A 57,671-nucleotide genomic window follows, 5' to 3' on the forward strand; every position below is an offset into this window, starting at 1 on the left:
CCAGTTGCTTAGGTAGGCATAGCCTACTACATCGCCATTTTCTTCGTAAACGATATAAGGAAAGTTTTTTGCAGTGATATACTTAATTCTATCGGCAATGTCTTCTTCTGTCACCAATTCTTCTTCAAAAGTAATTATAGTATCTTTTATGTAAGGATTATAAATCTCGGCTATCCTCTTAGCATCTGATAATTGCACATTGCGTATCATATACGAATACTTTAAAATTGGTGAGAAAATTATTTGCTAAAAGTAATAAAAAGAGCTGTTTTTTATTCTAATTCTTTGATAAATATTTTTTGTAGTATCTCTAGTTCCTTTGCATATATCGTCTTCTTGCGTTGAGCGAAATATAAGGTATTTTCAACCGGAGTTTTACCTTCCCAGACTAACTGAACACTGTTATTTGCAAACTGTTCTTTAGCCAGAAAATCAGGTACAACTGCAAACCCTTCTCTGTTGGATATAGAGCGCAGAATAGAACTCTTATTGGGTACAATAAAATTAGGCTTAAAATCGGGTCTTTTCTTAAAGTTCTGAATCCAGAAGTTTCTTAGATGTTCCATATCCCCCGTTGTTCCAAACCAGATTTGATTGTTAAGCCACTTTTCGGCAGCTTTCAGATCACCTTTTTCTAGAATCTTATTAAATTCCGAAATGTCACTTTTAGCTCCTGCAACTATTATAATCTTTTCTTTCGAAAAAGAAGTGTATTGCACATTCAACGAATCGTCTTTCTGTGGAGAGATTACAAAGTCTAACAAGCCTTTATCCAGATCGCCCAACATCTGAGCATATCCACCGAATTTAGATATCAAGTCGAATGGTAATTCGCTTATATACGCTTCCAGTACATGCTGAAATGTCTCGAAACACATACCGATACTTATACTGGTTTTGTCCGAATTAGCATTCCTATAAAAATGTCTTTCGGCAGCTTCTAATTTATCTACCCCCTCTACAATAGAGTTATATAGTATATTTCCGTGTTCGGTTGCTACCATTTTGCGCGTTCCTCTATCAAAGAGTTTGTATCCGATGTGAGCTTCCAACGATGTGAGGTGTAAACTTACTCCCGGTTGAGATATATACAGCTTGTTGGCTGCTGCTGTAAGCGACCCTGTCTCATATATTGCTTTGAATGTTCTGAACCATTCAAGATTTACCATAATTTTATATATTATAATTATGATACAAATGTATGAATTGTATTATTTTGGTAATCAATAAAAGGTGTGTATTTTTGTACCACAATAATAAAAAGAATAAAAATTAGGTTATGAAAAAAATATTTGTGATAAATGCAGGTCAAAAATTTGGCGAATCGGAAGGTCAACTGAATAAAACATTATCGGACTGGACTATTAGTTATTTTAAGAATAGTGGAGAGTATGAAATCAAATTTACCGATATAAATGACGTATATGATTTAGGAGAAGAAGTTGAGAAGTTTGTTTGGGCAGACGTTATTATTTATCATACTCCAATCTGGTGGTTTCAAGTACCTTTCGGTTTGAAAGAGTATATTGATCGTGTATTTACTGAAGGCCATAAAAAAATATATGTGAGTGATGGCAGACGTTCGGCAAACCCTACCCGTAATTATGGAACAGGAGGGGCGTTGCATGGCAGAAAGTATATGCTTACTACTTCTTGGAATGCTCCAGTGGAAGCATTTACTCTTGAAGGCGAATTTTTCAGACAACACAGCGTTGACGATGGTGTAATGTTTGGGTTCCATCAAATGAATCAGTTTATAGGATTGTCTCGATTAGAAAGTTTCCACTTTTACGATGTGATGAAGAATCCACAAATAGAGCATTCGAAAGAAATATATTTGAAGCATTTAGACAAAATAGCTCCATCTTTATAAACAAGATTTGCCCTATAACGTTCTATTCAATAAAAGGAAAACAATGAATGATTTGAATAACAAAGTTGCAATAGTAACAGGGGCTTCGAGAGGTATTGGTGCATTGATTGCTAAAAGTTTAGCGGAGCGGGGCGCAAAGGTTGTAGTAAACTATTCAAGCAGTAAAGAGGCTGCTGACGAAGTGATTTCGGATATTAAGAGCAAAGGTGGCGAAGCAATCATAGTGAAAGCAGATGTAAGCCAAACGGCAGATGTGAAGTTTCTGTTTGATGAAACAATAGCTGCTTTCGGTAAAGTTGATATTCTGATTAATAATGCCGGAATAATGATCAATAAACTGATTGAGGATACTACAGATGAAGACTTTGATAAGCTATTTGATATAAACGTAAAAGGAGTTTTCAATACACTGCGTGAGGCTGCAAAACGTTTGGCAGATAATGGAAGTATTGTCAATTTTTCGACTTCAGCCAATCGTATGATGATGCCTACTTATGGCATTTATGTAGCATCTAAATCGGCTGTGGAACAACTGACCCGAATATTTGCAAAGGAAATAGGTCATCGTCATATAAATGTAAACTCAGTATCGCCTGGACCTACTAATACCGAATTGTTTTCGGTTGGGAAAAGCATAGAAACTATTCAGAGACTGGCGTCGCTTACTGCTTATAATCGCATAGGTGAGCCTGCGGATATAATTCCGATTATTCTATTCTTGGTTAGTGATGAAGCTAAATGGATTAATGCACAGAATATAGGAGTGAATGGTGCAATGGCATAAACATCAAAGTTTATATATTAAAAATAAAGAAGGTTTGGACTTAGTTCTAAACCTTTTTTTGTTGTTATACGGAGTAAATAAATAAAATGAGTAAATGTTTCGGGTAGAGTATAATAAATAAGTAAGTTTTGAAATTTAAAATAGATTATGATCGAATAATTTTTAAGCTTTTAATATCGGATAATAAAGTAAGGTGTTGTTCGAAATTAGAAAAAGAGGTAGGGGCAAAAACATGAATATAGCAATCTCAATAGTTGTTATCCGCTCTACTTTTACATAAGAAAACTAAGATGATAATATAAAAGCTAAGTAATAATTAAAAAAACTATTTATTATGAGATCTAAATCCTTTTTTCTGCTACCCTTATTTGCTTTGATTTTGAGCATCGGTTTTTTTGCTTGTAGCAAAGATGATGATGCTCCGGCACCACCTAAACCTAAACCCGATCCTACAGATACAATAGGTCCTTTGGTTGGGACATGGAAATATACTATTTCTACACATGACGTGGATGCTGTTACGCCCGAAATTAAAGATTCGGTAGAAAAAGCAATAGAAGAATTGGGAGGACCGGTAGGCAGTAGTTATCAGTTTTTTGCAGATAGTACTTATAATTACAAACCTGTTGCTGAAAGCGATTCTATAGTAAAAGGAACTTATGTGCTGAAAGACAGTATCATTATATTCGATGGAAAAGTAGATTCTCCGATTACATATACCTTGGTTGCCGATACAATAATCAATGCTTTCCAAGATGTCAAAGCCATGATTGCCGAGCAACTGCAGCTTGAAGAGGCTGATATAACTGTTGCAACTAAAACCGATGTGTATAATTTATTACCGAAAGAAAATAATGAATAGATCCTGATTGTTCTAGAATTAGAGTTTTTAATAGAGTTTTGTTTGTCCGTAAAAAAAGTGCTCCATTATTTATAGTGGAGCACTTTTTTATTTTATCTAATACCTAAATCTCAGATTTACTTATAACCATCTTTTGAATTTGCCGATATACCACTGTTTTACAATTTGCGTTAAGATGCAATAAGAAAGAAGTATACCTACCAACCAAGGGAAGTAGGACCATGGAAGCGGAACCAATCCGATGGATGAACCAAATGCAGTAAATGGTATAATGATACCAATAGCCATTACTGAGAATGTGGTTATAATAACTGGTAATGAAGCCCGACTTTGAATGAACGGGATTTTACGTGTTCGTATCATATGTACAATGAGCGTTTGTGACAGCAAGCCTTCGATAAACCATCCTGATTGAAACAGGGATTGATCTTCGGGCATAGTACATTTAAAAATATACCACATCACTAAAAATGTTGCAATATCGAATATAGAACTGATTGGACCTATACGTATCATAAAGCGTTTCAGATCCGAAGCATCCCACTTGCGGGGCTTTTGTAGGTATTCTTTATCAACATTATCAAAAGGAATAGTTGTCTGAGAAATATCGTACAACAGATTCTGAATTAATATGTGAATGGGCAGCATGGGCAGAAATGGAAGAAAAGCACTGGCAATTAAAACACTAAACATGTTCCCGAAATTAGAACTGGCTGTCATTTTGATATACTTGGTGATGTTCCCGAAAATTTTTCGTCCCTCAATCACGCCTTTTTCCAATACCATTAAATCTTTTTCGAGCAGAATAATATCTGCCGACTCCTTGGCTATATCTACTGCTGTGTCTACCGATATACCTATATCTGCTTGACGAAGGGCAGCAGCGTCGTTAATACCATCGCCCAGAAAGCCCACTGTGTTTCCTTGGCTTTGCAGAATAACTACAATTCTCGACTTTTGTAAAGGGCTAAGTTTTGCAAAAATAGTTGTTTTTTCCACTAGCTTCCCGAGATCTTCGTCACTCATCTTTTCTATTTGATGCCCCAGAAGAATATGTTTTGTGTCGATACCCACTTGTTGACAAATAGCGGTAGTTACTATATGATTGTCGCCCGAAAGAACTTTTATTTTGACTCCATATTCATCTAAAGCTTTAATAGCCGTTGTAGCCGATGCTTTGGGTGGATCGAGAAAGGCTAGGTAACCAATCAACACCATACCAAACTCGTCTTCAACAGAAAAAGAATGGTCTTTGGTAATCCAGCTTTTTTGTGCAACAGCCAATACTCGCATTCCTTGTTGATTGAGTTCTACACTCGTTTCCAATAAGCTTTTTCTAACTTTGTTGGTAATAAGTGTAGGAACTCCCTCTATTTCTACAAATTGACATATCGAAAGCACTTCTTCTATGGCTCCTTTTGTAATAATCTGTCTTTTGTTATTTTTATCTTTAATAACTACCGACATTCGTCTGCGATTGAAATCGAACGGAATCTCATCATCTTTGGTGTATTCTTTTTCCAGATTCTCAAAGCCAAGCTCATGAGAGTGAGAAAGAATCGCTTGATCCATGAGATTCTTCAATCCGGTTTGAAAGAAACTATTGAAGTAAGCATGACGCAGAACTCTTACATCCTCGTTTCCTTGTACATCCAAATAGCGTTCGAGAATAATTTTGTCCTTAGTCAGAGTTCCGGTTTTGTCGGTACACAATACGTTCATCGCTCCGAAGCTTTGTATCGAATTGAGATTTTTTACAATAGTCTTATGCTTAGACATCTTTACCGCTCCCTTTGCTAGATTGGATGTTACAATCATAGGAAGCATTTCGGGAGTTAACCCCACTGCTACGGATATGGCAAACAGAAAAGCCTCGAACCAATCTCCTTTAGTGAGACCATTAATGAAAAACACAAAAGGAACCATTACAAGCATAAAACGGATAAGAAGAAGACTCACATTGTTGATTCCCTTATCGAAGCTGGTTTGAACATCTTTGCTTACAATATTTTTAGCGATTGTTCCTAAGTATGTATTCTCTGCTGTGGTGATAACTATGGCTCGAGCCGATCCGCTTATAACATTCGAACCCATATAGCAGATATTATTCAGTTCGATAACACTACCCGTTTTATGTGATTCGGAAACTAGAACTGCCATTTTTTCTACGGCATCCGATTCGCCGGTGAGAGACGATTGGCTGACAAACAAGTCTTTCGCTTCGGTAATCCTAATATCTGCAGGAATCATATCTCCGGCAGAAAGAAAAATTACATCGCCCGGCACTAATTCGCCAATGTTTATATCTTCTATAATCAGATTGGTGTCTTTTCTAAAAACAGAAACCGTATTGTTTACCATTTTTTTGAGAGCTTCGGTTGCTCTTTTCGATTTCCATTCCTGCGTAAATCTGAGAAGCCCACTTAGTGTAACCATAGTTGTGATAATGATTACAGTAATCCATTCTCTTTCGTTTGGGTTAGCTAGTAGTACATCTATAATGAATGAAATGAGTGCTAAGAATATCAATATCCCGATAAAAGGATTGATAAAGGCTTTGATTAGTAATCCAAACCATCTATTGTTCTGCTTTGCTTTTATTTCATTCTTTCCGTATTTTCTCACCCTTTCGGCAACTTCCGCAGGATACAATCCCTCTCTCCTTGTGTCGAGAAAAGAATATACAGATCGGGTATCTTGCTTGGCTGCAAGGAATAGCCTTTCGCCATTGAACTGCATATCAGTGGCTTCTTTTGTTTTGGTTCTGAATAGTTTCATAATAATGCATTCTAGTATCTCATTTCGACTTGAGCCACAAAAGTAGGTATGCCTTTTTCATTAAACCTCACAAAAGTTATTAGAAAAGTATTAGAATTGGAGGGGTAATTCTAATACTTTTCTAATGCTTATTATAATAATATAGAGGGTTGAATATCATAATTTTGCCAACCGTAAAAGTAAAACAATGAGGTATGAAAAAGAGAAATTTATTATTGAACTTATTGATGTTGATCGTTCTGACAACCTCATGTAATAAACCCTCTAATGAACAAGTTACTGCGGCTTATACGCAGAAAGGAGATACGGTGTTTATTAGTGATAGTAGCATTCTTAGAAGCAAGGTTAAAATAGCGGAAGTAGAAGAAATACCTTTTGCAAAAGAGGTTATCACGGCAGGAACTATCCAGCCTATACCTACTCAGTTTGCATATATAGCTCCTCCGTTTTCGGGTAGAGTTACTAAATCATATATAAAATTAGGGCAGAAGGTAGCAGTTAATACTCCTTTATTTGAGATTATCTCACCCGATTTTACAACAGCTCAAAAAGAGTTCTTCAAATCATTATCGGAGCGCGACTTGGCTCGCAAGGATATGAAAAGGAAAGAAGACCTTATAAAGAACGGAGTCAGCTCTCAAAAAGAACAAGAGGAAGCGGCTAATGCTCTTCATATAGCCGAAAAGGAATACGAGAATGCTTATGCTGCAATCAAACTATTTCAGGCTAACCCCGAAGATATGGTTTTAGGACAACCCTTGATTATCCGTTCACCAATAGCGGGCAATGTAATTGAGAATAATTTGGTTACAGGTCAGTTCCTTAATAACGATACCGAACATGTGGCTATTGTTGCCGACTTGTCTAAAGTATGGGTTACCGCCCAGGTTAAGGAAAAAGATATTCGATTTATTCACGTCGATGACGAAATGGATATACATATGTCAGCTTTACCCGAAAACTCGATTATGGGAAAAGTATTCCATATTGATGAAGCCATTGACGAGGAGACCCGTTCTATAAAAGTGTTGTCGGTTTGTGACAATCAGCAAGGACTTCTTAAACTGGGAATGTATGCTACCGTTCATTTTCTGGATAAGCCTGCCACCGTTATATCTATCCCCGAAAAGGCGTTGTTGCAAAGCGAGAATACCAGTTATGTATTTGTGCAATCGGCTCCCAGCACCTTTATAAAGACACCTGTACAAGTAGAGGTAACCAGAGATGGCAAAGCTATAATAGTGGACGGACTTAAAAAGGGTGACATAATTATCAGCGAGGGTGGATATTATCTAAAATAAAAGTATTGGGTGTAGAGGCAGAATTATAAATCTGTTTGAAGAACACAAATTTTTGATTCTGCACCAGAATACTGAGTAGGTCTGAGACCTTAATTATTATAACTATCATTTTATGACATATAACAAAGCACCAAATAGCTCTTCGAGCTTTATGCTCCTAACGATACAAAAACGGTGGGTAATAGTTACGCTGTTTATCTTTCTATCCATATTCGGATATTATTCTTGGAAGCAATTATCAATTGAGGCATATCCCGATATTGCCGATGTTACATCGCAAGTGGTGACCCAAGTACCCGGATTGGCTGCCGAAGAGGTTGAGCAACAGATAACAATACCTATCGAAAGGGCATTGAACGGACTTCCGGGAATGCATGTAATGCGAAGTAAAAGTACATTCGGTTTATCGATGATTACCATCGTTTTCGAAGATGGAATAGAAGATTATTGGAGCCGTCAGCGTGTACAAGAGCGATTGGGCGAAGTAGATCTTCCCTATGATGCAGTGGCAGAGCTCGATCCATTGACTTCACCTATTGGAGAAGTATATAGATACATTATTGAAAGTGATCATCATCCACTTCGAGAACTTACCGATTTGCAGAATTGGGTAATAATTCCCCGTATAAAAGAAGTGGCAGGAGTTGCCGATGTAAGTAATTTTGGAGGCATCACTACCCAGTTTCAGATAGAAGTGGATCCACAAAAAATGGAACAGTATCATTTGTCTCTCAATGAGGTAATTGATGCTATTGAGAATAATAACTCGAATGTTGGAGGAAGTGTTCTTAATAGAGGAGACTTAGGTTATGTAGTTAGAGGAATCGGGCAGATCTCATCCTTAGAGGATCTCGGGAAAATTGTGGTTAGTACCGAGAAGGGTGTGCCCGTCTTTCTCAATGACATTGGTAAATTGAAATATGGTAATCTCGAACGAAAAGGAGTTTTAGGATATACCGATCGTACCCGTGAATATTCGGAAAGTATAGAAGGTATTGTACTGTTACTCAAACACGAGAATCCATCGATAGTATTGGAGGGTATACAAGCAGCCGTAGATGAATTGAATAATGAAACTCTACCCGAAGGTGTACGAATACATACATTTTTGGATCGTACCGAATTGGTAGACACAACCCTGCATACCGTTTCACGTACGTTGATAGAGGGTATGGCTCTGGTTATTATTGTGCTTATTATATTCTTGGGTAATTGGCGTGGAGCATTTCTGGTAGCGATAACTATTCCCATCGCTTTGTTGATTGCGTTTATTTTGATGCACATAACCAATATCCCTGCTAATTTGCTTTCGTTGGGAGCAATAGATTTTGGAATCATAGTAGATGGGGCTATTGTAATGATGGAAACAATCCTCAAAAAGCGAGAGGATCATCCTGAGAAAGAACTCAAAGAAACTAGTATAGCCAAGCGTGTGACAGCTGTTGCTAAACCTATTTTGTTTGCAACTATTATTATCATTACCGCTTATTTGCCCTTGTTTGCTTTCGAGAGAGTAGAGCGTAAGCTGTTTACGCCGATGGCCTTTACCGTAAGTTACGCTTTATTGGGAGCCTTGCTTGTAGCTCTGTTTCTCATTCCAGGATTAGGATATGCATTGTATCGTAAACCTCAGAAAGTATATCATAATAAGTGGCTCGAAAAGTTGACCGAAAAGTATTCAAATACGGTCAATCGTATAATGAAGCGTCCACGCAAGGTGATCTTGCCTGTTGTGTTTGTATTTGTTGCAGCTATTGCTTTGACAACGTATGTAGGTAAAGATTTTTTACCAACGTTGGATGAAGGATCACTATGGTTACAAGTGAATCTACCTCCCGGAATCTCCATCGAAAAGTCGAAAGAAATGTCAGATACATTGCGTCAACGGACAATGAAATACCCTGAAGTTACTTACATAGCTGTTCAAGCAGGGAGAAACGACGATGGAACAGATCCTTTCACACCTTCTCACTTCGAAGTATCAGTAGGTATAAAGCCTTATAGCGAATGGCCTAGCGGAAAGACGAAAAACGATTTGATAGAAGAATTATCAAAGGAGTACGAATCTCTACCCGGATTTAAAGTAGGCTTTAGTCAGCCCATGATCGATGGTGTTATGGATAAAATATCGGGTGCTCATAGCGAACTTGTAGTAAAAGTATATGGTGATGACTTCAAAGAAACCCGACGCATAGCCGAAAGCATATTGGAGGTGCTTGATAATGTAAAGGGTGCTACCGATCTAGATATCGATCAGGAACCTCCTTTACCTCAATTGCAAATACATATGGATAGAGATGCTATTGCCCGTTATGGGTTGAATGTATCGGACGTAGGTAATCTGATAGAGGTAGCAATTGGAGGTAAGGCAATCTCTCAGGTTTATCAAGAGAGTAGGGTGTATGATATTACTTGCAAATACAAAGAAGATGCACGTGATACTCCCGAAAAGATTGCAGGTTTGATGCTTACTTCGTCAACTGGAGCAAAAATACCATTATCGCAGGTAGCAGATATAAAACTGAGTGTAGGCGAAAGTACAATTACCCGCGAAATGAATAAACGTCATTTGACTGTGAAACTTAATATTCGGGGGCGCGATTTATCATCTTTCCTCAAAGAAGCAGAGTCGAGCATAGAGAAAAATGTAACATACGATCACGCTAAATACCATATAAAATGGGGTGGGCAGTTCGAAAACCAAAAGAGAGCATATTCTCGTCTGGGAGTTATTGTACCCTTGGCGTTGGGTATCATGTTTGTGTTGCTGTATTGTGCCTTTGGCAAATTCCGTCAGGCAGGCTTAGTATTGGCTATCGTACCCTTAGCTCTCTTTGGAGGAATGTTAGCTCTAAATATTAGGGGTATGACGCTTAATGTATCGTCAGCCGTTGGGTTTATAGCCTTGTTTGGTGTGGCCATACAGAATGGAGTAATTATGGTGTCGCATATCAATGGCTTACGAAAGGATGGTTTTGATTTATTATCGGCTGTGATTGATGGAGCCAGACACCGCTTCCGTCCGATATTGATGACGGCAACAGTTGCCATCTTGGGATTACTACCCGCTTCATTGGCTACAGGTATAGGCTCGGATGTGCAACGCCCCTTGGCTACGGTTATCGTTTATGGATTGATGTTCTCTACTATCGTTACCTTATTTGCCTTGCCTGCATTTTATTATATGGTGGAATCTCGATCAGAGAAGAAAGAACAAAACAAACAAATTGAAGAATGACAATGAAAAAGATAATATCAATTACAGCATTTCTTCTGGCGATTGTTGGGGTTTTTGCTCAAACAAATACGATTTCGAATTTGCAGAATATCAGTTTCTCAGAATATTTGAAACAAGTAGGAGAAAATAATTTAAGTTACATTGCCGAAAAATATAATATAGATATAGCAGAGGCAGAAGCTTTAAGCCAGAGAGTATTTCCTGATCCCGAATTGTCGGTAGAGGCAGTTAATAACGGAAAACGGAAAGATCAGTTAGGGCATGCGTTTGCATTTGAACTAGGATACACACTCGAACTTGGAAATAAGCGTGGAGCAAGAATCCACTTAGCTAAAAGTGAGGCCGAGTTAGAGCGACTTATGGTAGATAACTTCTTTCAGGAACTGCGTGCAGAAGCTGCCGATGCTTTTCTTGATGCTATGATGCAAAAAGAATTGTTGAGCGTGAAGAAGAGTTCGTACGAATACATGAAACAATTTAGTATATCAGATAGTATTCGTTTCTCTCTGGGGGAGATTAACGAAAACGAAGCCCGACAATCGAAGCTCGAATCTGTTACCCTCCTTAATGAGGTGTATAATCAGGAAGCTATTTATAAATCGGCTTTAGTAACACTTCGCCAATTTATGGGAAAGTCGATTGATATGCTGGATATTCCTGCGGGCGATTGGAATGTTTTTGGACGAGATTATATGCTTACCGATTTGGTGTCTCAAGCATTACTCAATCGTGTTGATTTGGTCGCCAGTATCAAGAATTCGGAAGTAGCTACTAATCAGCTCCGACTAGCGAGAGCAGAACGCAAAATAGATTTGGGTTTGTCGGTAGGATATGAGATAAATGCAGAGGCGAGAAATGAAATTGCGCCTACACCGGCATTTAATGCTGTAAAAGCAGGAGTCTCTATTCCGTTGAAATTCTCGAATACGAATAAAGGAGCATTAAAATCGGCGGAGTATTCGATCCGTAAAACAAAGGTTGAGTATAAGAATGTAGAACTTCAGATACAAAAAGAAGTAGCTCAGGCTTTTTTCGGTTACGAAGCTACTCAGAAACAAGTACAGCAATACCAAAATGGTTTATTGAGTGATTCTCAAAAGCTTTTGGATGGTATTGTGTATAAATACAAACGGGGCGAAACCAGTATTCTGGATGTATTGATTGCCCAACGGACTTATAATGAAATACAAGAGCAGTATCTCGAAATCATTAAAGGATATGCATCATCATTGGTCGAATTACAAAAAACGTGCGGAATATGGGATATTGAATTCTAATACAGATTAATACAATCAAGAAAAGAGAGTTTTCGTGCCTGTTAAGTCAGGTATTGAAACTCTCTTTTTGATTCTCACCTTTAAGCGTTGGTTGTAACGTTTAGCTTTACTTCTATATTATTGCGGGTTGCATTTGAGTAAGGACATACTTGATGTGCTTCGTGAACCAATTCCTCAGCATCTTTTTGATCTATTCCGGGGATATTAACATCCATTTCCACAGCCAATTGAAAACCGCCATCGTCTTTCTTGCCAATACTTACTTTTGCAGTTATAGTGGGAACTACTTTTCTCTTTTTCAACAATGCCACATGATTCAATGCACTTCCGAAACAAGCAGAATAACCTGCTGCAAACAATTGTTCGGGATTTGTAAATGCGCCACCAGGACCACCCATTTCTTTAGGAGGTTTCACTTCAAAGTTTAGAACTCCATCTGAAGATTTCACATTTCCATTTCTTCCACCTACAGACGTAGCAACAGCTGTATATAATGCTTCCATACTAATAATGTGTTATTGATTTTTAATAAGTTATGTACCATATAGAACAGTCACCGAATGAGATTGTTCAAGCTTCCCTCTTTTCCCAGTAGCTCTCTAAAAAAAAGAAGAGCCTCTGTTTTAAAGAAGCTCCTCCTACGTTGTTCTATATTATTTTTGTAGTAGTTAGTATAGTAGATGGATTTATAGAGACTTGATTTCTTTAACTACGTTCTTGGAAGGTAAGTAAACTTGGAAACCAATTCCTAACGAAAGACCATTGGTGTATGTAGTTGAACCGAATCCTACAATACCATTGTATTTTAATAATGCTTCAACAGCAACTGATTGAGTAATGAAATAAGAAATACCAGGACCAAATCCGAATCCTAAACCATTAGTATGCGAATTGTTAACAGTATTATTTGCACCTTCGAAACCTGCACTACCCTCAACAAAGAATTTAGCCTGTCCTAATGAAGGCAACTCTTTAAGGTTAACAAAATAACGAGCCAAAGGTCCAACACCATAAGTGTAACTATTACCGTCTTGTCCGTTAATGTGATTAAAACCAAACTGTCCGTAAGCACCCACAGCCAATCCATCCTCAATAAACCAAGCAGCTCTAGGAGTTATCTGAAAGCTTGTTTGGTTACTGAAATTGATGTTCAAATTTGCCAGGTCACCACCTATCAAAACATTACCTTTGCCTATTTGGGCGTTTGCTATGCCTGTACCTAACACAAGTATAACGAGTAGAATTAACTTTTTCATAATTAAACAATCTTTAAAATTAATATTATAAACCTTAATAATTATATATAACATTACTCATTCTTATTTGTTGTCGGATTGAGCGTAATATGTTATTATTAACTTAATTATAGGTGTTTAGAGTGAGAAAAGAGAGAAAATTGTAACGAAAAGTTATAAAAAAGAAGGCTGCTACTTTCGTATTATATTAGTAACGTGTGTTAATCTGGGATTGATCAGCTTGCTTCTGCTGATTGGCTGTGACAAAGAAATACTCTTGAAAAATGCTAAAACTAAATCGATCTGCATAGCATAAAATTTAAAGAACTATCTTTGCTATACACCATTATATTACTTATTAGAAATAATTTATGAAGAAAATACTGGTAGTAGAGGACGAACAACGCATAGCCGAATTACTTCAAAAAGGTCTGGAGGAGTTTGGATATGTTGTGTCTTTGGCATTTGATGGAGAAATGGGCAGACGTTTAGTTAATTCTAATACCTATGATCTGATTATAACAGATGTTGTTCTTCCCAATATCAATGGCTTTGAATTATGTAAAGTAATAAGAGAGAAAGATCCTCATATACCCATTCTTATGCTTACAGCGTTAGGAACAACCGATGATAAGTTAGACGGATTTGATGCAGGAGTGGACGATTATATGGTAAAGCCATTTGATTTAAGAGAGTTAAATGCCCGCATTAATGTTCTACTAAAACGAAAAGTACAAACTGAAAACGTCGATCCTGTAACTGAGCTGCAATATAAAGACCTTTTATTAGATGTAAACACAAAAAGCCTTTTCAGGGGTAATCGGGAAATCAAGCTGACACCCAAAGAATTCACCTTGTTAAGATATATGATGGAAAACCCCGAAAGAATATTGTCGCGTGTAGAAATTGCCGAAAAGGTATGGGATACTCACTTCGATACGGGTACTAATTTTATAGATGTGTATATCAACTATCTGAGGAAGAAGATTGATAAAGATTTTGAGGTTAAACTTATTCATACTCGTCAAGGGATGGGTTTTATTCTGACCGAATGAAAATAAGATCTAAAATAGCATTACGATATGCGGCGGTAACAGCTATACTTATGCTGGTATTTGCTGTGGTAATTTATATTCTTTCTGCCAAAAGTAGAGAGAAAGAGTTTTATGACGGCTTGGTGAGCGAGGGTATTTCTAAGGCAAACTTGTTTTTTACTGCCCGAGTAGATCCTCAGACAATGCAATCTATTTACAAGAGTAATATCAAATATATAAATGAAGTTGAGGTTGCCATATATGACAAAAACTTCAATCTGCTGTATCACGATGCAAAGGATATTGATATAGTAAAAGAGACACCCGAATTATTGGGGCAAGTGCTTAAAGAGGAAAAGAATATTAAGTTTTATGTAAACGATTATCAAGCTGTTGTTTTTCTTTTTGTGAATGATAATGCTGAGTATATAGTAACTGCTGCCGCTTACGATGGTTATGGGTATGCAAAACAATTGAATCTGGCTTTGAGTCTTTTGGTTATTTGTATCGTTTCTATTGGTATGTCTTTTATAATAGGTTATATATTGGCTAAAAGGGCATTAAAACCTGTGGCTGAAATTTCGGATAGAATGAAAGATATTACAGCCAATAATTTAGATCTTAGATTGTTGGGCTATAACGAGAGCGATGAGTTTGGAGAGTTGGCAGGTTCGTTTAATAAAGCATTAGATATAATTGAAACTTCATTCGACTCACAGAAGATGTTTGTAAGTAATGTTTCTCACGAATTGAGAACACCTCTATCTGTAATAATAGGCGAGATAGATTGGGTATTATTAAAAGACCGCACTCTCGAAGAATATAAACAAACGCTTATAAATTCTCATAAAGATACAAGCAGACTTATAAAGTTGTTGAATGGCTTGCTTAATCTGGCAAAAGCAAGTTACGATGAGAATAAGATATCGAAGAGTAATATCCGTATAGATGAGGTATTGCTGGATGCAAGAGATATAGTACTAAAGGGGAATAGCGATTATTACGTGAATCTGCTTTTTGATGAAGGTATTCAAGACGATTCTGAAATTACTATTGTTGGCAACGAATATTTGTTGAAGATGGCATTTGCTAATCTGATGGATAATAATTGCAAATTTTCCGAAAATAAAACCTCTAGAGTGTATATTAGGGTTGAGGAGAAGAAAATTATTATTTGTTTTTCTGATACGGGTATCGGCATTCCCGAAACTGAACTTCCTCATGTATTTGCCCCTTTTTATAGGGGAGAGAATAAGAAAATAGCACAAGGTAATGGTATCGGGCTCGCATTGGTAAGTAAAGTAATAAGCCTGCACAAAGGAAGTATTACAATACAATCGAAACCAAACGAAGGCACTACTTTCGAAGTAATATTTACTTCCCTCTAAGCATAATAAGATAACGGAAAATGCAAAAAGCCCTCGAAATCACTTCGAAGGCTCTTTATCCTTAACAGAAACTTTACAAAACTACACAAATCAGAGTTGGCTAGACTCTGCACTATTAATTTCAGTGTTTTTCATAGATAAAAGGATAACTAGATTAAAAGAATCAATGTCAATAATGAAACTCTGTACAATAATTACATAAGCAAAGTTATAGTAGAACATCCTAAAAAAAATGCAACAGATAAAGCATTATACAGTTGCTTTTTGTCTTATATCGTGTTTCTAAATTGTAGTGTTTTGATTTGTATGTTGAGGCGTAAAATTCGTAATATTTGTTTCGAATTTTGAAAGTGTGGAGGATTCATTTCTATATATCAGTTTATTATAAGAAAAAAGCCCAAATTGTTATGATTTGGGCTTTTTCTAAAATTGATATGTGTAAATAATAAGTCGGTTTTATTTTTTCAAAAACATCCCATTTTAAGAGCTAGTTCTCTTTGAGTGTTGAAATACTCAGTACGTTGTATCTCGCAGCTTACCGAGATTAGTGTAGAATATCTCTTTAGAGATTCTATCCATTCTTTTTGGATGTTGCATATCGTAGGATTTTGTGAACCTATGATATTTATAGAGAATACTCTCATAAAACTGTTTTCGCAATGATCAGATTCAAAATGTAAATACGACGATTCCAAATCGATATTTGATACATATAAATTTACCTTTGTTCCGGTTTTCTGCATACCTGTAGCTGCAATGGTTTCAAGATCGGATATCAGTTCAAATAATTCGTTTTGTATGAGCTGAACATCCATATTCGATAATAAATTGAGCTTGTAAAAGTAGTTCACATCGCCTATAAAGGACTTGAATACGTTTTGATCCATTATAAACGTAGTATATGCAATGTACCGTTGTTCGGCAACAAATCTTTTCTCAATATCCGAAATTTTTTGAGGAACGACCATTTCTTCGTACGAACCGATAGTGGGAATTACTTCCAGTTGGTAGAGCCATCTGTATAAGCGGAATTTTGCAATATGTGGGAAAGATAAATAAAACATATAGGGTAGGCTGTTGAGAGCCAGTCGTGCAGTCGAATTTTTGCATTTATGCAATTTCTGAAACAGAAGAATACAGCTTTCGAGTTTGTCACAATAATGATCTAACGGATCGTTAAGCTGTTGCATTTTCAGATCTAAATCGAAAAACGCCCGTTTTGTATTTTTGATATTTACAATATTATCGAGTGAAATACATAGCTTAGATGATATTTTCGAAACTTCATCGAAAGTGAATGGAACATCGCCTCTAAGCCTTCGGTAAACAGCCTCTTTTCCCATAGACAGTATATCCATTAGGAGGTTTGCGATATTCATATCATCTGACACACTGTTTTTGATAGCTAAAACGAGTTCATCGTTTAGTTGATTTTTCATAAAGACATTCTATTGCGAAGAGTATGGTTTACTCAGTTGATTATTATAAGGTTTCATAAAAGTACTTATTTCTTTGTAGTGAGTTTCTTGCGCAATATACTCGTTCTACTAAAAAGAATTAAATGATGTTGTAGAGGGTATACGGATCGTAAAAAAATATTTTTTTTGTTAATAAAATGGGCGTTTTCAGAGGATAGAGTGCCAATTTGGATGATTATTTCAATATTAGAAATAGAAATTGGGTATGGTATCGCATTTGTTCGAAAAAAGAAACAGCCTCTTTATATCATTAAAGAGGCTGTTTTAAAAGTAAAGGTATTTTTTACACAGGAAGTTCGCTGCACTTTTTGTCAATTATAGAATATTTCTCCCGACAAGGATGTAATTTATTCAATTTTATAATCCTTTGGTTTGTACTTCCCCTAAAGGATAGGGTAGGAGAGTAGTTCTCTTTCTCAAATCTGCCATCTACCAGTACGTCAATGTAGGTGAGACAAGCATGTAATTCTTTTTTAGCGAGAATGTCTTCGTAAGTATAACCGGTATAGCACCAGATGTTTAGCTTCGTTTGTTCCTTTAATGTTTTTAAGAGGGTAACAAGCGATTGAGGATAGAAAAACGGATCGCCTCCCGAAATAGTTATGCCATCAAGTAACGGGTTAGACTTTATATCTTCTATTATTTCGAGTAACCATCCCTTCGAAAGAGGTGTTCCTGCACTTGGATTCCAGCTACTTTCGTTGTGGCAGCCTTTGCAACGATGTTTGCAGCCCGAAAGATAGATGGAATAACGAAGCCCTTCGCCATCGGATATCGTTTCTTCGTATATCTTCAATATATGTAATGGGTCTTTAAACATGTTTTATTCTGTCTTTTTCTTCAGCTTGTTTTGCTGAGTTCCACGAATCTAAATCTCCCGTAAGATATCCCGTTATGCGACGCATACGTGTAATGTTTTCGCTTTTACATAAGGGACATTCTGCATAAATCATTCCCTTATAGCCACATTTTCGACAAGTATCTATGGGGTGATTGATCGAGCCATATCCAATATTCTCTTTATGCATCAGGTGTACAATTTTGAGTATTACCGATATGTTTTTCTTTGCTTCTCCATCCAGTTCCACATAAGTTATATGTCCACCTTTGGTAATTGCATGAAAGGGGGCCTCCAATTTAATCTTATCGGCTACTTTTATATGCTCCTTTACATCTATATGGAATGAATTAACGTAGTAGTCACGATCTGTAACGCCATCAATTACACCGTATTTCTTTCTGTCTATCTTGGTGAATCTGCCCGATAAACCTTCGGCGGGAGTTGCCAATACAGAATAATTCAGCTTGTATTTTGCTTTATATTCTTCGGCTACCTTATTCATTTCTTGGATAACATCATAAAGAGTATCATAAGCCTTTTTATTGATGGCATGCCCTTCGCCATATATGGCAACCATTGCATTGTGCCCTCCGATAAAGCCAATGCCTAAAGTGCCGCTTTGGATGGTATTACCTACCTCTTCGTTCGAATCTAAAGCGTCGCCACCTTTCCATATATTATTAGCCATCATAAAAGGAAACTGTCTTGCCAGAGCTGTCCGTTGATACTGATAGCGATCATACAGCTGTTCGGCGATCATTTCAGACATCAATCTAACAGAGGATAAAAGTATTTTCTTAGCCTCTTCCTGAACACCTTGTTTGTCTTTTTCGGGAAACAAGTTCTCAGCTTTCTGATGTGCTTCAATAGCCAAACGGGGTAGATTGAGCGAAGTAAAAGATAGATTTCCACGCCCTAAAGACGATTTTTCACCATGTAAGTTTTCAAATACACGGGTGCGGCATCCCATTGTTGCAGTTTCGTACATATATCGTTTAGGGTCGTCGGCTTTCCATTTCTCATGTAGGTTGAAAGGTGCATCCAAAAACATAAAGTTAGGGAAAAGTGCTACCGAAGTAGTGCGACAAGCTTCAATCAGAAGATCAAAGTTGGGAGACTTAAATTTCATTTTCCCCGCGAGAGCATCTTCAAAATTGGAGATTGCTGCTTCATAATCGGACTCGCTATAAGATACGCCTTTCTTTACCTTAAATATTTGTATGGGAAATACAGGGATTTCGCCCGTTCCCAATCCTTCGGTTGTAGCAGCCAGTAATTCTTGAATAACCATTCTGCCTTCGGGCGAAGTATCTGTTCCGTAGTTAATAGAGCTGAATACTACCTGATTACCTCCTCTGGAATGCATGGTGTTGAGGTTGTGAATAAAGGCCTCCATTGCCTGATGGGTATCCTTTCGGGTTGTTTCAACAGAACGGTGAATGAGAGCATTTAGGTTTTTTATATTAAGTACTTCCGATTGAATATTGAGTGCTTTAAGCAGTTCTTCTTTCTCATTATCGGGTATATTGATACTTGATACTAAGCTCTTAACGATCTTCTTTATATCCTGCTCATTGATGCTTTGATCTTCAAGTTGATATAATAAGGTAATATTAGAAGCCAGATGTTTTTGAAAGGACTTGAGTACACCCTTTGCCATGAAAAAATCGAAAGCGGGAATAGATTGTCCTCCATGTTGTTCATTCTGATTGGTTTGAAAAACAATGGTAGCCAACGTAGCGTAGCTTTGTATGGATTGAGGTGTACGGATACTTCCATTTTTGGTTCTGAATCCTTTCTCAAAAAGATCGTCCAGATCGTATTGAATACAAGTAGTAGTTTTAGTCGGGTAATAATCGAGGTCGTGAATGTGAATATCTCCGTTTTTGTGGGCAAGAGTGTATTCGGGATTTACCAGATATTTTTCGGCATAATCCTTTGTAACTTCCGATGCAAAAGTCATCATCTGTCCAGCAGGAGTATGAGCCGACATGTTTGCATTGCTCAGGTTTACATCGTTCTTCTCAATAGAAACAATTCCGTCCATAATATGTTTCATATGCGTTTTCTTATGGCGTTCCACATTGCGCCATTCACGATATATGATATACTTTTTGGCAGCCTTAGGATTTCTTCTCATCAATTCTTTTTCTACCAGATCTTGTATCTCTTCAACCGTAATGGTTGGCTTTTTAATTTCATTGGCAACAGCAAACGAAATCTCATACATTTCGCGTTCCGAGTCGGAGATGCTACTCGCTCTGAATGATTTGGTGACAGCATTTTTTATTTTCTCAATTGAAAATACTTCTTGTTTACCATCTCTTTTTGTGATAAGAATTTCTGAAAAGTCCATAGGAATTGCTTCTATTAAGTAGGATAATAAAATAAATGAAGAATATAATATAGCTGAGGTTTATACCCTTAAACAGCTTTCTTCTTATTTAAAAATTTGGGATTTACACCAATATTATAAAAGGTGCTGCTAGCTTCTTGCAGACATTTAGGGCAAAGGCAGCTCTCGTAAGTTTCTTTTACATAATCGCGTACACCTATAACTTTAGCTGTTTTTGAGCAACTGCACAATTCAACTCTGTCTTCTCTGCATCTGAAAGCTGTTGTACAGCGTGGACATATCTTTTCCATAATTGTAATTTTTAGTTTGTTATTGAATCTATTTACTGAAGCTTTCTTATTGATAAAGCTTTTCTTTTTTACTTTTGGATTGTATGGTCAGTATAAAAACAGGTTTATAGATAGATAAAGGAAGCCGATGCCATAGTCATTCCCTTGAGAGGAATGAAGGTTGAGGCTGATACCAATACATATTTAAAACTGAATTTTACTTCGTGTTGAATTGCCCTTAATCCTCGAAAGACAAAACTTTTACTTTTATCGGCAGGTCTTCTGACTTACTCTGTCTTTAGAAACATCCTTCCCGTTTCAAAATCGAAACAGTGGTTTGAGATTTGTTTCAAGACTGTTGTAGAGTTTACAGCAGCGGGTCTGTTCAGGATTTACACCTGATTCCCTTTTCATCACCCATCCAAGAAATAGGATTAGTGACACCAATAACTAATGACAAAGTTGTGAATAAAAAATGAGAAAGTTGCTTAAAATGGAAAATTATTTATCAACAATTTTGAATGAAGTTTTCCAAAACGAAAATTTTAAAAGAGGTTTCTGTTTCTTGTATTTGATGTGAAACGTTCTGTGTAGCTTATTAAATCAGGTAATTCTGTCTTGAAGTCTAAGAATGGATAATTCTTATTTTCAATTTTGAATGGATGAAAGTTTTCCATTAAATTCTAAAAGTGTAAAACGCACATTGTTTTAGAGAAAATACTAACTAAATTTAATTAGGACGGATAAATATCTAATTCCATCCAAATAGCAAGCCTATCAACTACCAAATACAATTGATAAGAATACGTAGCAATCATAGAACCGGGCTCTAACTGAACAGCCCAAGAACCTGCAAGATCATATAACGGTGTATCATTATATCCTATAAGCTCTTTAATTTGTTCAGAAGTCAAATCCAGAGTCATATCAATAGCATTACCGACAACCATAGGACCAGCATAAGAGCCGGGAAGAACTATTATTGATGATGGTAGATGACATTCAACAGGATAACCACCGGGAGCAAGAGGCGGACAAGGAGCAAGAGGAATAGAAAGCTCTGCGTCTGTAGGTATATTAACTGTATCGCCTAACATCAGTCTAAAACCGGGGAACAAATAATACACAAAACGAGCCTCTAAAGAATAATCATAACGATCAATAATAAATTTCCAATCATCAGGATAAACAAGACTGCAGTAAGTAGCAGGGGCTTGAATTTGATTATGAGAATAACCGTCTCCTAAACAGACTAAACCGTCTACACCTTCAACGCCATCGGCATTCAAGTAAATAGTCCAGTTAGTAAGGGCGTCAGTCATCAAACGATAATCAACATTCTCAACACCACCATCTTTATAAGACAGGTAGTTTTGAACAAAATAAAACGATACTGCAGCATCCACGTCTAAAGGATTGAAGCCCTTAGTACCATCCGGAGCAATATAATAATTTCCTGCAGGAGCATACGCATCAACACCAAAATTGTCAGGTGTTACAATATCAAAAGTACAAGCAACAGCGTCATTTGAATTATTGAAAGTCAGATATACACTGACATCAAGTAAAGCCTCAAATGTAGTTATACCCGTCATCGCTAGTACTATTCTGTATATTGTACGACCTGAACCATCAACATAAGTCGTAATAGTGTCGATAGTCCAGGGGTCAGTAACTAAAGGAGGTTCAGGAACACCACCGACATAACTTAAGACATCAACAGTTAACTTCGTCCTGGTATCAAGATACTCAATAGGAGAAGGAGGTGTTATAACCTGTAAAGTGTCAGGAACAGAGGGAGCAGCGTAATACTCAAATCTGATAGTTTGTACTATATTGCTCTCTGCTTGGAAAATAGTCAAAGGCGTAACAAAAGAACCTGTAAAACCTGCAGTATTTAAATTAAACCTGATAAAATCAGCAGTTGGAGATTCTGAATAACCAGAAACTAACTCAGGATGATCAGATGACAAACTAAAAAAGTTCGCACCGTTTTTAGTCGACACACCTGGTATATCAACATAACCGACTGCAAGATCAGTTGCGGTTACTATATGAGCAGATGAATACAGTCTAAAGTCATATAAAGCGGGTTGAGTACCTTCAATGATCTCTATAATCTCATCAATTTTACCATTGATCTCATTAAGAGCATTACAAGCACAACTCGTATTATCAGATATTTGTTGTGATAACAATAACTGATTATCCATTTTAATATTAAGATTGCCAACACCACCATTAATTGAATTTAAGGTACTGTTAGCGATAGACAACTGTCTGTTAGTTTCTTGTTGTTCCAATAACAATTGTTGAAGAACATCTAATTGTTCCTGGGGGCTACCCTTCCAGGTAAGACGAAATTTTCTTGGCATAATCTTTAGATTTTAAAAGTTTTCGCACAACAGAACAAACACAAATTGCCTATCTGTCATTTTATCCTTTCGGATATCATTAACTATATACTGATTTGCTGATATCGCGAAATTGCTAATATTAGCAACATTAGCAACCTGAACAATAGGATGATTTTCTAAATAGAGCAAAGCGTTAGTTAACCCTTGCTCTAAATTACTGTCGCGGTCTTCATCGTCCGAGTTATCAGCTATAAAGGCATGAAGCAGAATAAACGGCTTTTCGACACGAAAAATCATAGAATTATCAACTTGCTGACCAACTGAATCTAAAAGAGGGAGACAACGATAGACACGCAAAGTATATACTGTTTGCGTGTCTGCTAATTTTCTATATGTCATACTTTAAATAAGTTTAAAGGGTTAACGTCCTGACGTTGGAAGAATAAGAAATTAAAGAATTCAACCAGGGCAGGAGATAATATAAATGCCTGGGCATTTTCGTAATACTCACCGTTCCAGCGTGACAAACAAAAACATTTGCTTACATCGCTGAAACTAAGAGGTACAAGACCGTTATAGGTCTTAACAGGAGCAATAATAACACCTTGAGAGGAATTTACTAAACGTACAAATTCCTTATAAACCGCTTCGCTGTCTTTAAAGAAATATTGCAGTTCTTTCCCAATGTATTCAGCCAGGTATAAAGGAACTTGAAGAGAGAATACAACATGATGCGAAGGAAATAAAGCAGCATGTTCCTGCAGAGCAGTAGAGAATAAAGGAGTTGCAATAACATGACACACGTATTTACGTTCAGAAACAACAAAACAAATAAAGAGCCAGGCTCTTAACTCTTTTTTTTCTTTCATGACTTACTATTTTTTTCGTTTTTTCTTTTTCGACTCAATTCGAGCCAGTTCAGCACGAAGAGCAGCACGAATGTCTGTAACACCTGATTTCTTCTTTGTTGTACTATCGCTAGTAGCTCTCTTAACGTCGATACTATCCACATCGCCATAAGAAGAATTTAACAGAGTCTGAGCGTAACCGTAAGCCAAAGAAGAATAAAGGAAATTCTTTTTGCGGGTAGCCACTACGCTACCATCTGCGCGCAGAAACTTGAAAATAAACTGTGCCATAATTATTAACTTTTTAAAGCATTTGTAATCGAATTTTTATTCGTTGGAAGATAAGCCGGATTATCTTTATGGTATTTCCTAGAGCCTATATAATCAAAAGAAAAACCACGAATAGTTAAAAACAGAATATAAGAATCTAAAGAAGCCTTATTACTAAAACTTATTTCTTCAGCATACTCACATTCCGTTCCAGGATTGAAAACAAATAGATATTTTTTCATAACTTTTTATTTTTTATATTTACAAAAATTTTAACTAAACAAAACATCAAAATGAAAACATTAATCAAGATTCTAATCGCAATAGGCACAATTACAAGCTTGTGCATAATATACTTAATAGGACAAAATATAATAACAGCAATAGAATCAGAAAACAAACCAAAAACTGAATTGATAAGACTATCATACAATCTCGAAAATAATCAAATAAATTACAGAAGAATAGACGCTTTCCTTTGGGAAGAACCTTCTATAGAAATAACATATAGACTAACAAACACTGATATATACGACGGAATATATAACATGCATATAAATGCTATATCAGAGAAAGCAGAACAAAAAGAAATATCTATAGAAAGATTCATAAAAGCAGGTCAAACTATATACGTCCAGCATAAAGAGAAAATAAAAAGAAACACATTTCAAAAACTATATATTAAAAGCTTCAACATAAACCCTGAATACATAGAAATAGATAGATTAACCAGAGCTAGAATAAGAAACTAAAAACTATTCACATCCTACAAAACAGCCGACAAATGAGACAAATATCTATCTTCCTCAGAAGAATTAAACAAGTCCCGAAGGTCTTCGGTCAAAGTTTCACCTTTCCCAGTCAAATTATACCATATATGATTTGCATCCTTATACAATATATATACGTTCGACAAAAAGACATATTCAGCAGGAGAAACCTTTAACATAAAATTGCCAACATCGGAATGATCCGTAGATGAGAACCAATTACCGCTAGGATACATTTTCGTATATAACCAAGTCGCACCTGAACGATAAGTAAATAACCCATTAGTCATAAACTTAGACGAATCCTTGGTTATAGCATCTCGTTCAGCATCTGTAATGTCTTTCATTGGATTAGATGAAATTCCAAAAAGACGCCCAATTTGACGCAAGCCATACTTTACTAAATAGTAAATAACAACAGCCAAAAGCAACCAAAGAATAATACCTATAACATTAAACGATTTTAAGTAATTTGAAATTTTCATAAATTTTACTTTTTAAAAAATAGGAGACGGACTTACAGTCATAGCGCCTCCTATTTTATTCAATTATTAAACTACATCTTACACTTTTGGTGCCCACTCTAAAAACTTAGAACGTGGTACCCAAAAGTAACCAGCTTCAACACGATGTATATAATAAGCAACACCAGCGAGTAACTCCCGGTTACTATCCAAATTAAACGCAGTGGTTGGCTCAATACCAAGATAAGACGCCAGAGTTTGCGCATAAGCGATCGGATTATTTCCACCATGACCTAAAGGTGCATAGCGTGCAGTTAATGAATTGAGGGTATAAATACCATGCTTTTTAGAATAATTCTTAAGCGTCATACATTGAGCTCTTACTCCATTATCAACTGTATCGAAATAAATGATCTGACCCGCTTTACTTCTGATAGAATCTAAACCTTTCCAATTTGTTACTCCATCCCAAAACAACGCCCCGGGATTATTTGAACGTTGTGAAAGTGCATTACCATCCGTTTTTAACACTTCTAATTGAGAAGAATCAAAACCTGCCGAACCTGTGCCCTCTGTGGGCATAGTTATAACAGGGGGCGGAGTGTAAGACACATTACTGATGTCCTGGGGAGCTAAAGGATTGTTTGCCGTAGATGGAGGACTACCAGGCGTTAGCGGAACAACCAAACCACCGTTTTGGGCTTTCGTCTTTTCTTTAAAAAAAAAGATATAGACCAAAAGCCCGATTATAGCGAGTATACCCACTATAATCAAACTATTTGAACCTTTACTTTGCATGGTTATTTTTTCTTTAAAAATTTTTTCCAAGCAAAGAAACCAGCACCGCCTAAGATCAACAGACCTATAAGCCACTTAATGTAGTTCGGCTTTCTACTATAAGAACGACGCCTGCGACGTCTGCGATAACGAGCTCTAAAGCCACTAAAACGTCTACGAAAACCCGAATAAAAACGACCGAAACTTCTTCTAAATCTAGCCATTAGTCTACTCCTTTCTTATTTAAGTAGTCTTCCGACTCTGATTTAAACAAATCGGATGCTTGAACAGCATTAGCAGCAACGTCGCCGGACTCTTCGTCATCCTCTATTTCTGGTTCCGGTGGAAATTTTTCTTTCCAGCTTTCATATTCCGGAGTAAAAGCATCTACGAACGCTTTTGTAGCCGTTGCAACGATTGCAAACAAAGCCATGTACTTAATAATCTTTTTCATAAATAAATATTTTTTTTTATTGGTTTAGGCAGGGTTGACTTTTTGTTAATATTTTAACAACCTCTACCGTTTTTAATTAGTATATCTATCTTGGATAGTGTCCTTAACGGCTTTTCGCCGTGTCTATTGGGGTTTCACCCCCTATACCCCCAATCCTGTCAGAATCGAAATTAACGACGCTTAGAAGTGAGTAAAAGAGCAAACAGCAAAATAACACCGCCAAAAATCCAAATACCGTAATTGCGAACAATACGAGCTATTTTTTGTACGGCAGTTTCTTCTGCAATATCCGTCACGACACCGACGGCTTGGTCTTCTGCTTTAATTAAAGCATTGGACACGCCCGGAATATTTGCCTTTTTAGCAGTATTCCAAAGCCCTGTAAGTATAGCAATCCAATCAACAGCAGGTTTGCCCGTTGTTTGTGCTAAAGCTTGAGAAGTATAAGCCAATGCTTCAGGGGATTTATTAACGACATCCAAAGCAAGCAAGTTACTTTGTTGGGCACCGCTTAAAGGTTCTGACGACGATACGAAATTGTTCATTTCGCTCATAGTCATAGACGCTTTATCAACCCCTAGAGGGTCACCATAGGAGTCTAACAATGTCTGTATATACTTTTGTTTTCCTGACAATGAGCCGGGAATAGAAAGCAACGCACCATTATCAGACTGAACAAAGTCTACAGCATTAGTAAGCTCCGAAGGCTGATAAGTCACCCTACCATCGACGTCAACCGTATAAGCGTAAGAACCATCCGAGTAGGTGTAAACACCCGGTTCTTCTGAACTATACTCAGGTAAAGAATCGCTCTTAGAATGCTGACTTTGTCGAATAATACCAACTACACCCGCACCTGTTTGAGAATCCTGAAAACCGGAAGCTAGAGATTTTCCGATGTTACCACCGGAAACTAAAGCCCCTACAGAATTTCCCAACAGGCGAACAGGATCAACACCGACAAGACTTGTCGCAGTATCATAAATTTGCCCGACAACGGGAATTTTTGATACTAAGGGAGAAGCTACAGCAGCGACCGACTTAACGGCAGTACCGGCAATTTTACCGGTAACCTTAACCGCGCTGCCTAATGCTTTCCCTATACTTTTGAAAATACTCATAATAAATTGAGTTACAGATTACACATTAGATGTGTCCACAGCACGAAGCAAATAGACACGATCGTCGAACTCAGTCGTAATCTTTACAGATTCGAAAGATGTTATTCCCAGAGCATCGTAATACGTACCACCGGGAACAGTCGTATCTCCAATAAAGCCTAAATCAACGGTATGATTCTCACCTAAAATAGTGCGAACACCAGACACACCTGAACCGATCAAGGCAAGCAAGTCATTTTGACCGCGTGCAACTGATTCAATTTCTCGACGAGACCAGTTAACACTATATAAGCTATCTTTAGCTTTTAATTGGAAGTCATCCAGCTGTTTAGGTAGAATGATTTGATTGCAATTCGCTAAGTCTATTGACTTTTGGCTTTTTGCATTCAAATGCACTACCTCATACATATACGCAAGAGTGGTTTTGGTTGTGTCGACCGCTGAAATAACCAACTTTTGAAGATTATTAGCAGCTTCGCCAAAACCTGTGGATACAGACAAATAAGCATTATCATCCAAGGCAAGAGCACCACCAGCACCAACAAAAACACGGAATACCACGCGATTAATGTAAGTTGGGTTAGTAGAACCGCCTTGACGATAAGCTATAATTTCATCAGGTCCCATAGTTGCAGCAACAGCCAATGGAAATACAGGAAGAGACGGAATCAAAGAACGTTGACCAGCTGAGCGAGAGGTGTATAATACCTTCAATTCGTCCGTAGTAGACAAATTAAGGTCCCCAAAAAAGCTTGGTAAGTCCGGGTAACCCGTACTTTTTGTCACGTCAAATAAAAGATAGTAAGCGCCATTTTCAATTTGCAAGTCGCTTACATTGTTTGAACCTTCGTAAACTTTCATTATTAAAAAATATTAAATTAAACAATTGAGAAACAATACATTAAGAGGAATAAGTAGACAATTTTACATAAGGAGTGCCACGCTTTACAACCGCAAAAATGCGCTCTAAAAGCTTGAATTTTACAGCATTCAGAATAACACCGGGATGCTTACCAGACATCAACTTTCGCTGGTAATACATACGTAATTCTGAATCGTGTACAATGGCAGATAAAGAAGCTTGTGTAAGTTCAGACTTAAGAGTCTTATTACACATCGAATCTGTCTTAGCAGGACTATTAATACTAGTACCTGACTGCTTAGAAAAAGGGGCTATACCACAATAACAGGCATATTCACGAGCATTATCAAATGCCTCAAAATTATTAGTATATAAGAGAACATTAACAGCATTGATAAGAGCAATACCGACTATACTTGTAATCAGTTTATAAGTATTATACAAGTCCGAATCAGACTCTATAATCAATATCAGTTCTTTCTCAATCTCATGAATGAAAGTATTAAGATATTTCAGTTCACGAGAATAACGACTATAACCGGAAGAATCTGTATTTTTCTTATGTTCAGTTAAATACGCTTTACATTGAGACGCACGCTTTACACAGCTACGTCGCTCTGACATAAGATCACGAAGTGAAAGAAGAACTTTACTTTTAACACGACTATATTTTAATTCTTCACGATATAGATAGCAATAATGAGCTATACGGAAAGAATCGACCTTATCGCTTTTTCCACGAGCAAAACCTACACTATGTTTCATTTCGTAACCCGAAATCATACAATAGTCTAAAGAATTTGCTTCAAAAAAGAGACTGATATCTAAACCATAAATACCTGTATGTTCCATACATATGACGATATCAGAAAATGAAAAAGACTTAGATTTAAACCATTTTAGCAATGTTTTAAAACCAAGTGAATCATTAGTAACCTGAGTATAATTTTCAGGATTAATTAAAGGAGAATACACGCACACATCAAGTGTACGTTTAGAAATGTCAATACCAATAAAATGTTTTTTCATGCTTTTCATTATTAATGTAATTCAATGCTTATGACCTCTTTTGAATCACTTATAACCCTTAATTGCACCGTATGCTAAATTTCTATTTAAGTCCCTTCAATTAAAGAAAGGTAGGACTACAACCTACTTTAGAGCATTATCTCTATATGGCTATCTAGTTCACCTACCTTTCAGGGTCATAAAAACACACACAACAAACACACGGTATATATTTTAGATAAATGAGTACAGCAGTTTAATTGAAAAATATTTTTAGTGAGAAAAATGTGAGATTTTAATTAGACTGCTAGAAACTTTATCTTAACTTCTTAAAGATTACAGAACGCTTGTCTGGGCGAGAAATAGGAGAACATGCGAATATAGAATCGGGAATATCACACGCAGAAGCCAATTTGCCGTTACCGATAATTTCTTTAATATCGAAACAACATTTACCACAAGTATCAGTAGTAGAAAAGTCCTCTAATACTAAATATTTCTGACCTTTAAAGTCAATAATTTCATAACCGTTTTCAATTTCCATGACCGTAAATTTTAATGTTTATTATTGAAGCGTTTTATAAACACAAATCTAAGGGTATGGCTATGAGTTGGTTGATCAAGCTTGGTTGTTTTGGCGAAACATTGGCTCAAGCTGTCGATGTAAAACAATTGGGTTTTGTCTTTGTCGGTTACATGATATTGACAATTGTATTTACCATATCGGGGCTTAAAATGTCGAAAGCGATGTTTGTTCTTTTGATATTAATCGTAGTCTTGTTTTTAGGCTTAGCTTTAGATTCTTTTGGTTGTGGTCATGCGTGGCATGCAGTAGCAGCTTACGCAGAGTTGGCTATATCGTTGCTTACATTTTATATCTTGGCAGCAAAGTATCTGAATAGCTTTTTCGGAAAGAATATAGTGCCCGTAGGCAGCCCTATATTGAAATAAGAATAGTATAAGATAAAACAAAAATAAGGCATCTCTTTCGGGGACGCCTTATTTTTATATCTAATAAATGCTAAATTGTATTATTCAATTTGCATTGCGATTATCACTTTAGGTAGACTCTAATTATTACTCCGAAAAGTAATAAAAGATCTGTAAACCTTATTGTTTTCCGCTTGTTGCGATTTCTTTGTTGATCTTTTTAACAAGACCTTGAAGAACAGCACCTGGTCCTAGTTCTACAAATTCAGTAGCACCGTCAGCAATCATATGCTCTGCCGATTGAGTCCATTTAACAGGAGCAGTCAATTGAGCGATAAGATTTTTCTTGATTGCTTCTGGTTCAGTTTCAGCAACTGTTGTTACGTTTTGATAAACTGGGCAAATAGGTTTAGAGAATTGAGTCTCGTTGATTGCTTTCTCTAATTCTTCTTTAGCCGGATTCATCAATGGAGAGTGAAATGCTCCACCCACACTTAGTTTAAGAGCACGTTTAGCACCAGCTTCTTTCAATAGTTCGCAAGCTTTATCTATACCTGCATTTGTACCCGAAATAACAATCTGTCCTGGGCAGTTATAGTTCGCAGGAACTACAATCTCGTCAGTAATAGAAGCACATACTTCTTCTACCTTTTCGTCAGGTAAACCAAGTACGGCAGCCATTGTCGAAGGATTTAGCTCACAAGCTTTTTGCATAGCCAAAGCACGTTTATAGACAAGTTTCAAGCCATCCTCAAACGATAAAGAGTTAGCCGCTACAAGAGCCGAAAATTCACCTAAAGAGTGACCTGCTACCATATCGGGTTTAAATTCTTCACCTAAAGTTTTAGCAAGAATTACTGAATGTAAAAATATAGCTGGCTGGGTTACTTTAGTTTGGCGTAAGTCTTCGTCTGTACCGCTGAACATTAAATCGGTAATGCGAAATCCAAGAATCTCATTCGCTTTTTCGAATAAATCTTTAGCTACGGGAGATGTTTCGTACAAGTCTTTACCCATTCCTACGAATTGTGCACCTTGACCTGGAAATACAAATGCTTTCATTTTGTTTTTATTAAGTACTTTCAACTGTTTATTGTCATATTATATTGTAACATACTTTGGCTATGACATCTACCAAAGTAATGAAGAAGTCCGAAGACTTAATAGTTCTGATAAGGTTGGCAAATTTAATAAAAAAAGATAAGAATATACATCCTTATCTTTTTTGTATCGAAAGTTATCTTCCTAAAAGGTTGATTATTAGTTGAGATCCATGAATTGTATTATCACCTCTCTATTATCATCGGGATATATTTGGTGGAACTGGTCGATAGTTTCCTGCGTTTCTCTGATTGTTATTTCAGGGCAGTCTTCACCCGGTGTGTAGTTCTCTCCAATGGGTATTGCAAAAGACCCTCCCATACTGTTATTGCCCATTCCTACACCCAGCGAAAAGCCTTTTTTAATTTTATCTCTGTCGGTTGGTGTCCACTTCATGAAAATATCACCTACATAATAGACTTTGTCAGTCTCATTAAAGGATAATGTAAGACAACTGTTTGTAAGTATCTTACGGAAAGTTCCACCGTCTTTGTATTGAATAAAGTCGGTAAGAGTATTTCCAATCTGCATTTTCAGACAGAAGAAACCATCTTTGCCGACCTTCACTTTAGATGTACCTCTCGGGCTTCTTAGAAATTGTAATTCAATCTTTTCATGGTCTATATCCGAATTATTATCTAAAATAAAGCGACCAAATACGATTGCTTCATTAGGCTTTGTCTTTATGGGTTTGCTGCTTGTGCAGACCAATAAAGTAAATATTGCCAATATAAAGAGAGTAATATTCTTCATGAGTTTACTATTGTATGATAATTAAATAACCGGCAATTGTTTGTTCAGCAATTTTTTATATAATCTATTGTTACTATCGTAGCTTACAACGCTAAAAAGGTTTGCAGCCTTAATTGTATTGCAAATGTAATAAAAAGGTCTCGTGTCAGGAAAAACTCTTTTATATTTGCACCTTAATTACCAAATCTATGGATTCAACAACAAAAGAACGTTTCTTTGTGCATTTTAAGGGCAATCGTTACAAGTTTATAAGTATGGCTAAGCACAGCGAGACTTTAGAAGATATGGTGGTTTACCAAGCTCTCTATGGTGAATATGGTATATGGGTAAGACCAGTATCCATGTTTTTCGGGAAAGTTATTGTCGATGGGTTAAAGGTTGACAGATTTAAAGAAGAACTTTAAAGCCACATAGCTTACAACCATAAAACGATGGTGAAAAAATAGGCTTTCAATATCAATTTGAAAGCCTATTTATATGAATATAATTAATTAAGATCTCTTATTTAATATATTGTACTTTGCTGGCGTCTCTTGGTTTAGCTTCGTGACTTTCGTTTTTATAGCCGATTGCAATACCAAAAGCTACTTCGTGTGTATCAGGCATATTGATTTCCTTTAAGAATTCTTTAGCATCCGGGTCGTTTAGAATACTAGCCATATTGCCGATAGTACATGTTCCGATATTCATTGACTCGGCACTAAGTAGTATGTTTTGTGCTAATAAGCCACAATCTACAAAGCTTGTTGGATTATTCTTCTCTCTACCTACAATTATAAGAGTAGGTGAGCCATGAAATACACTAAAACCGGGCTCTTGTGAACGTGAAGCACTACCTTTTAAGTCTTTTCCTTTCGCTTTTTCAACAAAACTACTGTTGATGCGATTCAAAAGATCTGCATTTTGAATTACACGAACTTCCCACGTTTGTTTGTTTAAAGCACTTGGTGCATTTATTCCACAATCGATAATAGTATCTAGTTGTGCCTGATCTATTTGCTCAGGTTTATACGATCGAATGCTTCTACGATTTTTAATCGCTTCTACCACTTCGTTTTTATGTTTTGATGCGGTTGTTATCATAGTTTCTTTTACTGTCTCTTGACAAGAAATAAAAAATAAAGATCCAACGAATAAGAGTAATAGTTTTTTCATATTCTAATTTTATTATTGCTGTTATTCAATTATTATTAGCTTAGTCTCTATTTCTTTGGTGTTTTCCGGAAACATTTGTTTAAAATAGTTTATTGTAGACTCTGAACTTTTTACACTTGCAGGTATGCGTTTACCATCCTTACTATTTTCAACTAAAGTACCTAGAAGACCTTGATTTGATCTTTGCTCCCCATGGTTAGGACTCCAATTGATATAAATATCCCCTACATAATAAACGGTGTTAGAATCTTCTATATCTATACTTATATAGCTTTTAGGCAGGTTGGCATATTTATTGCTATATGCCAGCATTGCTATATGATTCTTTCCTAAAGGAACTTTAGCCATAAAATATCCTTTGTCATCAATTCTTGCTAGAGTTTTACCCCAATTCCGCTCATTAAAATGTACCCATATATCTTGCGGCTTTATTGAGTTATCTTTATAGATACTTAGTCTTCCGAAAATAATAGCCTCCGTAGGTTTTGTTTCAGTGGTTGATATTTTTCCTGAACTGCAACTACTTAGTAGAATAAGAGATAGCAGACAATAAATAATATATCTCATATCTTATTCTTACTGTGCGTTTTCGAATTGTTTCAAGAAACGTACATCGTTTTCAGAGAACATACGTAAATCTTTAACTCTATATTTTAAGTTAGTAATACGCTCAATCCCCATACCTAGGGCATATCCTGTATATACTTTACTGTCAATACCGCAATTTTCTAAAACGTTAGGATCTACCATTCCGCAGCCTAATATCTCTACCCATCCTGTGTGTTTACAGAAAGGACAACCTTTACCTCCACATATGTTACAAGAAATATCCATTTCGGCACTAGGTTCAGTAAATGGGAAATACGAAGGACGCAAGCGTATTTTTGTATCTGCACCAAACATTTCTTTTGCGAAGAAAAGCAATACTTGTTTCAAATCGGCAAACGATACGTTTTTATCAATATAAAGAGCTTCTACTTGATGGAAGAAACAATGTGCACGGTATGAAATAGCCTCGTTACGATATACACGTCCGGGACAAATAATGCGGATAGGAGGCTCTTGTTTTTCCATTACACGTGTTTGTACCGATGAAGTATGCGTACGCAATACTACTTCGGGACTACGGGCAATGAAGAACGTGTCCTGCATATCGCGTGCAGGGTGATCGTCTGCAAAGTTTAGAGACGAGAATACATGCCAGTCGTCTTCAATCTCGGGTCCTTCGGCAATAGAAAAACCTAAGCGTTTAAATATATCGCAGATTTCTTTTTTTACCAACGAAAGTGGATGACGGCTTCCCAGTTGTACAGGGTAAGCTGTACGGGTAAGGTCTATAGTTTCCTCTGTAGAGTTTGAGTTCTCCAGATTTTCTTTTAATTCATTGATTTTGTCCTGAGCTTTGTTCTTTAGCTCATTAAGTCTCATGCCGAGTACTTTTTTCTCTTCTGCTGCTACATTTCTGAAATCGTCCATAAGAACAGAAATCGCACCTTTTTTACTTAAAAATTTGATACGCAGATCTTCCAACTCTTGAAGGTTGGTAGCCTTTACTTCTTCTATATCAGATAGTAGTTTGTTTATTTTATCAATCATCAGATTAAAACTTAGTCTTCTTTTTATTGCTATAATTAGAACTTAATTACAAAAATACACTTTTCTTTTTTAAATAGAGAAACAGTAATTCAATAATAAGGTGATGATGTGTATTATTTGCAGTGACAATAGCCTTTGAAGTAGAATACATTTACTGATTAATTCTTATTCTTTGCAATTCTTTTATAGATTACCTCTGCTAAAACTTTGTTCCCTTCTTTATTGGGATGCACAGAGTCGGGGAATAGTTCTGGGCTGTTGCTCAGTGGAGTATAAGTATTGATAACTTTAAGATTATACTCTTGAGCTACTTCGTTAATATAAGGTATAATATAGGATACAATGATACTATCACTAATACCTCGATGCCCTTTTGGGTCAGTATGGGGTTTTAGTGGATAACAAAGATATATCTGAGGGTGAGAAGATAGCTTTTGAAATGATTCTACTAACGATTCCATATCCTTTTTGTAATCATCCTTGTATAGCCAATTATTGGGTTTTGTATCATTTGTTCCAAGCATAATGACGACAATGTCAGGGTCGAATTTCAGAGCTTCATTGTAGATCTTCTCATTTATATAGGGGTAGTCTGCTTTGTTTATTACTGCTCTTCGATTGGATCCGAAGTTGCGAACGCGGTAAGCGTCTCCCATCATTTGTCCTAATATAGCGGGGTAGCTGTCTTTTGTAATATCTTCAACTCCTAATCCATAAGTGAGGCTATCACCAACACAGGCTATTTTTATCTGAGGTTTTTCGGAACAGCCTATTGTGAAGATTGTTGATAAAACAAGTAGATACAAAAGCTTTCTCATTTCGAAATAAGTGATTGGTTTCTCCTCTTAGAACAAACTTAAGGAAATAAAGTGCGCTTTACTCAATCTTTTCTTGTTATAGCATAATATACTTCTCTAGCTAAAACACGGGTGCCTAATTCATTAGGATGTATCTGATCGGGGAAATTTTCTTTCATATTGCTTGTCGGCGTGTGCAGATTTATGATTTTAGTATTACATTCCTCAGCAACTTCGGTAATGAAAGGGATTATATAGTTCACAATAATGCTATCATTAATACCCCATTGAGTAGTGTATGCCTTAGCCGGATAGCATAGATATATTTGAGGTTGTGATGGCAATTGCTGAAAGGCTTTAACCATTGTTGTTAGATCATTTTTGTATTCATCTTTGTAGATCCAGTTTTGAGGTTTAGAATCATTAGTCCCCAGTTTAATGACAAAAATATCAGGATTGTATGCTAGTGCATCTCTGAATTTTTGTTCCTGCATATAAGGATGATCTCCTTTGTTGAGTGCTGTTCGTGCACTAATGCCAAAGTTTTGGACTTCGTATTCGTTACCTAGCATTTGTCCCAATACCGAAGGATAGCTGTTTTGGGCTCTATCTTTCACGCCCGACCCGAATGTAATGCTGTTGCCTATACAAGCTACTTTTATTTGTGCAGAAGCACTTGTTCCGAGAATAATAAATAAGAAAAGAAATGATACAAGATGTTTTTTCATGATGTTTAAGGTTCTGTGAAATATGATACTAGATAACGCTAAATTTCTAAACTGATATTTTATTACCATAACAACTTGTCGTTATTATGCCTACAAAGCAATAAAAAGGTCTGCGACTTTAAATGAAAACGTTAAGCATAACGTCTTCGTCAATAATGACCGTAAAAATAATAAATAGGTCGGTGACCTTGATAATTTTTTGTTACTTTGTTATTCAAATAGATAGAAAAATAATTAGCCCAATGATAGAGCTAAAAGATATAACAAAGGTATTTAAACAAAAAGACCGCACCACAACAGCACTTTCGGGTGTTTCGCTTTATGTGCCTAAGGGTAAGATTGTAGGAGTGATAGGTGAATCGGGAGCGGGCAAAAGCACGCTTATCCGTTGTGCGAATCTGTTGGAGCGTCCGAGTTCGGGTGAAGTGTATGTGGATGGACAAAATCTGACTCGAATGTCGGAATCGCAGTTGGCAAAAGCAAGGCGAAATATTGGAATGATATTTCAGCATTTTAACCTTCTGTCTTCACGAACAGTATTCGACAATATTGCTTTTCCGTTAGAATTAGATAAAACTCCAAAATCGGAGATAATTACACGTGTAAAGGAACTGCTTAACTTAGTAGGACTTGAAGAGAAGGCGAATGACTATCCCTCTAAACTATCGGGAGGTCAGAAACAGCGTGTAGCCATTGCCCGAACTTTGGCAAGTAATCCTAAGGTCTTGTTGTGTGATGAGGCAACAAGTGCTCTTGACCCTGCAACCACTCGCTCTATACTATCGTTACTGAAAGAGATAAATAAGCGTTTGGATATTACTATTCTTCTTATCACTCACGAAATGGATGTGGTAAAAGAAATCTGTGATGAAGTTGCTGTTATCAGCGATGGACAATTGATAGAGCAGGGAACGGTTGCCGATATTTTTTCGCATCCAAAAGCAGCTCTAACCAAACGATTTATTGCATCTTCTCTGCATATGGAGATACCAGCCGATTATCAGGAAAATCTGGTTGCTTTGCCTCAAGCAGGAAAACATCCTTTATTGCAGCTCGAAATAACAGGGCAATCGGTAGATGCACCTGTATTATCGGAAGTAGCACGCCTGTTCGAAATAGACAGTAATATAATTAATGCCCGTATGGATTATGTAGGAGGTATGAAATTTGGAGTAATGCTTGTAGAATTTATCAGTTCCGCCGAAAATGAGAATCGGGCAATAGAATTTTTGAAAAGTAAGAATATTAAAGTGGAGGTATTAGGCTATGTCTGATTCGATGATAGAGATATTAATAAAAGGAACTTGGGAAACAATTGTCATGACTTTTGTTTCTGGTTTCTTTGGTTTTGTATTGGGATTACCTATTGGAGTCTCGCTTTTTATAACAAGTAAAGGACAAATAAGAGACAATAAGTCCGTAAATAAGACTTTGGCATTCTTTGTAAATATATTCAGAGCCATACCATTTATTATACTTATTGTTTGGATGATTCCCTTTACCCGTCTGATTGTAGGAACTTCTATCGGAGTAGAAGCCGCATTAGTTCCTCTAAGTATTGGTGCAGCCCCATTTATAGCCCGTATGGTTGAAAATAGTCTGCTCGAAGTACCTTCGGGGTTGGTGGAAGCATCGCGTGCAATGGGAGCTACTCCTTTTCAAATCATACGGAAAGTACTATTACCTGAGGCGATGCCTTCGCTCATCAATTGTGCATCTATTACTCTAATTACTCTTGTAGGATATTCAGCAATGGGTGGTGCAGTAGGTGCAGGAGGCTTAGGTCAGGTTGGTTATCAATATGGTTATGTAGGTTATGATACTACGGTTATGAATGTAGTATTGGTGCTTTTGGTTGTATTGGTATTTATTATTCAGACTTTAGGAAATTTTATTTCAAAAAAGGTAGACCACCGATAAGGGGGCGATTTTGAAATAACTAAAAATATTTAGATGAGATTAAAAATGTTTTCGATACTTGCTATGTGCTTAGCAGGTATTATTCTGTTTAGTTCTTGTGGACGAAGACGAAAGAACGATCCCAACTATATTCGAGTGGCAGTTGTTTTGGGACCCGAATATATTGTAGCAAAAACGGCTCAGAAAGTGGCCAAAGAAAAATACAATCTGGATGTTGATTTGGTTACTCTCACCGATTATGTTGTGCCTAATACACTGCTCGATCAGGGGGATATTGACGCGAATGTATTTCAACATGTACCGTATCTCGAAAACCAAATGAAGGAGCGAGGTTATAAACTTGCAGTTGTAGGCAATGCTTTTGTGTATCCTCTGGCGGGATATTCGAAGAAAATAAAATCGTTGGATGAACTAAAGGATGGAAGTACGATTGTAATACCTAACGATCTGACAAATGGCGGTCGTGCACTCCTCTTGATGCAAAAGCAAGGTCTAATAAAGCTTCGCGACAATGTTGGCTTCATACCCAAAGTGACAGATATAATAGAGAATCCCCGAAATTTTAAAATAGTGGAATTAGAAGCTCCTCAACTACCTCGGGTTCTGGATGATGATAAAGTAATAATAGCCATCATAAATAATACATTTGCCGCGGGTGTGGGACTCACTTTGAAAGATGGAATTTTTGTAGAAGAGAAAGACTCGCCTTATGTGAATGTGATAGTATCAAGAGAAGATAATAAGGACGATGACAGAGTGAAGCGATTTGTAAAGGCTTTTCAATCGGATGAGGTTGCAGAAACAGCCGATCGCGAATTTAAAGGCGGAGCAACTAAAGGATGGTAAACACATCCATAAAACACTAGAGGAATAAAAAAGAAAATATAACGAAAGGGGAGGCAATAGCTTCCCCTTTCGTCATGAAAAAACGATCAAAAAGAAACAAGTTATAAACAAAATCTTATCTTTGAATTGTAACCTGTATACCTAGGGCTTTTATTCAGTAGTTCTGCCTCATGAAAAAAGTAATATTCTGTATATTATTTATACTTTCTTATGTATTTGCTTACCCTATATATTTTAAACATATAGGAGTTAAAGATGGTTTGTCTCAATTATCCGTACTGAGTATACATCAGGATAAGTTGGGACGAATTTGGTTCGGCACGATGGAAGGGCTCAGTATCTATAATGGTTCGGAAGTAGTAAGTTATAAGGGAACCAATTCATTATCCCGATTAACGATTGAAGGTGAAAAAATAACCAATATTACGGAGAATAAAGAAGGTGATATCTTTTTTATGACAAATGATAATGGTTTGATGAAATATGACCTCAAGCAACACAAATTTTCCACATTTAGTGGATTGGAAGTATCTGCACTTTCATCTATTGATGGAACCATATACATTGCATCAAAAGATACCATATATACTTGGAACGAACAGATGAATCGTTTTAGTTTCAAATTGGCTCCTATCTTAAGCAATAAAATAACTAAAATTTTCAAAGACCATAAACAACAATTGTGGATAGGAACTTTGTCAGGCTTGTACAAGCTCTTACCTGATAATACACCTGTATGTGTAATTCCTGATAAGGAAATCTGGGAAATATTCGAAAGTTCTCAAAATGAGCTGTGGATAGGTACGCGTATGGAGGGCATGTATAGAATAAATGCTAAGGAAGTAGTTTCTGAGTTTTTGCATAACCCCAAAGTCGAAAATAGTATTAGCAGCAATCAGGTGAGAACATTTGTGGAAGATCCGGATGGTAATATATGGATTGGTACTTTTGTGGGTTTAAATAAATATAATCCCAAAACGGGAGAGTTTAGTGTTTATACAAATAACTATACATCGGGTAGCCTCGCTCATTCTTCTATCTTTTCTTTATTAATAGACCGACAAGGGTCTTTTTGGATTGGGTCGTACTATGGGGGAGTTAACTTTTTCAATCCTAAAAAAGATGTCTTTACATATTACGGAGTAGATCCGCTTCGCGACAATTCGCTCAACTACCCATTTGTAGGTAATATGGTTGAGGGCAACGATCATAATGTTTGGATATGTACCGAAGGTGGTGGTTTGAACATGCTTGATAGGAAGAAAAGTCGTTTTAAGTATTTTACTGCCGATCATGGAGACGATGGACCCAATCATAATAATCTGAAAAGCATCTGCTATGATTCTATCGCCAATAAATTATATATGGGTACTCATACGGGTGGTGTGAGTAGTTATGATATTGCGACCGGAAAATTCAAGAACTTTTTGAATGAACCTAGTCAAGATGGTCTATATCATTCCATTCTATTGCAGACCGTTTTCTATAAAGGAGAACTTTATTTTCAAGATACTCATGGATTGTTTAAAATGGATGTTAAAACGGGGAAAATAGTACCACTATACTCCCCAGAATTATTTGAAAAGTACTCGGGTATAAGTTTTATTATTGACTCTAAAGGTTATTTATGGATATCAACATTTAGGAACTATATAGCCCGTTTGAATCTGAATGACAGTAAAGATCAGATCAAAAAGTATTATTTCGAAGAAAAATTTTCCACATCGAGATCATTAACGCTATTCGAGTCGAAAAGTGGCGATATATACATTACTACCCTAGGGCTTGGTTTATTGAGATTCAACCCGAAGACAGAATCTTTTACATCCTATACTTCCGAAAATGGACAACTGCTGAGTAATTATTGTTACAATGTAGCAGAGTCTCAATTGGGACATTTAATTGTAATTGGAGATAAAGGTCTTTCTATTTTAGATCCAGATAAAGGATTGCTGAAATCAATTGGTATCAGCCGATTATTACCCATATCTTCATTCAACAGAGGCAATTCAATACTGGTTTGTAAAAACGGAGAAGTGTTTGTTAGTACAACAGAAGGTCTTATTTCTTTTTTTGAGAGAGATTTATATTCTCCTGATCCCCCTTATAATCTCTATTTTTCGAAATTAAGAGTCAATAATAAGGAGGTTTTACCCGATGATGGTTCTCCCATTTTGAGAGATATCTTAGCTTATACTCCTAAAATTTCGCTGAAACATAATCAAAATAATCTGACAATTACGTTTGCCGATAATGATTATGCAAGCTCGTATAACCCTCGCTTGTATGAGTATAAATTAGATGGGCTTGACGATCATTGGATTCCCACAAATAAAGCATCCCTTGTTTATACGCATTTAACACCGGGCAAGTATATTCTACGGGTAAGAACTCAAAATGCTTATAGCACTCTAAATAGTCTTTCGGATGAAATTCAATTAGAGATTATTGTGAATGCTCCCTTTTATGCAACGCCTTTTGCGTGGATAGTATATCTGTTCATTTTCGGACTCTTGTTGTATGGCTTCATCTATTTTAGACAAAGACAGATAAGGCTCGAAGCGTCGTTACAGTATGAGAGAAAAGAAAAGCAATACATAACAACGCTTAATAAGGCGAAGCTTTCATTCTTTACCAAAATAAGTCATGAATTCCGCACACCATTAACGCTTATTATTACACAGATTGAATTGCTTCTTCAGAGTGATACATTATCGAAATCGGTGTCGGATCGAATTCAGAAAATATATAAGAATTCGTACCGAATGAGAAATCTGGTAAACGAGATTCTCGATTTTCAAAAGATGGAGGATGTGAGAACTCAGCTTCATATTTATCATGCCGATCTTATACCTATTCTCAAGGATATTTACTCATCATTTAAAGAGAAAGCACAATCTAAAGAGATTAAATATAATTTCGAATCTTCGTCAGAAACTCTGTTTTGTTGGTTTGATCCCGAGCAATTGCAAAAGGTATTTTATAATCTTTTGTCAAATGCTTTTAGCTATACACCTGCAAAGGGGTGCATAGAGTTAATTGTTCTTGAAGGTGCTGATGAGATAACTGTAAAGGTTATTGATAATGGTGTAGGTATCGATAAGGCTGATATAAAAAATATATTCGAACAGTTCTATCAGGCAAGTAATAATGTAAAAGCAGAAGACCCTTACCTTACAACGGGAATGGGTTTGGCTATCTGTAAAGAAATTGTAGAGTTTCATCATGGCGAAATGCTGGTTGAAAGTAAGCCCGATTATGGAAGTATATTTATTGTAATACTGAAAAAAGGAGTTGAGCATTTTCAGAAGGACACTAACGTTAAAATAATACGCGATGGCTATGAGGCTGTAAAAGAGGATACATTGCCTACCTTAGATTTCCTAGGGAACGATTCTGAGGGTGATTCATTAGTAAATGATGTTCCTGTGGCTAGGCTCTACACAATTCTGATAGTTGAAGATAACGAAGAATTATCAGAATTATTAGAATCAATATTTTCTCCTTTCTATAATGTGATGATTGCTTATAATGGTAAAGAGGGCTTGCAGAAGGCTCAAGACAACATGCCCGACATTATATTGAGTGATATAATGATGCCCGAAATGGATGGGACTGAGTTGTGTATGCGGATAAAGAATAATATCAACACAAGCCATATTCCCGTAGTTTTATTGACTGCAAAAACTTCGGATGAACAGAATCTAGAGGGTTTGCAAAAAGGAGCAGACGATTATATTATGAAGCCATTTAATGCGAAAATACTTTTAACACGTTGCAATAATTTAATTCAGAATCGACTACGTTTTCAAGAAACATTCAGAAAGCAGGAGTCTGTTGATATTCAACTCTTAGCCAATAATAAGTTGGATCAGAATTTCTTGAAAAAAGTAGAGAAGGTAATTGATGATAATCTGACTAATACCGAGTTTGATATTAATGCCCTGGCTCGCGAAATGGCCATGGGGCGTAGTTCTCTATTTGCGAAGTTTAAGACTCTTACAGGAGTTGGTCCTAATGAATTTATACTGAACTATAAGCTTAAACGCGCTGCTTTTATGTTGAGAAATAATACCAATTTGCAGATTGGTGATGTTGCCGATGAATTTGGTTTCAGTTCAGCCCGCTATTTTAGCCGATGCTTTAAGCTTCAATTCAATATGTCGCCCAATGAGTACCGCAAAAAAGAGGATGATGTTATTGACTAAAGATAGGCTTCTCAAATTAACTTGATCCTATTTTAGGAAAAAAGTGATACATTTGAGTTGTAATTATTAACAGAAGTAAGAACTAACATTATTAACTATGAAAAACAAATTCCTCTATTTATTTATTGCCTCTCTGTGTTTTATTGGCTTTGCATCCTGTAGTGACGATGACGAAGATACTGATATTAAGTTTCTCTATGGCTCCGAAAAAGTAAGTTCGGCAAGTGTAACGAGTGTTGGCTCAATTTTAGTTGAAACTCGTAATGTTAATGGAGCATTTACAGTAAAGTCTAACAATGAAGAAATTGCAACTGCCGTAATTGATGAATATAAAGATTTAAATACAGGACAAATAAGACTCAGGATTAAAATTCAGGGTATTAAGGAAGGAAGTACCTCGGTTACGGTGATTGATAGTGAAAACCGATCGGCAACATTAAAAGTAGATGTTATCATTAAGACAGTCTCTCTTCTGATTACAAGTCAAGGAGCATCTGTTGAGGCTGAGAACGAAACTTCTGAAGATCAGCCTGCGATTGATAAGATTACTGAGGAAATTAAGAGTAAATTGGCTCCCATAGGGGGAGGTTTCAAACTTATTTATACTTCGCAGTATGAGGGAACTTTAATTTATTATCCAAATATTCAGAAACTATCAGAAAAAGAAGAAGGGATATTCAAATTTGAGGGTAATGAAGCTACTGAAAGAATGACTCTCAAATTTTTCTATAATAATACAGAGTATGTTTATGATCCTTATGGAGGAAGTCTTTTAACTAATTCGACAAGAACTAGTGAGGTTCGAGTTATTTTTATTCGTGATTTTATAAATGATTATATTGGAATGACCAAGCCGAAAATAAAGAAAGCTAGCGGGGCTTTATTTATGTCTCCAAGTATGGCTTTTTAAACTGTATGAAGTGACAGATAGGTCTAAGACTTCTATGCAGATATAATTAGATTAAAAAGGTGAGACTCTTGAGTCTCACCTTTTTTGTTTGAAAAGAAATAATCTGTCAACGCTTTACTTTATCTAATTTCACTTCCGAAATAGATGCTTTGCCCGAAGTTATCACAATACGGACATCGCTAGCGATTGTTTTTGGAAACGAGTAAGCTGATAACTTTTCAGTCTCTTTGATTTCCCCCTTATACACTGTTAGAAATTGACCACCACCGCTTGATAATTGAATCTCGAAAGCAGCGGGGTGTTCTATGGCTTTCCAGTAAATACCTATTTTATCAGGCTGTGCGTTTTCGTCCATTACAAAAGTCAGATAGTCGCCACTAACACCATTCCATTCAGTATTGTTGTTATTGTCCAATACCATTGAAACCGATTCGTTTACTCCTGCAATTTTCTTTTGAACCATTTGTTCGCCGTAGGGTGCTACTGTAAGTATATCTTTCAGGCGAATATCTTCGGACGAGGCTCCGATCATAATGCGGAAATCTCCCGGTTCTATCACCCAATTATTATCTAGGTTGAGAAGTTCAAAATCTCTTGGATATAGAGTGAAAGATACCTCTTTGGTTTCTCCTGCTTTAAGATGTACGCGCTCAAATCCACGAAGATTTTTTTCATAGGTGGTTACCGAACTGATTATATCACGAGTATATAATTGTACAACCTCATCACCATCTCTGTTACCCGTATTTGTTATTTTACAACGTACAGTAACTTCTTGCTTGGGCGTGATTATAGCGGGCGATATAGAAAGGTCTGAGTATTTGAAAGTAGTATAGCTCAGTCCATATCCAAAAGGATACAAAGCTCCGTTAACTCGGCTCATATTACCTTGCATTCCTACGCTTTTACCACCATCTACTTGCGAAGCTGGTTTTGCAGGGAAATTGAATGGTATCTGCCCTACTGTTTTAGGGAATGTAACGGTAAGTTTCCCTCCCGGATTATAATCGCCGAAAAGCACATCGGCAATAGCTGTTCCACCTTGAGAGCCGGGATACCAAGCCTCTAAAATAGCAGGCACATATTTGTCTGCCCAGTTTATAGAATTGGGTCTTCCGTTTATCATAATCAAAACAACAGGTTTACCTGTAGCTTGAATGGCTTGCAATAGATTGAGTTGTCGTCCCGGTAAATCGAGGCTCGAGCGTGATTTATTCTCGCCGCAAGTTCTATTGTTACCTCCTAATACTACTATTGCAACATCACTTTTCAGAGCATTAGCAACAGCTTTGTCTATCTCAGCTTGTTCGTCAGTAGTTAGTGGACTTGGCAATATTTCCGATTCAGGCCAGTTAGCATCTACCAGATCACAACCTAGAGTATAAAGAACCTCTGTGTTTTTACCCACCTTAGCTGTTATACCATCCAATACAGACGACACTTCAACGGCTAAAGGTCCGTAATGAGTCAAAGCATACGAAGCATCGTTGGCATTGGGTCCGCAAATACTGATTGTTTTTATTTTGTCTTTCAACAAGGGTAGGGTATTGTTCTCATTCTTTAGTAAGACCAAAGATTCGCGTGATGCTTGTAAAGCAATCTGTTGGTTTTCTAAGCTGTTCACTTCTTTATCAGCAGCTTTTAAATCCATCTGATAAGGAGCATCGAATAATCCAACTAAGAATTTTACCCGAAGTATATCACGTACACGATCATCAATAGTTTCCATGCTTATACCTCCTTCGTGAATCAATTCTCTGAGAGGTAATACATAAGAGTCTGGTGAGCGGAAAGTACAACGTACATTTAATCCTGCTTCTACCGATTGACGTACCGACTCTTTCATGTCGGCAGATGTACCATGTTTAGAATGCAGATATTCAACCGCATCACTATCCGAAACTACATATCCTTTAAATCCCATCTCTTTGCGCAGAACGGTTGTCAGCCAATAATAGCTGCTTTGTATGGGGAATCCGTCGTAATCGTTATAGGCACTCATTGCTCCTAACAGTCCTGCTTCTTTTATAACACGTCTCCAAGGATATACATGTATGTTTTCAACTTCTCGAGGCGACATTTGAGGGTCTACACGAGCCATTCCTTCGCGTCCGCCTTTGTTGTTACTATATGCAATATAATGTTTGGCGGTAGATGCTACCTGATAATCTTTTTGCATACCTTTAGTCATGGCAACACCCAGTTCGGCAACCAAATAAGGGCTTTCGCCATACACCTCCTCGTAACGCCCCCATCGCTGGTCGCGTCCTACATCCAGAATAGGTGCATAGATATTTGTGTAACCCAATAAGCGACCTTCGCGTCCTGTGATATATCCTATTTTATTTACCAAATCTCGGTTCCATGTATGCCCCAATCCCAATTGAGTGGGAAAATTGGTAGCCATGTAACTTTCAACACCTCTGATACCTTCATTCGTAAAATCGGTAGGAATACCCAAGCGCGTTTCTTCAATAAAGAATCGTTGTACTTCATTCAACGCCCATGCATGACGTGATGCCGGCCACACAAATGGATTGTCGGATGGAGGTAATCCCCATTGCTGAAACCCGTTGAGGTGTTCGTCAATAGCTCCCATACCATCTTTCCAAAGCTTGTTTTTCCATTCGGGAGTGGGCAGGTCATCGGCTAAAACCCGTTTGTAACCGTATAGGGTAACCATCTGACAGGTTTTTTCGTTCACATTCATTTGGCTGAGCAAGTCTTCTATTCGGGCATCTATTGTGGCAGATGGATCTTCATATACATCCATCTTTCCATTTTTGTTGAAGTCTATCCATCCTTTATGGTAGATAGATTTTTTTGGTAACTGATAGATTATTAAATCTTTTGCAGGAGGTATACGCGAGTCTTGCTGAGCCGTTGCAAATAAACTAAGGCTAAATAAACTACACGTTAATAAATATCTCATAAGCTATGGTTTTGTAGGGTTTGAGGTCAGAGACCTTTTTATAGTTTTATTGTAGGGGCAAACTTATAGGTCTGCCCCTACAATGGCTTTATTTTTTCTTAATCACAAAGGAGTATTTTCCTTTCTTTACAGCATTTTTGGCGTTAAGAGATACTCTGTATATTTTTTCACCCCATACATTCGCTAGGCGAGGGTCGTCTAAAGTGATAGTTTCGATTGTGGGTGTAAAGCTGTTTTTATCATATTCCAAAACAGCCTTTTGTCCGTTTATGCTTATCGTAACTTCGCCTAAAGTATCTATGTTGATATCTCCCCATGTAAGGAAATTGATTTGATTGTTTACAGTAGCTTCATTTAAATCGAAAGTATCGTCAATAGCAACAGTTCCATTTTTAAGTTTGTAAGAACGAATCCATTGTTTAACGTGTGCAGTCTCGGGATATGCCTTAGATATATCTACCGAGAAAGTACTGCTCTTTGGATTGAAGGTAATGTTTGTTGCTTTGTATTGAGAGCCAAACGCCTGAGGTATTCCGTTGATGATAGGTAGATTGTGAAAGTTACTTTGCATTGTCCAGATAGAATATCTTTCGCTGCTGAATGTTTGTCTGGTATATGTACCCACACCTGCATCTATTATTACAGGTATATTATTGATATAGAGCGAGAATGTACCTATGTCGTTATGATTGTGGCTTTCATTATTGTATCCACCTTTGGTAGCTAGAAATAAACCAGCTTTATCTTTTATATAACAAAATTCGGTTTCGGGATACCATGTGTAATCGGGTGTAATATGTACAGGCTTTTGGCTGCTAAGTTCGTGTCTGTATAGTAAGGTTTGTAATGCACGGAAAATATCTATATCAGCCTTGAATTTCGATGGTTTTTGCTTTTCAAGATAAGCTGCAAATTGCATCATCTCGGTACTATTCACTGCCTTGCCATATCTGTATATCAATTGTTGGTCACCTCCACCTTTGGCAGAAGCATCCACAAAATTTACTACCCATCCGTCGCCAACGTACGATCTCGAAATGTATTCGCCCATATTTTTGATAATGGGTTCGTTGAATATCGAAACTTGACCATTTGTAATATTGCTTAGCAATTGCAAATAATCATACATTTTACCTGCTGCATGTCCCCAATACGATGGACCTTCCTCACATCCTCCATCGGAGTGTGTATAGTTGATAAATTTATCTACCGATTGCATGGTTCTGTATACTGCCTTTGCCAGTTGATCCTTGTCGTTTTCGAGAAGCATAAAAGTTTGCAGTACATTGAAGTTACACCATGGATTCCAGTTGTTTACCATTCCCCCCGGTTTAAGGTTGAACGCCATCCACCAGAAACGGTCTTCGTTCATATATGGGTCTAATGTGCGATCTTTTAGTTCGCGATACAAACGCTTCGATATGGCAGGATCTACTTTATCGAACTCGTTATTGAAAAAATAATAAGTCCATGCCAATACTGCGCTCAAATTTCCCGAACCCAAGTCTATCACTTGTTCGGTGTAATCGGGTAAAATTCTTTTGGAGTGCTGAGCTGTAAGATGAGCCGATAGTGCCCACGAAGTCATTTCGCACGATTGATAAACACCATTAATCAACTGATCCATGAAACGTCCTTTTCCTTCGGCTAATTCAGCCATTAGTAAAGCTACTACAGCTTGATTGTTACTGTTGTAAGGGTTTTGCATGATCTCGCGGTTGCCCGATCTTTCAAATTCCAGATAGTCGGTCGCTTTTACCACCCGCCATTCGTAGTTGAGGTATTTCTCTCCATCTTTTATTAGATCGGCTTTTGACTCTCCTAATAAGTTGTCCCAATCTTTACGATCGTTGTACTTAGGGTATGGTACCCATTTCTGATTCATGATCAGCATGCTTTTCAGACTTTCCATGTCTGCTTTTTTTACGAGCAGATTTTTTTCAGTATAAGCAAATGTATTTGCTGTGAGAAACAGCAAAAGAATAATGAGGATGTGTTTTTTGTTTTTCATAGTATCAGATTTTAAGCTCGCAGAGCTATTGGTTGTTTTGGTAAGTGTAATATTTAAAGCTGGTTATACTTATAAATATACGATAAAATACTTTCCAATATTTGTATATGAGTCTTTATCTATCCCCAATAGTAAACTACTTTTTGTTTTGGTATTATTTCGGTAATATGTAACTCTTTGTTGTCGTTTATTTTGATTGTAACTTATTTAAAATGAGCTTTTTTGTTGAGTAATGAAAAATCTGATAGCTTAAATAGCATTATAAGGGATTAGGTTACTCAAAATTTGTTCTCTGTACCAAGGATCGTTGGCTTGTTTCAAGAGGCGAACCATTTCTTCGGTCAATTGGTTTACAACCTCTTTGTGCTCTTTAATAGGTAGATTCTTCAATTGATATGGATCTTTTATATTATCGAACAGAAGAGTCTCTTTTAGAGCCTTGGTCTTTTTATCGATTGTAAATGTCAAAGTATACTGATCGGTAATAATTCCTCGGGATGTGGGGAAGTAAGAAATAACTTTCCCTTCTTCATTTTTGTCGCCATCTGCATTTTTTATATATAATGCACCTTTGGGTCTGTAATTGTTCTGCCCTTTTTCGTAAAATATATTAGCGTGGTTCAGACCTTCTACGGTTGATGGTATTTGCTTATCGAGTCCGCATAACCCTAATAGAGTTGGCATAATATCGGGTGAGGATAGCAGCAAATTATCAACACGATGTTTTATTTTTTCAGGATAGCGAACAATAAAGGGTACGTTTACCGCTTCGTTGTAAGGCGAGTTTTTAGGATCTTCAAGCCCTTGACTGCACATTGTTTCCCCGTGATCGGAGGTAAATACAACGATCGTATTCTTGTCTAATCCTTGCTCTTTGAGGGCTTGTAGTATGCGACCGAATTCACGATCTACACCTGTTACCGATGCAAAATAGTAGGGTGCTGATCGGGTTTTTTCCATTGATAAGTCAGCGTTCGGACGAATGAGCAGTTGATCCGTAGGCTTGTCTTTATATAGATTATAATCCTCTTCCATACAATCTTCTAACGATCCGTAAGGGCTATGTGGAGGATTCATACTTATTACCATAAAGAAAGGCTTCTTAGGGTCGCGAACCCCATCTTTATTTTGCAAATAGGCAATAGCCATATCTGCTTCATGTATGGGCGACCACTTGTTTATATCGTGCCTTTTTCCTTGAGTATCCCAGTAATGAGGGTGCTTGTGCACATCAAAAGTGCCGTACGAATACCAATAATTAAACCCGTGTCGTCTCTCGGGTGGAGTATAAGCATCCCACACAGGCTGTTTGTCTTCCACATACTGTCCGGGATTGGCAGGGTCATTTGGGGTAGGGTAGTCTACATGAAGTTTACCGATGTATGCACAGTCGTATCCTGCCATGCTGAAAACATCGCTTATGTTGTTGGTCTCTGTTTTGAGACTGCTGATTGGTCGGTTTGAATTGCAATTGAGTGTTACTCCACTATTCTCAGGGTACATACCCGTAAGAAACATGCCTCTATGAGGACTGCTTATCGGGCAATTGCTTATTGCCGAAGATAGTACGAGCGACTCGTTTGCAAATTTATTTAGATTTGGGGTCTGTACGGGATCTCCCCTAAAATTTACTTTATCATTGTATCCTTCCTGATTCCAGAATTCCATTGCGTGATTGCGCATCTGATCGGGAAATATATAGATAACATTGGGTAAAGTAGGTTCTGTTATGATTTTCTCGGACTTACAACTTACTAAAGAGAGTAAACCTAATCCTCCTAAAACGATATTTATATTTTTTCTCTTCATTCCTGTAATGTTTATTAAGTTGAGGTTGTAATTTATCTTCGTCTTTTGTGATAATAACTATATCTGCTTATTCTGTTTCTTAAATAGTAAAAAAGATATGAGACCTTAAAATAAATTATATGGGCGTATTTCAGCCCATATAATTTATAAAAAGTACTGATGTGTTTTTCGAGTAAATAGATTGTATATCGAAGTTATTCTTTCTTTTAGGAAAGGTTTAATCCCATCCGGGGTTGTTTGGTTTCAGGTTAGGATTTCTTTCTATCTCAACGCCGGGTATAGGCCATAACATATCTTTTTCTGTAAACGAACGCGTCAATAAGCGTTTTCCTGTTACCCCATATACATCTCCGGGCAATGTTTTTAGAGCTATGCCCCATCTACGAAGATCGCTCCAGCGATGTCCTTCGGCTGCAAGTTCTACGGCACGTTCTTGTTTGATTCTCTCAAAAACCTGATCCTTAGATGATGCGGCTAGCCATGCAGGTCCACTGTTTATAGCAGGCATATTGGTAGATGCACGTTGACGTACTTTGTTGATGTATTGAACGGCTGTTGCCTGATCGCCCAATTCGTTTTTACATTCTGCATACATTAGGTATACATCAGCAAGACGTATCAATGGGAAATTTATAGGTGTATGAGCACGGTTGTTGATTCCTCCGTTCATGTTGCCTTCGGCTACAAATTTGCGGAAGATATAACTTTCAGTCCAAGCACCGTTTATTCTGATAAATCCGTTTACTTCGTTAGGAGCAACATTTCTGGCAATTACCATTTCGCATGTTTTAGTTTGGTTACTTACCCATCCCAGATATTTAGTGAAGGGAAGTATAACAGTTGCATCCATACGTGGATCTCTCTCTTTATACATATCCAATACTATATCTCTGTTTTTTGCATAAGCTTCTACAGTTTTACCGTCTTTGGTAAGGGTCGAAACAAATGTTTCGTCTTTGACTGTTGTACTTTCGTTGAAGCCGGGTATGAAATCGTTCCAATTGAAAGGTTTACCGTCTTTACGTTCGTACATATTCAGAAGTGTTGCCGATGGCATTACATTGTTCCAGCAACTGCCAAATGTACTGCGTGTTCCCATATAGAAAGTCATTGGCATACCATAGTCTTTACCTACTCCACCAGCGTTTTGTATAGCGAAGACCATTTCGTTACTCTTATGACCTTCTGGTTTGAAAAGGTTCACATAATCGTTGTATAAAGAATAGTTATAGCCTTTGCCCGAAGGATCGAGAATTATTTCTTCGAAATCTTTAGCGGCATTTGCGTATTCTTTTTTGTATAAATATACTTTACCTCTCAAGCCGTATACCGAACCTTTTGTAGCACGTCCATAATCACTGGCTTCCCATTTTACGGGTAAGTTGCTTTCTGCGGCGTAATTCAAGTCGTTAAGTATAAATTGAAATACTTCTTCAACTGTATTTCTAGGCTTTTTAAGATCGTTATAATCAGTAGGTAGATTTACAGTTTCGTCATACAATGGTATTGCACCATAAAAATTGTATAATTCGAAGTAGTAAACGGCACGTAAGAATCTAGCTTCTGCCAGAAAACGAGTTTTCAGTTCGTCACTAAGGCTGGTTACCCCTGGCACTTTTTGTATTACCAGATTGGCTCTCATTACACCATCGTATAACGATTTCCATTTGTCTTGTACCATTGCAGTACGGTCGTTGTATGTGCCCAATATAACGGGTCCAAAACCATAGTTGTCGTATCCTACGCCAATGTCGGACATGTTATCCTGTGCGAATTTAAGACCGAAGGCATTGTCATTCTTAAGTGCTGCATATACGCCCATCATCCCTTGATTAACTTGCGTTTCGTTTTGCCAGAAGATAGCATCTCCTACCTGATCGAAGGGATGTCTGTCTAAATCGTAGCATCCATTTAGGGAAAGTGCTGCAATAACAGCAGTCAATAATATTTTATATTTTTTCATAGTGAATCAATTTAGAATGATAGATTTATACCTATTACAGCTTGTCTCATTGTTGGATAGTCAACACCACTTACTTCAGGATCTAGTCCATCGTATTTAGTGAATGTGAAGAAGTTTTCTAAACTGCCGTATATGCGTAGTTTATCTAATGAGAAGCGGTTAACAAGAGCCTTAGGCAGCGTGTATCCTAGTTGAATATTCTTGATTTTAACAAAAGACTTATTCTGTACCCAGAAATCGCTGACACGGGTGTTTCTGTCATCACTGAATTCCAATAAACGAGGGTATTTTGCACTACCTTGCATATCCTTATGCCATCTGCCATCAGCGAGTTGTTTGTTCAATTGGTATCCTGAGCGAACTTGTGGGCGGAAATAGTTGTCCAACCAATATTGCTCTACACCTGTTACTCCTTGTATCAAGACAGCACAATCGAATCCTCTGTAAGATGCACCGAAATTAAGACCGAACGTGAATTTTGGAGTTTTACCGTTACCAATAGGCACACGGTCGTCGTCGTTTAATACACCATCGCCGTTTGTATCCTTATAAAGTAAGTCACCTAATTCGGGGCGTTTTATTGTAGAGAAAGGATTTCTTTGTTTTCCGGTTGCAGGGTCAATAGGAGCATTGTCAACAAGAGCTTGAACATAATCCAAATCTGCTTGAGTTTGTACTAAACGATCTACCTTATAACCAAATTGGGTATTAATGGCATATCCTTCTTTTATCATATTAGCACCATCTAAAGAGCTTTCGTCACCTTTAAAACGGGTTACTTTATTATTCAAGAAAGTTGCATTTCCATTCACAAAATACGATACGTTTTGTATTTTATCTTGCCATCCGGCAGTCAATTCAAGACCTTTGTTTACTACTGTTCCTGCATTTTGACGAGGTATAGAAGCGTTACCGTTTACAAGTGGAGCGGGAAGGTCGATAAGTATATCGTCGGTTTTTTTGTGGAAAACCTCAATTGTACCTGTCAACTTGTTATTTATAAAGCCCATATCTACCGCTAAGTTGGTAATTTTACTTCTTTCCCATGTAAGTAGAGCATTAGGTATTGCGGAACGTGCAATTCCCATTGCTATTTCGTTATTCAAAATATAATTACTGCTCGAATACAATGATTGTGCATCGTAGTTTCCGTTTATGTCTGCATCTGTACTTCTCAAAGCGTTGTTACCGAGCACACCATATGATGCACGGAATTTCATATTGCTAAGTCCTGATGCTACAAGATCAGTCATAAAAGGCTCTTGATCTACTCTCCATGCGGCAGATGCCGATGGGAAATATCCCCAACGATTGTCTTTAAGGAAACGAGATGAACCGTCGGCACGTAGGTTGAATTCGAATAGGTATTTGTTATCCCAATTAAGATTTATTCTGCTAAAGAACGATCTCATAGCCCATTCTACAGTGTTTCCCGAAGAGCTGGCTGCGCCGGTAGCTCCATCAATAGCACCTAATCCCGGATCGAGCAAATCTTGTTTTGTGGTTTTAAACCATTTGTATCTGAATAGTTCCTGACTGGCTCCAACCATTGCGCTGTAATCAAGCTTCGAAACTTTGTTTTCGTAACGTGCAACCGCATCCATGGTGTAATTATTCCATTTATAATCATTATTCATGATAGAGGTTTTACCTATACCTGTTGATGTTAATGTATTTGTAAGGAAGTTCCATTGCTCTATAAATACAGGTTTAGAATCGTCTGTCTTATTGGTGAATATATAGTTGAAAGAACCTGTTAGAGTAAAGCCTTTGAATGGAGCTAATGTTCCATAGAAACGAGTCTTTATGTTTCGGCTTTCTATATCGCCCGTGGTGTTATTTAAGCGATAAAATGGATTGTTAGCTGCTGTTTGAGCATCGTCTTCACTGTTGTTTATAGAACCATATCGTCCATCGGGTGCACGGAATACCATACCCGGAGTAGTGGCTGCTGAGTATGTGAATACATCTTTCACCTTATTGGTTCCTTGTTCCGTAAAAGCCATGTGACCACTGAGGTTGGTTCCTAGTTTTAACCATGGTTTTACATTAGCCTCTAAGTTAATACGGGTGTTGTATTTTTTGTAACCCGAGTTTTCCATAACTCCCGGAGTGTTCAAAAATCCGAAAGATGTGAAGAATGTAAACTTGTCCGAACCACCACTTAATGCAAGGTTATGATTGCTTCCCAATGATGTTGAGAACAATTCATCCATTAAGTTGGTGTTAGGATACATCAATTGATCGCCACGCTCGTTATCTCTCCATAGTTGAATGGTTTTATCCGTAAATCGGGTAGGGAGGTTCGAGTTGGAATACCCCTCATTAATAAGTTCCATGTAATTGGCGTAGTTCGATACCAGATCGAATGTTTTGCCTACCGACTCCCACGACATATAGCCGTTGTATTCGATCTTTACATCTCCTTTTTTACCCATGCGAGTAGTAATAAGGATAACTCCATTAGCTGCTCTCGATCCGTAGATTGCTGCCGAAGCTGCATCTTTCAGTACCGATAAGTCTTCGATGTCCTGAGGGTCTACACTACTTAAGCTACCTTCTACACCATCTATAATAACAAGTGGAGCGGCATTGTTTAAAGTTCCCTGACCCCTAATCATAATAGATGCTGTATTGTCGCCCGGTCTGTTCGATCCCGAAGTAACCTGCACACCGGCAGCCATACCCGCCAATCCTTGTGAAATGTTGCTGATAGGACGGCTTTCTACCAATTCGTTCATTCTGATGTTGGCTACCGAGCCACTCAGATTCACTTTCTTCTGAACACCATATCCTACAACTACCACCTCGTCAAGAGTTTGTGTATCCTCTTTCAGTGTGATGTTTAATGTAGTTTGGTCTCCAACTCTGACTTCCTGATTCAGATAGCCTACATACTGTACTGCTATAACGGCATTGGATGGAACATTGATTGTGAATTTTCCATCTAAATCGGTCACAGTTCCTACAGTAGTACCTTTAACTATAACTGTAGCTCCAATAATGGGATCGCCGCTTTGGTCTACAATAGTTCCTGCTACTTGTCTCTGGTCGGTTTGGTTGATAGCTGTGTTTTCCACCACTATGTTTTTCTCTGCAAAAGCAATTCCTGTTGTAAGGAAAAGCATTGTACCCCCTATTAATATTCGTCTGAATAATGGGGAATAGTAAACTCGCTTGTTTATCATAAGCTTTAAAGTTGAAAAAAGGTTAATCACTTAGAGTCGATACTCTATGGTCTTCGAAAGGTTAACGTATTTAATGTTTCAAACCAAAATTAGTATTCTTTAAGGAGGGGTAGGTGTCTATTTCGTCTGAATTAAGGGTGCAAATAGTCCAATGCGATCTATTTAACATGTGCTTTATAATGCTTGTGTGGATGCGGATTGTGTATTATGTCGCTCTCTTATAATGACTAGAGGTTATTGTAAAGTATTTGCGATGCATATAACGAAGAATATATATTTTTTTGCATATTTTGTTAACATGCAAAAATGATTCGTTCGAAAAAATAGGCTTTCGGAACAGAGATATTTTTATTTTTTGTGGAATTATGGGTGACTAAAATAAAGCAATATGATATTGTTACAAGAATAGTTCGCACCATTGAGTAAACTGTTTAACCGATCTGTCTCCAAACTTAGCCAATTTGCTTTTGATTATTTCTATTGGTTTTTCTTCACCCAGATGTGTTTTTGAGAAAAAGCAATCCGAGAAGCATATCAATTGTTCTTCGATACTTATAGGCATCATCTCACGATGAGGCAGTGGTAGGTGTTGTGCGATAATCTCATCAAGAGTCAATCCTGCACCGGTGTGTCTCTCGCAAACTAAAGCGTGTTTTGGGTATCCTTCTTTTTGTAATAATTCGCTTCCTAAATATCCATGAGCCATATATGGGTATTTACCAATGCAATCAATGGAGGGAGCGTTTGTCATAAAGATGCCAATGTCGTGTAGCATACCAGCTTCACGTACAAATTGCATATCGATATTCAGTTCGGGATGCTTCTTTGCAATATCCAGAGCTTTTCTGGTTACATCCGAGCTGTGATTTACCAATATATTGTATAGAGATGAACTCTCTTCGTAGTATTTTTTGATTATATCGATAGGATTCATTTATCAAAGGCTTTATTTAGACGACAATAACACTTATCTTTACATCATAAACAACGAATTCTATGAAAAAAGGTTTTTTATTAATACTGTTTTCTGTTCTTTTTTGTGCTTTAACTTCCGGAGCAGATAAAATAAAGGTAGGAGCCGATCAATTGGATAAACTTCTTCCTCTGGTGAAGAACAAGAATGTAGCACTCGTTGTTAATCATACGAGCTGTCTGACAGATGGTACACATCTGCTCGAT

Annotated in this window: 51 protein-coding genes and 1 riboswitch (1 of these 52 cut by a window edge); of the genes, 17 read left to right on the forward strand and 34 right to left on the reverse strand. The window is 37.1% G+C overall.

Annotated elements, in window-relative coordinates; translation table 11 throughout:
• The coding region (locus IR022_RS19910; RefSeq protein WP_242052988.1) for a GNAT family N-acetyltransferase at nucleotides 1-210 on the reverse strand (210 nt) is incomplete at its 3' end.
• A 62-nt stretch (nucleotides 211-272) separates the two neighbouring features.
• Entirely contained in the window at nucleotides 273-1,169 is an 897-nt protein-coding gene (locus tag IR022_RS00255; RefSeq protein WP_050710792.1) for a LysR family transcriptional regulator, read from the reverse strand.
• Between the two features lie 110 nt (nucleotides 1,170-1,279).
• On the opposite strand from IR022_RS00255, the gene IR022_RS00260 reads away from it, so the two are divergent.
• The 3 genes from IR022_RS00260 to IR022_RS00270 all read left to right on the forward strand — a co-directional run bounded on the left by IR022_RS00260 (nucleotide 1,280) and on the right by IR022_RS00270 (nucleotide 3,519).
• The gene (locus tag IR022_RS00260) at nucleotides 1,280-1,873 is read left to right on the forward strand and encodes an NAD(P)H-dependent oxidoreductase (protein ID WP_194202177.1); all 594 of its coding nucleotides are present in this window, start codon (nucleotides 1,280-1,282) and stop codon (nucleotides 1,871-1,873) included.
• 43 nt (nucleotides 1,874-1,916) lie between these two features.
• Nucleotides 1,917-2,657, forward strand: a complete 741-nt coding sequence (locus tag IR022_RS00265; protein ID WP_194202178.1) for an SDR family oxidoreductase — start codon at nucleotides 1,917-1,919, stop codon at nucleotides 2,655-2,657.
• Between the two features lie 334 nt (nucleotides 2,658-2,991).
• Nucleotides 2,992-3,519 (forward strand): hypothetical protein, encoded by a 528-nt coding sequence (locus IR022_RS00270; RefSeq protein ID WP_194202179.1) that lies wholly within the window; start codon nucleotides 2,992-2,994, stop codon nucleotides 3,517-3,519.
• 120 nt (nucleotides 3,520-3,639) lie between these two features.
• On the opposite strand, the gene mgtA is transcribed toward IR022_RS00270, so the two are convergent.
• A complete protein-coding gene (gene mgtA, locus IR022_RS00275) occupies nucleotides 3,640-6,297 on the reverse strand; it encodes a magnesium-translocating P-type ATPase (RefSeq protein WP_194202180.1) in 2,658 nt (885 codons plus the stop codon).
• Nucleotides 6,298-6,491: 194 nt separating this feature from the next.
• Between mgtA and IR022_RS00280 the strand changes: the two genes are divergently transcribed.
• The 3 genes from IR022_RS00280 (at nucleotide 6,492) to IR022_RS00290 (ending at nucleotide 12,113) form a co-directional block, all read left to right on the forward strand.
• Nucleotides 6,492-7,598, forward strand: coding sequence for an efflux RND transporter periplasmic adaptor subunit (locus IR022_RS00280; RefSeq protein WP_050710787.1), 1,107 nt, complete (start codon nucleotides 6,492-6,494; stop codon nucleotides 7,596-7,598).
• 112 nt (nucleotides 7,599-7,710) lie between these two features.
• A complete protein-coding gene (locus IR022_RS00285) occupies nucleotides 7,711-10,836 on the forward strand; it encodes an efflux RND transporter permease subunit (protein ID WP_242052991.1) in 3,126 nt (1,041 codons plus the stop codon).
• 2 nt (nucleotides 10,837-10,838) lie between these two features.
• A complete protein-coding gene (locus tag IR022_RS00290; protein WP_242052993.1) occupies nucleotides 10,839-12,113 on the forward strand; it encodes a TolC family protein in 1,275 nt (424 codons plus the stop codon).
• 80 nt (nucleotides 12,114-12,193) lie between these two features.
• Here the strand turns inward: IR022_RS00290 and IR022_RS00295 are convergent, their stop codons facing one another.
• Nucleotides 12,194-12,616 carry an organic hydroperoxide resistance protein gene (locus IR022_RS00295; protein WP_050710786.1) on the reverse strand — a complete coding sequence of 141 codons (423 nt, stop codon included), beginning with the start codon at nucleotides 12,614-12,616 and terminating at the stop codon, nucleotides 12,194-12,196.
• A 183-nt stretch (nucleotides 12,617-12,799) separates the two neighbouring features.
• Nucleotides 12,800-13,369: an outer membrane beta-barrel protein gene (locus tag IR022_RS00300; RefSeq protein WP_050710785.1), complete on the reverse strand. Its 570-nt coding sequence runs from the start codon at nucleotides 13,367-13,369 to the stop codon at nucleotides 12,800-12,802.
• Between the two features lie 350 nt (nucleotides 13,370-13,719).
• Between IR022_RS00300 and IR022_RS00305 the strand changes: the two genes are divergently transcribed.
• On the forward strand, nucleotides 13,720-14,403 hold the full coding sequence (locus IR022_RS00305) for a response regulator transcription factor (protein ID WP_050710784.1): 684 nt from the start codon (nucleotides 13,720-13,722) through the stop codon (nucleotides 14,401-14,403).
• Nucleotides 14,400-15,770, forward strand: coding sequence for a sensor histidine kinase (locus IR022_RS00310; RefSeq protein ID WP_050710783.1), 1,371 nt, complete (start codon nucleotides 14,400-14,402; stop codon nucleotides 15,768-15,770). Before IR022_RS00305 ends, IR022_RS00310 begins: the two co-directional genes overlap by 4 nt.
• A 464-nt stretch (nucleotides 15,771-16,234) precedes the next feature.
• Here IR022_RS00310 and IR022_RS00315 read toward each other — a convergent pair whose 3' ends face one another.
• The 9 genes from IR022_RS00315 to IR022_RS00355 all read right to left on the reverse strand — a co-directional run bounded on the left by IR022_RS00315 (nucleotide 16,235) and on the right by IR022_RS00355 (nucleotide 24,431).
• Nucleotides 16,235-17,209: a hypothetical protein gene (locus tag IR022_RS00315; RefSeq protein WP_050710782.1), complete on the reverse strand. Its 975-nt coding sequence runs from the start codon at nucleotides 17,207-17,209 to the stop codon at nucleotides 16,235-16,237.
• Nucleotides 17,210-17,531: 322 nt separating this feature from the next.
• A complete protein-coding gene (nrdG, locus tag IR022_RS00320; protein ID WP_194202182.1) occupies nucleotides 17,532-18,068 on the reverse strand; it encodes an anaerobic ribonucleoside-triphosphate reductase activating protein in 537 nt (178 codons plus the stop codon).
• On the reverse strand, nucleotides 18,061-20,445 hold the full coding sequence (locus tag IR022_RS00325) for an anaerobic ribonucleoside triphosphate reductase (protein WP_194202183.1): 2,385 nt from the start codon (nucleotides 20,443-20,445) through the stop codon (nucleotides 18,061-18,063). The genes nrdG and IR022_RS00325 overlap by 8 nt, the downstream gene beginning before the upstream one ends.
• 68 nt (nucleotides 20,446-20,513) lie before the next feature.
• A complete protein-coding gene (locus IR022_RS00330) occupies nucleotides 20,514-20,735 on the reverse strand; it encodes a cysteine-rich CWC family protein (RefSeq protein WP_050710780.1) in 222 nt (73 codons plus the stop codon).
• Between the two features lie 233 nt (nucleotides 20,736-20,968).
• Nucleotides 20,969-21,177, reverse strand: a riboswitch (cobalamin riboswitch).
• A 271-nt stretch (nucleotides 21,178-21,448) separates the two neighbouring features.
• A complete protein-coding gene (locus tag IR022_RS00335) occupies nucleotides 21,449-23,089 on the reverse strand; it encodes a hypothetical protein (RefSeq protein WP_194202184.1) in 1,641 nt (546 codons plus the stop codon).
• 12 nt (nucleotides 23,090-23,101) lie between these two features.
• A complete protein-coding gene (locus IR022_RS00340; protein ID WP_194202185.1) occupies nucleotides 23,102-23,470 on the reverse strand; it encodes a hypothetical protein in 369 nt (122 codons plus the stop codon).
• The gene (locus tag IR022_RS00345; protein ID WP_194202186.1) at nucleotides 23,467-23,940 is read right to left on the reverse strand and encodes a hypothetical protein; all 474 of its coding nucleotides are present in this window, start codon (nucleotides 23,938-23,940) and stop codon (nucleotides 23,467-23,469) included. The genes IR022_RS00340 and IR022_RS00345 overlap by 4 nt, the downstream gene beginning before the upstream one ends.
• Before the next feature lie 6 nt (nucleotides 23,941-23,946).
• A complete protein-coding gene (locus IR022_RS00350; RefSeq protein WP_194202187.1) occupies nucleotides 23,947-24,210 on the reverse strand; it encodes a hypothetical protein in 264 nt (87 codons plus the stop codon).
• A 5-nt stretch (nucleotides 24,211-24,215) separates the two neighbouring features.
• Complete coding sequence (locus IR022_RS00355; RefSeq protein WP_194202188.1) at nucleotides 24,216-24,431, reverse strand: hypothetical protein; 216 nt, start codon at nucleotides 24,429-24,431, stop codon at nucleotides 24,216-24,218.
• 51 nt (nucleotides 24,432-24,482) lie between these two features.
• Here IR022_RS00355 and IR022_RS00360 point away from each other — a divergent pair, with 51 nt between their 5' ends.
• The gene (locus tag IR022_RS00360) at nucleotides 24,483-24,941 is read left to right on the forward strand and encodes a hypothetical protein (protein ID WP_194202189.1); all 459 of its coding nucleotides are present in this window, start codon (nucleotides 24,483-24,485) and stop codon (nucleotides 24,939-24,941) included.
• A 14-nt stretch (nucleotides 24,942-24,955) separates the two neighbouring features.
• Here the strand turns inward: IR022_RS00360 and IR022_RS00365 are convergent, their stop codons facing one another.
• From IR022_RS00365 to IR022_RS00395, 7 genes are all read right to left on the reverse strand, one after another.
• The gene (locus IR022_RS00365) at nucleotides 24,956-25,444 is read right to left on the reverse strand and encodes a hypothetical protein (protein WP_194202190.1); all 489 of its coding nucleotides are present in this window, start codon (nucleotides 25,442-25,444) and stop codon (nucleotides 24,956-24,958) included.
• Nucleotides 25,445-25,522: 78 nt separating this feature from the next.
• Nucleotides 25,523-26,188, reverse strand: a complete 666-nt coding sequence (locus tag IR022_RS00370; RefSeq protein WP_206759615.1) for a hypothetical protein — start codon at nucleotides 26,186-26,188, stop codon at nucleotides 25,523-25,525.
• Between the two features lie 235 nt (nucleotides 26,189-26,423).
• The gene (locus IR022_RS00375; protein WP_194202192.1) at nucleotides 26,424-26,654 is read right to left on the reverse strand and encodes a hypothetical protein; all 231 of its coding nucleotides are present in this window, start codon (nucleotides 26,652-26,654) and stop codon (nucleotides 26,424-26,426) included.
• A 170-nt stretch (nucleotides 26,655-26,824) separates the two neighbouring features.
• Nucleotides 26,825-27,592: a hypothetical protein gene (locus IR022_RS00380; protein WP_194202193.1), complete on the reverse strand. Its 768-nt coding sequence runs from the start codon at nucleotides 27,590-27,592 to the stop codon at nucleotides 26,825-26,827.
• Between the two features lie 201 nt (nucleotides 27,593-27,793).
• Nucleotides 27,794-28,507, reverse strand: a complete 714-nt coding sequence (locus tag IR022_RS00385) for a hypothetical protein (RefSeq protein WP_194202194.1) — start codon at nucleotides 28,505-28,507, stop codon at nucleotides 27,794-27,796.
• A 169-nt stretch (nucleotides 28,508-28,676) separates the two neighbouring features.
• Nucleotides 28,677-29,666: an IS110 family transposase gene (locus tag IR022_RS00390; RefSeq protein ID WP_194202195.1), complete on the reverse strand. Its 990-nt coding sequence runs from the start codon at nucleotides 29,664-29,666 to the stop codon at nucleotides 28,677-28,679.
• A gap of 295 nt (nucleotides 29,667-29,961) precedes the next feature.
• Nucleotides 29,962-30,189, reverse strand: coding sequence for a hypothetical protein (locus IR022_RS00395; protein ID WP_194202196.1), 228 nt, complete (start codon nucleotides 30,187-30,189; stop codon nucleotides 29,962-29,964).
• 62 nt (nucleotides 30,190-30,251) lie between these two features.
• Here IR022_RS00395 and IR022_RS00400 point away from each other — a divergent pair, with 62 nt between their 5' ends.
• Nucleotides 30,252-30,596 carry a GPR1/FUN34/YaaH family transporter gene (locus IR022_RS00400; protein ID WP_194202197.1) on the forward strand — a complete coding sequence of 115 codons (345 nt, stop codon included), beginning with the start codon at nucleotides 30,252-30,254 and terminating at the stop codon, nucleotides 30,594-30,596.
• A gap of 159 nt (nucleotides 30,597-30,755) precedes the next feature.
• Here IR022_RS00400 and fabD read toward each other — a convergent pair whose 3' ends face one another.
• Both fabD and IR022_RS00410 read right to left on the reverse strand, forming a co-directional pair.
• The gene (gene fabD, locus IR022_RS00405; RefSeq protein WP_050710778.1) at nucleotides 30,756-31,637 is read right to left on the reverse strand and encodes an ACP S-malonyltransferase; all 882 of its coding nucleotides are present in this window, start codon (nucleotides 31,635-31,637) and stop codon (nucleotides 30,756-30,758) included.
• Between the two features lie 198 nt (nucleotides 31,638-31,835).
• Nucleotides 31,836-32,429, reverse strand: a complete 594-nt coding sequence (locus IR022_RS00410) for a hypothetical protein (RefSeq protein WP_194202198.1) — start codon at nucleotides 32,427-32,429, stop codon at nucleotides 31,836-31,838.
• Between the two features lie 188 nt (nucleotides 32,430-32,617).
• Between IR022_RS00410 and IR022_RS00415 the strand changes: the two genes are divergently transcribed.
• Nucleotides 32,618-32,833, forward strand: a complete 216-nt coding sequence (locus IR022_RS00415; protein ID WP_194202199.1) for a DUF1653 domain-containing protein — start codon at nucleotides 32,618-32,620, stop codon at nucleotides 32,831-32,833.
• 97 nt (nucleotides 32,834-32,930) lie between these two features.
• Here IR022_RS00415 and IR022_RS00420 read toward each other — a convergent pair whose 3' ends face one another.
• The 5 genes from IR022_RS00420 to IR022_RS00440 form a co-directional block, all read right to left on the reverse strand.
• A complete protein-coding gene (locus IR022_RS00420) occupies nucleotides 32,931-33,584 on the reverse strand; it encodes a nitroreductase family protein (RefSeq protein ID WP_194202200.1) in 654 nt (217 codons plus the stop codon).
• A gap of 21 nt (nucleotides 33,585-33,605) precedes the next feature.
• Nucleotides 33,606-34,151, reverse strand: a complete 546-nt coding sequence (locus IR022_RS00425) for a hypothetical protein (protein ID WP_194202201.1) — start codon at nucleotides 34,149-34,151, stop codon at nucleotides 33,606-33,608.
• A 9-nt stretch (nucleotides 34,152-34,160) separates the two neighbouring features.
• Entirely contained in the window at nucleotides 34,161-35,180 is a 1,020-nt protein-coding gene (gene pheS / locus IR022_RS00430; protein ID WP_050710773.1) for a phenylalanine--tRNA ligase subunit alpha, read from the reverse strand.
• A 158-nt stretch (nucleotides 35,181-35,338) separates the two neighbouring features.
• Entirely contained in the window at nucleotides 35,339-35,998 is a 660-nt protein-coding gene (locus IR022_RS00435; protein ID WP_194202202.1) for a GDSL-type esterase/lipase family protein, read from the reverse strand.
• A gap of 62 nt (nucleotides 35,999-36,060) precedes the next feature.
• The gene (locus IR022_RS00440) at nucleotides 36,061-36,705 is read right to left on the reverse strand and encodes a GDSL-type esterase/lipase family protein (protein WP_194202203.1); all 645 of its coding nucleotides are present in this window, start codon (nucleotides 36,703-36,705) and stop codon (nucleotides 36,061-36,063) included.
• Between the two features lie 242 nt (nucleotides 36,706-36,947).
• Between IR022_RS00440 and metN the strand changes: the two genes are divergently transcribed.
• The 5 genes from metN to IR022_RS00465 all read left to right on the forward strand — a co-directional run bounded on the left by metN (nucleotide 36,948) and on the right by IR022_RS00465 (nucleotide 44,589).
• Nucleotides 36,948-37,979: a methionine ABC transporter ATP-binding protein MetN gene (gene metN, locus IR022_RS00445; RefSeq protein ID WP_194202204.1), complete on the forward strand. Its 1,032-nt coding sequence runs from the start codon at nucleotides 36,948-36,950 to the stop codon at nucleotides 37,977-37,979.
• Nucleotides 37,980-37,983: 4 nt separating this feature from the next.
• Nucleotides 37,984-38,625, forward strand: a complete 642-nt coding sequence (gene metI / locus IR022_RS00450) for a methionine ABC transporter permease MetI (RefSeq protein WP_242052994.1) — start codon at nucleotides 37,984-37,986, stop codon at nucleotides 38,623-38,625.
• A gap of 33 nt (nucleotides 38,626-38,658) precedes the next feature.
• Nucleotides 38,659-39,471 carry a methionine ABC transporter substrate-binding lipoprotein MetQ gene (gene metQ, locus IR022_RS00455; protein WP_194202206.1) on the forward strand — a complete coding sequence of 271 codons (813 nt, stop codon included), beginning with the start codon at nucleotides 38,659-38,661 and terminating at the stop codon, nucleotides 39,469-39,471.
• A 170-nt stretch (nucleotides 39,472-39,641) separates the two neighbouring features.
• Complete coding sequence (locus tag IR022_RS00460) at nucleotides 39,642-43,679, forward strand: two-component regulator propeller domain-containing protein (RefSeq protein WP_194202207.1); 4,038 nt, start codon at nucleotides 39,642-39,644, stop codon at nucleotides 43,677-43,679.
• Between the two features lie 97 nt (nucleotides 43,680-43,776).
• On the forward strand, nucleotides 43,777-44,589 hold the full coding sequence (locus IR022_RS00465; protein WP_194202208.1) for a hypothetical protein: 813 nt from the start codon (nucleotides 43,777-43,779) through the stop codon (nucleotides 44,587-44,589).
• Between the two features lie 106 nt (nucleotides 44,590-44,695).
• Here IR022_RS00465 and IR022_RS00470 read toward each other — a convergent pair whose 3' ends face one another.
• The 6 genes from IR022_RS00470 to IR022_RS00495 form a co-directional block, all read right to left on the reverse strand.
• Entirely contained in the window at nucleotides 44,696-47,521 is a 2,826-nt protein-coding gene (locus IR022_RS00470; RefSeq protein ID WP_194202209.1) for a glycoside hydrolase family 3 C-terminal domain-containing protein, read from the reverse strand.
• 88 nt (nucleotides 47,522-47,609) lie between these two features.
• Nucleotides 47,610-49,532 carry a heparinase II/III family protein gene (locus tag IR022_RS00475; protein ID WP_194202210.1) on the reverse strand — a complete coding sequence of 641 codons (1,923 nt, stop codon included), beginning with the start codon at nucleotides 49,530-49,532 and terminating at the stop codon, nucleotides 47,610-47,612.
• A gap of 249 nt (nucleotides 49,533-49,781) precedes the next feature.
• Complete coding sequence (locus IR022_RS00480) at nucleotides 49,782-51,341, reverse strand: sulfatase (RefSeq protein WP_050710763.1); 1,560 nt, start codon at nucleotides 51,339-51,341, stop codon at nucleotides 49,782-49,784.
• A 217-nt stretch (nucleotides 51,342-51,558) separates the two neighbouring features.
• Nucleotides 51,559-53,304 carry a RagB/SusD family nutrient uptake outer membrane protein gene (locus tag IR022_RS00485; RefSeq protein ID WP_050710762.1) on the reverse strand — a complete coding sequence of 582 codons (1,746 nt, stop codon included), beginning with the start codon at nucleotides 53,302-53,304 and terminating at the stop codon, nucleotides 51,559-51,561.
• A gap of 11 nt (nucleotides 53,305-53,315) precedes the next feature.
• Nucleotides 53,316-56,492, reverse strand: coding sequence for a SusC/RagA family TonB-linked outer membrane protein (locus IR022_RS00490; protein ID WP_194202211.1), 3,177 nt, complete (start codon nucleotides 56,490-56,492; stop codon nucleotides 53,316-53,318).
• A 397-nt stretch (nucleotides 56,493-56,889) separates the two neighbouring features.
• Entirely contained in the window at nucleotides 56,890-57,426 is a 537-nt protein-coding gene (locus IR022_RS00495; RefSeq protein WP_194202212.1) for an HDIG domain-containing metalloprotein, read from the reverse strand.
• Between the two features lie 62 nt (nucleotides 57,427-57,488).
• Here IR022_RS00495 and IR022_RS00500 point away from each other — a divergent pair, with 62 nt between their 5' ends.
• Nucleotides 57,489-57,671, forward strand: the start of a protein-coding gene (locus tag IR022_RS00500) for an exo-beta-N-acetylmuramidase NamZ domain-containing protein (protein ID WP_194202213.1). The gene runs 984 nt beyond the window's last position; the window shows 183 of its 1,167 coding nt (coding positions 1-183); its start codon is at nucleotides 57,489-57,491; its stop codon lies off the right edge, out of view.

The organism is Dysgonomonas sp. GY617 (assembly GCF_015233815.1).
In the GTDB taxonomy this organism is placed as follows: Bacteria; Bacteroidota; Bacteroidia; order Bacteroidales; family Dysgonomonadaceae; genus Dysgonomonas_A.

What these genes read in the sequence shown, in the direction of transcription:
- IR022_RS00375 (WP_194202192.1), bottom strand. Translation starts at nt 26,654, where the DNA reads ATGAAAAAGATTATTAAGTACATGGCTTTGTTTGCAATCGTTGCAACG.
- IR022_RS00345 (WP_194202186.1), bottom strand. Translation starts at nt 23,940, where the DNA reads ATGAAAGAAAAAAAAGAGTTAAGAGCCTGGCTCTTTATTTGTTTTGTT.
- IR022_RS00265 (WP_194202178.1), top strand. Translation starts at nt 1,917, where the DNA reads ATGAATGATTTGAATAACAAAGTTGCAATAGTAACAGGGGCTTCGAGA.
- pheS (WP_050710773.1), bottom strand. Translation starts at nt 35,180, where the DNA reads ATGATTGATAAAATAAACAAACTACTATCTGATATAGAAGAAGTAAAG.
- IR022_RS00355 (WP_194202188.1), bottom strand. Translation starts at nt 24,431, where the DNA reads ATGAAAAAATATCTATTTGTTTTCAATCCTGGAACGGAATGTGAGTAT.
- IR022_RS00300 (WP_050710785.1), bottom strand. Translation starts at nt 13,369, where the DNA reads ATGAAAAAGTTAATTCTACTCGTTATACTTGTGTTAGGTACAGGCATA.
- IR022_RS00425 (WP_194202201.1), bottom strand. Translation starts at nt 34,151, where the DNA reads ATGAGATATATTATTTATTGTCTGCTATCTCTTATTCTACTAAGTAGT.
- IR022_RS00350 (WP_194202187.1), bottom strand. Translation starts at nt 24,210, where the DNA reads ATGGCACAGTTTATTTTCAAGTTTCTGCGCGCAGATGGTAGCGTAGTG.
- IR022_RS00310 (WP_050710783.1), top strand. Translation starts at nt 14,400, where the DNA reads ATGAAAATAAGATCTAAAATAGCATTACGATATGCGGCGGTAACAGCT.
- IR022_RS00255 (WP_050710792.1), bottom strand. Translation starts at nt 1,169, where the DNA reads ATGGTAAATCTTGAATGGTTCAGAACATTCAAAGCAATATATGAGACA.
- metN (WP_194202204.1), top strand. Translation starts at nt 36,948, where the DNA reads ATGATAGAGCTAAAAGATATAACAAAGGTATTTAAACAAAAAGACCGC.
- IR022_RS00400 (WP_194202197.1), top strand. Translation starts at nt 30,252, where the DNA reads ATGAGTTGGTTGATCAAGCTTGGTTGTTTTGGCGAAACATTGGCTCAA.
- IR022_RS00335 (WP_194202184.1), bottom strand. Translation starts at nt 23,089, where the DNA reads ATGCCAAGAAAATTTCGTCTTACCTGGAAGGGTAGCCCCCAGGAACAA.
- IR022_RS00410 (WP_194202198.1), bottom strand. Translation starts at nt 32,429, where the DNA reads ATGAAGAATATTACTCTCTTTATATTGGCAATATTTACTTTATTGGTC.
- IR022_RS00465 (WP_194202208.1), top strand. Translation starts at nt 43,777, where the DNA reads ATGAAAAACAAATTCCTCTATTTATTTATTGCCTCTCTGTGTTTTATT.
- IR022_RS00420 (WP_194202200.1), bottom strand. Translation starts at nt 33,584, where the DNA reads ATGAAAAAACTATTACTCTTATTCGTTGGATCTTTATTTTTTATTTCT.
- IR022_RS00485 (WP_050710762.1), bottom strand. Translation starts at nt 53,304, where the DNA reads ATGAAAAAATATAAAATATTATTGACTGCTGTTATTGCAGCACTTTCC.
- IR022_RS00415 (WP_194202199.1), top strand. Translation starts at nt 32,618, where the DNA reads ATGGATTCAACAACAAAAGAACGTTTCTTTGTGCATTTTAAGGGCAAT.
- IR022_RS00490 (WP_194202211.1), bottom strand. Translation starts at nt 56,492, where the DNA reads ATGATAAACAAGCGAGTTTACTATTCCCCATTATTCAGACGAATATTA.
- IR022_RS00260 (WP_194202177.1), top strand. Translation starts at nt 1,280, where the DNA reads ATGAAAAAAATATTTGTGATAAATGCAGGTCAAAAATTTGGCGAATCG.
- IR022_RS00290 (WP_242052993.1), top strand. Translation starts at nt 10,839, where the DNA reads ATGAAAAAGATAATATCAATTACAGCATTTCTTCTGGCGATTGTTGGG.
- nrdG (WP_194202182.1), bottom strand. Translation starts at nt 18,068, where the DNA reads ATGTTTAAAGACCCATTACATATATTGAAGATATACGAAGAAACGATA.
- mgtA (WP_194202180.1), bottom strand. Translation starts at nt 6,297, where the DNA reads ATGAAACTATTCAGAACCAAAACAAAAGAAGCCACTGATATGCAGTTC.
- IR022_RS00395 (WP_194202196.1), bottom strand. Translation starts at nt 30,189, where the DNA reads ATGGAAATTGAAAACGGTTATGAAATTATTGACTTTAAAGGTCAGAAA.
- IR022_RS00470 (WP_194202209.1), bottom strand. Translation starts at nt 47,521, where the DNA reads ATGAGATATTTATTAACGTGTAGTTTATTTAGCCTTAGTTTATTTGCA.
- IR022_RS00330 (WP_050710780.1), bottom strand. Translation starts at nt 20,735, where the DNA reads ATGGAAAAGATATGTCCACGCTGTACAACAGCTTTCAGATGCAGAGAA.
- IR022_RS00440 (WP_194202203.1), bottom strand. Translation starts at nt 36,705, where the DNA reads ATGAAAAAACATCTTGTATCATTTCTTTTCTTATTTATTATTCTCGGA.
- IR022_RS00475 (WP_194202210.1), bottom strand. Translation starts at nt 49,532, where the DNA reads ATGAAAAACAAAAAACACATCCTCATTATTCTTTTGCTGTTTCTCACA.
- IR022_RS00360 (WP_194202189.1), top strand. Translation starts at nt 24,483, where the DNA reads ATGAAAACATTAATCAAGATTCTAATCGCAATAGGCACAATTACAAGC.
- IR022_RS00340 (WP_194202185.1), bottom strand. Translation starts at nt 23,470, where the DNA reads ATGACATATAGAAAATTAGCAGACACGCAAACAGTATATACTTTGCGT.
- metI (WP_242052994.1), top strand. Translation starts at nt 37,984, where the DNA reads ATGATAGAGATATTAATAAAAGGAACTTGGGAAACAATTGTCATGACT.
- IR022_RS00315 (WP_050710782.1), bottom strand. Translation starts at nt 17,209, where the DNA reads ATGAAAAATCAACTAAACGATGAACTCGTTTTAGCTATCAAAAACAGT.
- IR022_RS00295 (WP_050710786.1), bottom strand. Translation starts at nt 12,616, where the DNA reads ATGGAAGCATTATATACAGCTGTTGCTACGTCTGTAGGTGGAAGAAAT.
- IR022_RS00480 (WP_050710763.1), bottom strand. Translation starts at nt 51,341, where the DNA reads ATGAAGAGAAAAAATATAAATATCGTTTTAGGAGGATTAGGTTTACTC.
- IR022_RS00460 (WP_194202207.1), top strand. Translation starts at nt 39,642, where the DNA reads ATGAAAAAAGTAATATTCTGTATATTATTTATACTTTCTTATGTATTT.
- IR022_RS00365 (WP_194202190.1), bottom strand. Translation starts at nt 25,444, where the DNA reads ATGAAAATTTCAAATTACTTAAAATCGTTTAATGTTATAGGTATTATT.
- IR022_RS00285 (WP_242052991.1), top strand. Translation starts at nt 7,711, where the DNA reads ATGACATATAACAAAGCACCAAATAGCTCTTCGAGCTTTATGCTCCTA.
- IR022_RS00325 (WP_194202183.1), bottom strand. Translation starts at nt 20,445, where the DNA reads ATGGACTTTTCAGAAATTCTTATCACAAAAAGAGATGGTAAACAAGAA.
- IR022_RS00435 (WP_194202202.1), bottom strand. Translation starts at nt 35,998, where the DNA reads ATGAGAAAGCTTTTGTATCTACTTGTTTTATCAACAATCTTCACAATA.
- IR022_RS00495 (WP_194202212.1), bottom strand. Translation starts at nt 57,426, where the DNA reads ATGAATCCTATCGATATAATCAAAAAATACTACGAAGAGAGTTCATCT.
- IR022_RS00280 (WP_050710787.1), top strand. Translation starts at nt 6,492, where the DNA reads ATGAAAAAGAGAAATTTATTATTGAACTTATTGATGTTGATCGTTCTG.
- IR022_RS00305 (WP_050710784.1), top strand. Translation starts at nt 13,720, where the DNA reads ATGAAGAAAATACTGGTAGTAGAGGACGAACAACGCATAGCCGAATTA.
- IR022_RS00270 (WP_194202179.1), top strand. Translation starts at nt 2,992, where the DNA reads ATGAGATCTAAATCCTTTTTTCTGCTACCCTTATTTGCTTTGATTTTG.
- fabD (WP_050710778.1), bottom strand. Translation starts at nt 31,637, where the DNA reads ATGAAAGCATTTGTATTTCCAGGTCAAGGTGCACAATTCGTAGGAATG.
- IR022_RS00390 (WP_194202195.1), bottom strand. Translation starts at nt 29,666, where the DNA reads ATGAAAAAACATTTTATTGGTATTGACATTTCTAAACGTACACTTGAT.
- metQ (WP_194202206.1), top strand. Translation starts at nt 38,659, where the DNA reads ATGAGATTAAAAATGTTTTCGATACTTGCTATGTGCTTAGCAGGTATT.